Origin of the sequence: Pseudoalteromonas sp. SR43-3 (assembly GCF_014163875.1) — a bacterium.
GTDB lineage: Bacteria > Pseudomonadota > Gammaproteobacteria > Enterobacterales > Alteromonadaceae > Pseudoalteromonas > Pseudoalteromonas distincta.
The window spans coordinates 57672-115342 of sequence record NZ_JACJEC010000011.1 but is presented as its reverse complement, the minus strand read 5'-3'; the positions used below and the strand labels follow the sequence as shown (position 1 = coordinate 115342).

Below are 57671 nucleotides of genomic sequence, written 5' to 3'. Positions count from 1 at the left end.
AGCATTCGCGGGTGTGTTAGAGCAGCCATCTGAGCAAGCAAAGCGCGCAAACTTATTTATTGCACTGCGCCCAGACGGCATGGTTGAAATAACCTGCCATCGCTCTGAAATGGGTCAGCAAATTCGCACCGCGATTGCACAAATAGTTGCCGATGAAATGGAAGCCGCGTGGGATAAGGTTATTGTTATTCAGGGTAAGGGCGACCCTAAATACGGCGATCAAAATACCGATGGCTCGCGCAGTATTCGCTACAACATGCAGCGCCTACGTGAAATGGGCGCAAGTGTGCGTTACATGATGCAGCACGCTGCCGCTAAGTATTGGAAAGTTGACCCGCAGACCTGTACAGCCAATCAACACGTTGTTACACACAGCTCAGGTAAATCGCTTACTTATAAAGATTTAATCGACTTAGCGCTTACAATAACGCCACCAGAAGCTGACAAACTAACACTTAAAACACGCAAAGAATGGCGCTACATTAATACTGGCATGGCGCACATAGATTTAGCCGATTTAGTAACAGGTAAAGCAATATTTGCAGCCGATGTACGCGAACCACAAGCGCTGGTGGCTATAATTGAACGCCCGCCGGTAGTCGGCGGTGTTGTTAAGTCATTTGATGCCAGTGCTACAAAAGCGGTGAACGGCGTTATAGATGTTATTGAAATTCCTGCACCAAAAGGCGCGCCGCAGTTTCAGCCAAAAGGCGGTATTGCAATTATAGCTAAAAACACATGGGCTGCATGGCAAGGGCGTAAAGCATTAAAAGTCGTGTGGGATGATGGCAAAAATGGCGATTACAATTCAGAAGAATTTAAAAAGTCATTATTAAAAACAGTACAAACTCCACAGGCAAACATACGTGATAAAGGCGATGCCATGGGCGTGTTGGCTAAATCGAGCAATAAACTCGTAGCTGATTATTACGCACCGCATCTTGCTCAAGCACCAATGGAGCCGCCTTGTGCAACAGCTATGTACAACAAAGACAGTGTTGATATATGGGCTGCTACGCAAAATCCACAAGCCGATATGAAAACAGTGGCTGCAATGCTTGGCATGGATGAGAGCAAAATTAATGTTCACGTTACTATGCTCGGCGGCGGCTTTGGGCGTAAGTCAAAACCTGACTTTTCAGCAGAAGCAGCTTACCTTTCAATGAAAGTAGGCAAACCTATTCGTGTGCAGTGGACGCGTGAAGACGACATACAACATGGCTTTTACCATGCAGTTTCAGCTCAGCACATTGAAGCATCGCTAGATAAAAATGGCGCTATAGAATCGTATTTACACCGCACCGCGTTTTCACCAATTACCTCTACCTTTTCAGAAGGGGCAACTACGCCAGGAAGCTTTGAACTGCGCTTAGGGTTTACCGATAACCCAATTAACACACCTAACATGAAGTTAGAAAACGGTGATGCGCAAGCCAAAGCACGAATTGGTTGGATGCGCTCTGTATCAAATATTTTTCATGCCTTTGCTATTCAGTCATTTATTGGCGAAGCGGCGCACAAAGCCGGTCGCGACCAAAAAGACTATTTACTAGACACCATAGGTCCGAGTCGCATTGTTGATGTAACTGAGCAAAATGCCACATACGATAATTACGGTGGCGATAAAGCGGTTTATCCGTTAGATATTGGCAGACTGCGCCATGTTATTGAAAAAGTAGCTGACATGAGTAAATGGGGTCGAGAACTTCCTAAAGGGCGAGGTTTAGGCATAGCAGCACACAGAAGCTTTTTAACTTACGTAGCTACGGTAGTTGAAGTAGAAGTGTCGGATGCTGGCGATTTAAACGTAATTAAATCGTGGGTTGCCATTGACGCGGGTACGGTTGTAAACACTGACACCGTTAAAAACCAAACTCAAGGTGGTTCTATTTACGGGATTACAACTGCAATCAGCGATGGTATTACCTTTGATAAAGGCCGCGTGCAGCAAAGTAACTTTCATGATTATCGCGTACCGCGTATGAGCGACTCACCTCTTGAAGTTGACGTTGAAATAGTACAAAGCGATGCACCACCAGCAGGGGTAGGCGAGCCATCTACACCAGTTTATGCGCCAGCATTATGTAATGCTATTTTTGCAGCGTGCGGAAAGCGTATTAGGCTGTTACCGATTGGTAACCAATTAAAAGCGTAGCTAAATAACCTACAGCTTAAACAAAAAAACCGCCAAAATGGCGGTTTTTTTAGAAGTTAGCGATTAGTGAGTTTTTTCAAACTCATCAACTTCACGCTCTGCTTCTTCTTTAGATTTACCATACTGCTGCTGGATTTTACCCACAAGCTCTGTACGGCTACCTTCAATTTTGTCTAAATCGTCGTCAGTAAGATCGCCCCATTTTTGTTGAGCCTTACCTTTAAGTTCGTTCCAATTACCTTTCATACGATCGCTGTTCATAAGTTTCTCCTTACTTAGATTTAATTAACGTTCAGTATAAAAGGAGCAAGGCGTGTACCAACAAGTTAAATATTTATTTTATATTAATAATCAGTGTTTTATGTTTTTTGTTGAGGCAGTAATGATTAATGTTGTGAGCACATCCTTAAAAAATGTACAGAGCGGTCTGTAATTATTTCTGATTATGTAACCCTTAATTAAATCCTTTATAACCACACAGCTTTAGCGGCGCGTTTATTTTTGGTTTTTGTTACAATGCACACAAAGCAATTTTGGGTAAATAGCTGTGCTGCCGGTTCAAGACATATATCAACAACTCGTTACTACATTACAAAGTAATCCTATTACGTTATTACAAGCACCGCCTGGTGCGGGTAAATCTACGTGGTTGCCGCTACAACTAATGCGTGACGGGCATTTTAAACGTATTGTAATGCTAGAGCCTCGCCGTTTAGCTGCACGTAATATTGCCAGTTATTTAGCAAAGTGCCAAAACGAGAGTGTTGGGCAAAGTGTGGGTTTGCGGATTAGAGGTGAGAGTAAAGTAAGCGCTAATACGCGCCTCGAAATAGTCACCGAAGGCATGCTAACGCGCATGCTGCAAAACGATCCCGAATTAAGCGATATTGATTTACTGATATTTGATGAATTTCATGAACGTTCAATTGCAGCCGATACCTCACTTGCCTTTGCGCTTGAAACCCAAAGTGCACTGCGCGACGATTTAACCATTATGCTTATGTCGGCAACGCTAGATACTGAGCGTTACACTGCGTTTTTTGATTGTCCTGTAATTCAATCAAGCGGTCGCAGCTATCCAATAGACGAAGTATACATACCCATAAAAGATGAAAGTCGCTGGCTTGATGCAATTCCTAACATAATAAAACAAGCCCTTAATGAGCAAACAGGCAGCGCGTTGGTGTTTTTACCTGGGCAGTTTGAGATACTACGTGTGCAACAAGCACTGAGCGATTTACCCAGTAACTGCCAAGTTGCAACGCTATTTGGCGAGCAGGATAAGGCCAATCAGCAAGCTGCTATTGCTCCCACGCCAAACGGCATGCGCAAAGTAGTGCTTACCACCAATGTAGCCGAAACCAGTTTAACTATTGAAGGTATACGCATTGTAATTGACAGCGGCAAGCGCCGTGCAGCCACCTTTAATTTAAAAACAGGGGTTACTGAGCTCACAACACAAAGCATATCGCGCTCGTCTGCTGTGCAGCGTGCAGGGCGTGCAGGACGAATAGAGCCGGGCATTGTTTATCGAATTGGCTCAAAGCAAACCTTCGAGCGACGTAATAGCCATGACAATCCCGAAATACTCACATCAGACATAAGCCAACTTATGCTTGAGGCAAAGCAATGGGGAGCCAGTATTGATGAGCTAACCTTGCTCGATAAGCCCACTGAGCAGCAATGCGGGCAAGCAAGTAATCTGCTTAACATGCTAGAAGCTATTGATAGCAAAGGTAAGCTCACACCGCTTGGCAGTAAAATGTTAGGTTTTGGTGCTGATATTCGTTTGGCGCATATGCTATTAAAAGCACAAATACTTGATGACCAACTCCCTGGTATTTTTAGGCTCGCTATTTATTTAGTGGCATTACTTGAGAGCCGAGTAAATAGTGCAAACGAGTTGAGTTTAGCGCTGCATAGCCAGCAGCAACGTCCGCATCCGGTATTTAAACAACAGTTAAAATATTGGCAAAGCCGCTTAAAAGTAAAAGACGAAAACAGCGAATTAAATACGCATTATATTAGTTTGCTAGTGGCATTGGCATACCCCGATCGCATCGCTAAAAAACGCGGTAATGGTTATTTACTTGCCAATGGTGCAGGTGCTGAGTTAAATGCAGATTACTGGCACAACGACGATTACTTAGCCATAGCAACCATGGGCGGGCACAAAGGTGGGCGTATATTTGCAGCCACCGCACTTAACCCATTTGAGTTACAAGAATTTTTACCGCATTTATTTAGTGAACTTACTCGTTGTGAGTTTGATGAAAAATCAGCGCGCTTTATTCATCAAGATGAAGTGAAACTCGGGGCTATAACGCTCAGCAGCCAGCCTAGTAAACAAAAACTAGATAAGAGCGAGCGTGCTAAAGCGTGGCTTAGCTTATTTACTAAACACGGTTTTGCTTTATTTAACGAGCAACCTGATGCGCAACAATTGCTGATACGTATGAGCCTAGCAAGTAATTTAATGCCCGATAAATTCCCGCAAATAAACGAGCAACAACTTATTCAAAATGCAGCGCAGTGGCTAGGCGTGTTTTTAGAAGATATTAAAACGCTCACGCAGCTTAAAAAGTTTAACTACTTTGAAGCATTACAAAACTGCTTTGATTGGCAACAACAAACCACGTTAAAAGCTTTGTTACCTTTGCGCTTAACGGTGCCCAGTGGCTCAAATATAAAGATAGAATACCAACTTGATGGCCCCGCAAAGCTAAGCGTGCGTATGCAAGAAGTTTATGGCTTGACCAGTACGCCTATGCTTGCCAATGGTAAATTGCCATTGCTTATGGAGCTGCTATCGCCAGGTAAACGTTCATTGCAACTTACTCAAGATTTAGCCCACTTTTGGGCTAGCAGTTACCGCGATGTGCAAAAGGAAATGAAAGGCCGCTACCCTAAACATTTTTGGCCAGACGACCCAGCCAACAGCGTTGCAACAAATAGAGTAAAGAGCAAAATGTAATTTGCCGTATTTTATAACTTTATTTACTTTAAATAGTGTGTTTTTATATTAAAAACAATAAGGAATGTTAAAAATGAAAATTATATTTGCTGCTTTACTTTTACTCTCATCGGGTGTCAGTGCTAACAATTACCAAGAAGAAGTTGATAAATTTTTTGAATTGTATTCTGATGAAAAAATAAGCGATGCTGTTGATTCCATTTACGCAAGTAATAAATATGTATCGTCGATACCTGACCAGGTAAAACAGATAAAAACACAGCTATCCTCACTTGATGATCTTGTTGGTGAAATTAATTTCATTAATAAGGTTTCTGATTATAAAGTTGGGGAGCTTTTTGTTCATGTAACCTACCTAGTAACCTACGATAGGCAGCCTATTCGTTTTGAATTTCAATTTTTTAAAGTGAAAGAAGGTTGGAGAATTTATTCAATGTCTTTTGATGACAATATCGATGAAGATATAAAAGAACTAGCAAGAAAAGCTGCGCTAAAAAATTAATGTATTAATAAATTTAGTCGTTTTAGTAAAAATACTTTTTTAGAAAGAATCGTTATGAAGTGCAAGCTAAGCTTTCTATTAATTATATTTCTTAGCCTTTTAGCCCGTGCCGATGATATTGGCAATCAGCATATTCCGTATCAACCGGATGACTCACGTACTCCTGATGGCAAAGAGCAGATGCGCAAAGGTATGAGTTTTTACTTAGGTGCGCACACGTTGTTTGAAAGCACACTGCTTAATACATTTGTGTTTAACAATACAGGCTTTGCTATTCGTTATAAAAACTATGTAAAAGGTATTCATCCGCAAAGTAAGCAGCCAATAGAATACACCTCCACAATGATGGAAGTAATAGAGGTTGAAAACGGTAAAGTGGCGATGATCCGCAAGTACCACGAATAACAAATAAGGATATATATGAAACATTTACTTATCGCACTATCAATATTAATGCTTAGTGCATGCGCTAGTACAAAAAGTGATTTTAGATTTGATGGTTCTACACCTGAGTCAACTCAGGCCGGAGTTAATAAAGTTTTAAAGACATTAAAATCTCAAGATGTAATGCGCTTTATAGGCGCCTTAATTGCAATTCAATTTTCTGATGTGCAAAGCGCAGAAGATGTTTTAGGCGACCCAACCATGATGAATGAAATGAATTATTTTATTATTGGTAAAAAAATTGATGGCTTAAATTATTATGAAGTACTGGATCTTGCGAGTTCATCTTCATCAAAAGTTGAATTTTCAATAAAAGAGTAATAAGTTAAAATATAATTTTACGCCAACGATGCAGTGCATTATTGTCGTTTTTATATATGAATTATTTATATTTAACTATTCGGAACGATAGTTCATTTTTTTAAAAGCATCGTATATCGCTAAATGTAGTGTTTCAGTGTGATCTAGGTTTTCAAAATAGCCAAATTGCACTTGGCTTTTACTACTCAGAATAGGCGTGACTTTTTTATGTAATTGCTTTGCTAAACCTTCCATTAATTCGCCTTCTTTACCTACTCCAATATAAACCGATTGAGGAAAGGCAGTTGGCTCAAAAGGGCCATTCAGTAATTCATTATCGGCCCACCATAAGCTGGGGCTAATTATTACGTAATGATTAAACATTGCAGGATGATTAAATAAAATTTCGGTGGCTAGTAAACCACCTAACGATTGACCAATTAAAGTACTTGTTGAGTTGGTACGGTATGTTTTATTGATCAGTGGCCGTAGTTCGTCGTTTATAAAACTAATAAACTTTTTTGAGCCACCGTGCGTTGGCAAGTCTTTTAAATCGAGGGCATTATTACTCGGTGATGTAAAATCGTGTTTACGATCGATATTTGCTATACCCACAACAATGGCTTCGGGTATATGATTTATCCACGAAAAAGAGGCAAATTGTACAAGTCCTGCAATATGAATAAAGTCTTCATCTTTTGAGCCATCGAGTAAGTAAATAACAGGGTAATGTTTATCGCTTGATTGCTCATAACTATTAGGCATGTAAACGTTTATAGTGCGTTGCTGCTCAAGCGTGGTTGATTTAAAGGTAAAGGTTTCACCAATACTAAAAGGTTTTGTTTTAATCGGTTCTGCATGGCTTAATAAGCTAAAAGCTAAACATATTATTGTAAATAAACTTAACACTTTATTTTTCATTAGATTGCCTTTAGTTATTGTTATCACTTAATTTAAACTTCTTTACCGCCATGCTTTTCTGCTAGGTCGTCGAGCTCTGCTGAGGTGTAATCAAAACCACTTTCGTCGTATTCGTATGTCACTTTTACACTATCGCCGCCATTAAAAAGTCGTGTTTTTACATCGTTAACCGGCCAGTCTTTGAGCTCGTGTAAAAATCGGTTAGCAACTTGTGAAGATTCAAAACAATAGCGAATTTCTGTTTTCATAAATAATAAAGCTCTGGCTGTTTACCCCAGCTGCTAGCGCATTATTAATGGGGCGTTCATGATTCGGTTACAAAAAATAAAGAGTTAAATTGTAAATTTTGTGTTTCAATAAATGCATTAAACTCGGTACACACTAACGTACTTTAATTAACAAATGATGACGACTTTACATGCATTATAAATTTGCTCTTATCGCAAGCTCGGTTTTTATAATAAGCGCTTGCGGTGGTTCAGGCTCCGATGATACGCCAACCGTTAACGGAAATAAAATCCCCATTTTGTCAGTCGCTGATATTCCTAGTGAATTAAGTAAAGGCCAAACAATTGAGCTAACAGCAACAGCCAGTGATAAAGACGGCACTATTACATCTGTTGTGTGGCAACAAACGCAAGGGCCTGAACTAATTAGTGGGACTTTAGAGGCAACAACTACTTCAGTAACACTGCTAAATGCGCAAAGTTATAAGCCTGTTGATTATGCTTTTTCGGTAACAGCAACCGATAACGAAGGGGCAAGCAGTGTAAAAACGCTAAGCTTTACTGCACGTAATAATATGGATGACATTAGCGCCGCACGGTTACTACACCAAGCAACAATGGGACCTAAGCTTAGTGAAATACAAAACGCACAAGGTTTAAGCGAGCAGCAATGGCTTGATAAACAAATAGCGCTACCTATTAATTATCACCGTGATTATTTAGTAAAGTTAAATGACGATGATGACTTTAAATACATAAGCCGCATAGACGCATGGTGGAAGGCAGTAATGCAAAGTGACGATCAACTTCGTCAACGTGTTGCATTTGCGTTAAGTGAAATATTAGTAGTGTCGGATGAAAACAGTGCCTTAAGAGGCCAACCTGAGGGCATGATCACTTATTACGATTTGCTACTAAAGCATGCCTTTGGTAATTATCGTGACTTACTCGAAGATGTCACGCTTTCGCCTATTATGGGAACTTACTTAAGCCATTTGGGTAACGAAAAAGCAGACGATGCACTTAATATTCGCCCAGACGAAAATTACGCACGTGAAGTAATGCAGTTATTTACTATTGGCCTTGAAGAGCTAAACCTAGATGGCAGCGCCAAGCTTGATGCACAAGGTAATACTATTGCTACTTACGGACAGGTCGAAATAGAGGGTTATGCACGCGTATTTACTGGTTGGACGTTTGCCGATAGTGAAACATTTAAGCGTAAAAGTCGTGACTATATTAAACCAATGGAAGCATTTGACGAGTACCATTCTAGTAAACAAAAAACCTTACTAAATGGCGAGGTTATACCACAAGGTTACGCCGCAGAAGAGTCAATGCAAATAGCGCTCGATAATTTATTTAATCATCAAAATATTGCGCCATTTATTACTAAGCAACTTATTCAGCGATTAATTACGTCAAATCCAACCCCCCAATACGTTGAACGAGTAGCTAATGTGTTTGTTGACAATGGCGCCGGTGTACGCGGCGATTTAGCGGCTGTAGTAAAGGCTATATATTTAGATGATGAAGCACGGCATTTTGGCTCAGTGCTTAACTATCAAGGTAAAATTAAAGAGCCTATTTTAAAAACCGTACAGTTTTGGCGAAATTTCGATGCTAAATCTTTGGCTGGTTACTATAAAACATGGAATTTAATAAATAGCTACGGGCAAGGACCCATGCAGTCGGCTTCGGTATTTAACTTTTTTAGGCCTGATTATCAAACCGCAGCTTTGCGGAATGAAGGTATTGTTGCGCCAGAGTTACAAATAGCAAACGATGCGACACTGATTGGCACCATGAACGCGCTTTACGCAAGTTTAGTGTGGAGTACCGCTGAAGCACACAGTGATTTAAATTCAAATGGTATTTATGTTTATATTCAAGACGACATGAATGTTTTAGAGAAAAACGGTGTTAGCGCGCTATTAACTCAGTACAACACGTTATATTTTGCAGGCGCAATGAGCAGTGGCACACGCCAAGCATTACTTGATTTAGATGCCTACTTTAATGAAGAGCAATACCGTGAACGGGTTTCGTATTTATTATATATGATTGCTATTGCACCTGAATTTAACGTGCAGTATTAGGAGCGCATAATGAGCATTAATAGAAGAGAGTTTTTGTCGTTATGTGTAAAAGGCAGCGTATCGGCTGCCGCGTTAACGAGCCTGCAATTACAAGCATTAACTGGAGCGACTAATGCCGTTGAGCTAGGTGATTATAAAGCATTAGTGTGTGTGTATTTATACGGGGGGAATGATTCGTTAAATATGCTCGTTCCGCTTGAAGGCGAGCAACGGAGTTTGTACAAGCAAAGCAGGCAAAACCTAGCGGTAGAGAGCCCACTTGAGCTAAGCATTAAAAGCCAGTTTGCAGGTGGCGTAGGTATTCATCCTTCACTTGAACCGATACAAAATGTGTTTGAATCTCAAAATTTAGCATTTATAGGCGGGGTAGGTACTTTACTCGCTCCCACAACATTGAATGACTATAAAAATAAAACAATAGGTTTGCCTAAGCATTTGTTTTCGCATAACGATCAGCAAGCTGCGTGGATGTATGGTCGAGAAAAACAATCACTTAATAGCGGGTGGGGCGCACGACTTTTAGAGCGTTTAAAGTTACAAGATGAGTTTGCAGCTAATGTATCACTCGACGGTACTAATTTATGGCAAACGGGAAGTGCTAGCAATGCATTTGCGCTTAACAAAAGCGGCATTAGTAGTATTAACGCGTTTGGAGGGTATCAACCTCGTAGCGAGCACGTAACCGCTATTATGAACCGCTTACTAGGCAATACGAGCCATCCGTTAAGTACAGCTTATGCCAATGGCTTAACAAGTGCGATAAATAACACTCAAGCAATGAACAGCGCGTTAGAAAGCGCGCCTGCACTTATTACCCCATTTAGCGATAATAGCCTTAGTGAGCAATTTGCCGCAGTCGCTAAAACAATTAGCGTACAGGCAAAGTTGAGTACTCAACGCCAAGTGTTTTTTGTTTCTATGGGGGGGTATGATACCCACGACAACCAATTAACAACGCACCCTGCTTTATTAAATACGTTAGCTCAAGGGTTAAGTGAATTTGATAGTGCGATGAAAGAGCTTGATATGGCTGATAAAGTGACTACGTTTACTATGTCTGATTTTGGTCGCACGTTGACCTCAAATGGCGATGGCACTGACCATGGTTGGGCAGGGAACCAAATAGTAATGGGCGGCGCAGTAAAAGGCGGCAATATATATGGCGAGCTATTAACTCAACATTTGGATGGCGCACAAGATACCGGTGGCGGGCGTTTAATTCCAAGTGTTGCTAATGAGCAGTACTTTGCCACATTGGCTCAGTGGTTTGGTGTGCCAAGCTCTGAGCTTGTTGATATTTTTCCAAACTTGAGTAACTTTGATCACACAACATTGGACTTTTTTGTGTAATTAGTCGCTAATAGTAATCTAAAAGCGCTTGTTAGTAGTATAAGCTACTGTTTAATAGTGCTTAATTGTTTTAATAATAAAAAATCACACAATATAGGAATCATAAAATGAAAGTTTTAGTGAGCTTAGTTAGTCTAATCGCCTTTTTACTCGTCATACTGCCAGGGCCTTTGTATAAATTTGGTATTGTAGAGCTAGGAACTGCGTTTGCTGGTTTTAAATTTGGTGTTTACGCTGGTGGCGCTGCATTGGTGCTACTTATAGTACAAGCGTTATTTATGCGTAAAACGTTAACGCTAAGCAGTGGTGTTATTGCGCTTGTGTTTTCGGTTGTGGCTATTGCTATGCCACTTAACATGATGAACACAGCTAAAAGCGTACCGGCAATTCATGATATTTCAACAGATTTAGTTAACCCACCAAAATTTGTAGCAATTGCGCCACTGCGTGCTGAAGCACCAAATCCAGTAGAGTACGCGGGTGAAGAAACGGCAGTACAGCAACGCAAAGCATACCCTGAACTGGCAACGTTAAGCTTTGCACAATCTAAAGCCGATTTAATGACAGCAAGCGAACAAGCAGTTAAAAATCTTGGTTTTGCAGTGGTAAGTGCAAACACGGCTACAGGTATTGTAGAAGCTACTGATACAACCACATGGTTTGGTTTTAAAGACGATGTGGTAATTCGTATTAAAGATGAAGGCAGCCAGCGTTTTGTTGATATTCGTAGTAAATCGCGAGTAGGGCGTAGTGATTTAGGAAAAAATGCAGAGCGCATTCATTCAATTATTAATGAACTAAACAGCTTACTTGCAAAATAATTAAATTTAGCGCCCTAGTACTAACGATTGAGCCCAAACACTGTTTGGGCTTTTTTGTGCCTATTTTATATTGTCAGGTTCTATTCACGGGCTATGTACTATGCTGTTGATGATTTAAATTTTTAACCACTATGGAGTTATTATGAAGACAGTAGGATATGCAGCAAAAAGCCAAGGTTCTGAATTGACAGAATTTTCTTTTGAGCGCCGCGATTTACGAAATAACGATGTAGAAATTGAAATTTTATACTGTGGTGTGTGCCATTCAGATTTACACGCCGTACGAAATGATTGGGGTGGCAGTGACTACCCGCTAGTACCTGGGCACGAAATTGTTGGTAAAGTTATGTCGGTAGGTAGCGACGTTAAAAAATATAAGCAAGGCGACACAGTTGCTGTAGGTTGTATGGTTGATTCGTGCCAAAGTTGCGATCAATGTGATAACGACGAAGAGCAATTTTGCCGCGAAGGCATGGTTGGTACGTACGCAGGCAAAGACCGCGTTAGTGGTGAAATGACCCAAGGTGGGTATTCTAAACATGTTGTTGTACGCGAAGAATTTGTACTTTCTGTACCAGAAAATTTAGACCTTTCACGCGTTGCACCGCTACTTTGTGCAGGTATTACTACGTATTCGCCACTTCATAAGTGGGGCGTAAAAAAAGGTAGCCGTGTTGGTGTTGTTGGTCTAGGTGGTCTTGGTCACATGGCCGTTAAAAATGCAGTTGCAATGGGTGCAAGCGTTACGGTAATTGGCCGTAGTGAGTCTAAAAAAGATGATGCGGTTAAATTAGGCGCTCAGCACTATTTAGTGTCATCTAATGATGACGAAATGAAAGACTCGCAATCTGCCTTTGACGTCATTATAGATACAGTCCCTGTAAAACATGATTTATCTATTTACACACCGCTACTTGATGTAGATGGTACATTAGTTATTGTTGGCCAAGTTGGTCCAGTGGATGAGCTAAGCACGGTGCCATTATTAATGGGTCGCCGTCGTATTGCAGGCTCACTTATTGGTGGTATTGCACAGACGCAACAAATGCTCGACTTTTGTGGTGAAAATAACGTGCTACCTGAGTGCGAAATGATCAACATTGACGAAATTAACACGGCATACGAGCGTATGGAAAAGTCAGACGTACGATACCGCTTTGTTATTGATATGGCATCGTTAAACGCTTAATTTACTAGGTAAATTAAAAATAAAAGAGCCGCTAATTAGCGGCTCTTTTTGTATTTTAAATTAACTCGAACTCAGTTATTTAGCTGCTTGCGCTGTTGGTTGCTGTTTGTTTAGTTGTAAGTAACTTAATAGCCACATACCCAAACCACCTAAAAACAATGCAGCTGCTACGTAACCTGTTTGATTAGGTGCAGCACCTTGCGCTATTGCAATTCCGCCAACCCAAGGACCTATAGCATTGGCAGTATTAAATGCGCACTGTACTAAGGCACCAATCATAGCGTGGCCTTCGGGCGCAACATCCATTAAAAGCGTTTGAATCAGCGTAGCCAAACCCACACTGCAACCAATAAAGAAGATCACCGCGTAAAGAGCCCAAATATTATGGCTTGCCGTTACATATGCAAAGGCAAATACAATAGTACATACAAGCGCAAGGCCAGTCGTTTTAATTGCTGATTTATCGGCAGCTTTACCCAGTACATAGTTACCGAGTGTACAACCGATACCAAACATTACCATTGCGATAGAAATAGTATACGGAGCTGTTTTTGTTACCACTAATATGGTGTCGGCAATGTAAGTATAAATACAAAACACTCCGCCAAAGCCAATAATTACAATACCCAAAATGGACCAAACCAGTTTATTTTTAAGTACGCCAAACTCGTTTAGTAAGTTAGAAGGCTTAGCGTTATCGATATTAGGCACTACTTTATAAACAAAAACAAAAGCAATAAAGGCCAGTACTGCAGCGCCAGCTAAACAATAACGCCAACTTAAATTTTGACCTACAAGTGTAACTATAGGCACGCCAACAATAGTAGCCACAGTTAAACCCATAAACACCTTAGACATAAAGCTAGCACGCTTACCTTTTGGAGCAATATCTGATGCTAATAAAATAGCAGCACCAAAATATGCACCATGAGGTAAGCCACTTAAAAATCTAAATATTACAAGCTGCTCAAGCGATGTTGCCATCGCGCTTAACCCGTTTGAGATAAACATTAAGCTTATAAAAATGAGCAATGCTTTGCGCTTTCTCATATTAGCAGTAGTGAGCATTAAAATAGGGGCGCCAACTACAACACCAATGGCGTAAGCACTAATTGCGTAACCACTTTGTGAGGGCGTTGAGCCAAATGTTTCGCTAATTAGTGGCAGCATAGGCATCATCGAAAACTCAGATAATCCTAAAATAAATGTGCCAAGTGCTAATACGAGTAAAATAGCGGTTCTGTTAAGTTGACTAGATGCCGACGTTACATCTGATGTCATAGATGATCCCTTAAGATTTAATTTTAAAAGTGAAACAGCACAATAAATTCTGAATAGAAAATATTATATGTATGCTTAAATTTTGGTGTGAGAGGGTAGTCTGTGAGAGTGCTATTTTAAGTTAAAAAAAGTACAGAGTCATGCATAAATTAGTGTTTTTGTTAGGTTTTTGAAATGTTAATTAGAAGAAAATACTACTTAAAATTTATAAAATAAAAAAACTATTTATAAAGCATGCATCTATAAGGTGTTAAATATTCGCCGAAAGGTTATTTAGAGCTTATATTTACAGTATAGTTACATATTTGTTTAACGTTATTCTGCTAATGTTTTTACTAATTTACTCCTTAAGGTTTTTATATGTTTGGTATTTCTAAAAGAAACGCAAAAATTGAAGAAATGGAGCTTCAATTAATTCAAAAACAGTCTATCTTGTCGGCAATTAACAAGCATGTGGCTTATATAGAGTTTACACCTGAAGGAATAATATTAGACGCAAATCAGTTATTTCTAGCTACTGTTGGTTACAACAAAGAGCAAATAATTGGCAAACATCATCGCATGTTTTGCGAACCTGAATATGCAAAGTCAGACGAATATAGCCAATTTTGGCAAGCATTAAAAACCGGAGATTCTAAATCAGGATCGTTTTTAAGATACAAAGCTAATGGCGATAAGCTTTGGCTTGAGGCAACTTACTTTCCTGTAGAAGAGCATGGCGTAGTCACTAAAGTGATTAAAATAGCCTCTGATATTACGACTAGTTACATACAACGAAAGGCACAAGAAGCGATAGCTAGTGCACTCGATAAAGCATTGGCTACAATAGAGTTTACCCCACAAGGTAATATTTTAAGCGCAAATCAAAACTTTTTAGCGACAGTAGGCTACAGCTTAAAAGATATTGTAGGTAAACATCATAAAATGTTTTGTACTGAAGTGTTTTATGAGAAAAACCCACACTTTTGGAATGAATTAGCGCAGGGGCAGTTTAAGTCAGGAAAATTTAAACGTATTGCTGCTGACGGTTCAGAAATTTGGCTAGAAGCTACTTATAACCCAATATTAGATAGCAAAGGTAATGTAATTAAAATAATTAAGTTTGCATCAAATATTACTGATCGTATACACAATAATAATGCAGTGACTGAAGCCGCTGCAATCGCGTATGAATCGGCGGTAGCTACAGCGCAAACCGCTAAAAAAGGTTCTGAGATACTACAAAGTTCTGTTGCAAACTCAGATGCCATTGTAAGCCAAGTTCTTAAGTCAGTTGATTTAATTAAAAATCTTAATGAACAATCAGCTGTAATAGGCTCCATTGTTTCTACAATCAGCAGCATTGCTGACCAAACTAATTTACTTGCACTCAATGCTGCTATTGAAGCTGCACGTGCTGGTGAATACGGTCGAGGTTTTGCTGTAGTAGCTGACGAAGTAAGGCAACTTGCAGCCAGTACGAGTAGTTCAACTAATGAAATAGCGACCGTTGTTAAAAATAACCAAGAGCTTACTAATGATATATCAAGGCAAATTACGTCGGTTTCAGACTCTTCAGAGCAAGGCCGAGAGCTTATTGCGAATGTATCTGAGGTTATTAAAGAGATTGAGCGAGGGGCTGATATTGTTTCTCAAACAGTCGCTGAGTTAAATACTTAATTTATTATATGACCTTTTAGATTAAACACGCCTAACAACATTCAAAATTGATAAAGTGCGACAATATGTCGCGCTTTTGCTTTTGCAGTTCACACTATAATTACGCCAATTATTACAGTGGCATAAATTAACAATGGTTTATAAAAGCAAAACTCAAAAAACTTACTTACTTTCCCCTGTCGCACTTTTTATTAGCGGTGTGCTATCTACTTTTGCATTTGCCGACGATACGTCTTTAGAAGTAATTGAAGTACAAGGACATGCTCAAAATAAGCACTTAGCACTTGGTTCGTCAGAATCGTTATTAAGTGATTTAGGTGTCGACTTTTCAGCTGCGGGCGGCGTATCTAACTTACCTATTTTAAATGGTTTAATGGGCGACAGAGTTAAAGTGTTAATTGATGGCGCAGATGTAACCGCTGCATGCGCTAATCATATGAACCCGCCACTTTCATATATCTCGGCTAATCAAATTACGTCTTATAATGTGGTTGCAGGCGTGTCGCCAGTGAGTGCGGGCGGCGATAATATTGCTGGCGTAATAAGCGTTAATTCTATTTCACCACAGTATAGCGATAGCAATGAATTAGGTTGGCACTCAGGTTATGTGTCAGCAAAGTACAGTAGCGTTGATAACGGACGTAAACTTGGCGTTGGTGCACGTTTAGCAAGTGACACGCTTAGCCTTAATTATCAGGGTTCGTTTAGTGACGCAGATAGTTATGAAGACGGTAACGGCGATGTAGTATTAGATACATTGTATCGAGCACAAAATCATAGTTTAACCGCAGCTATGCGCGATGATAAACAGCAATTAGTTATAAAGCTAACGCATCAAAAAATCCCATATCAGGGATTTGCAAATCAGTATATGGATATGACCGATAACACCAGCTACGGTGCAATAGCTCAATACAAACGCTCCTTTGAAAACAGCGAGCTTGAAGGGCAAGTTAACTGGCATAGCGTAAAGCACGAAATGGGTTTTTTCAGTGAAGAAAAAACAGGCATGATGCCAATGAAAACCGATGCACAAGATATAAGTACGCAGCTTAAATGGCGTATTGCGCTTAATAAAAACAGCAGTATTTTACTCGCTCAAGAATATTACCATTACCGCATTGATGATTGGTGGCCAGGTATTGAAGGCTCAACCATGATGGGACCAGACGATTACGTAAATATAAATAACGGTAAACGAGAGCGCATAGCGGCATTTGCTGAATTTGAGAGCCAAATAAATACCAAGTTATGGTTAAATGCAGGCGTACGTATTGAAAGTGTTAATACCCAAGTAGGTGAGGTTCAGCCTTACAACGACGGTATGAGCATGATGGATATGGGCGATATGAGCGACATGGGGGGTATGGAAAGTATGACCATGAGCGATACGTCTACAGATAATAGCATTGCTGCACAGAACTTTAATGCTGGCGACAGAGATAAAACCGACACTATAGTTGATGCTAACTTTTTAATTAACTACCAAATAACAAATTATGATGAGCTGCAATTTGGTCTTGCCCGTAAAAACCGCGCGCCTAATTTATACGAGCGATACAGCTGGGGCGTAAGTAATATGGCAACCACCATGATTGGTTGGTATGGCGATGGTAATGGCTATATTGGTAACCCTGATTTAGACGTTGAAACAGCGCATACTTTAAGTGCTACTTATATTAAATCGGCTAAAGATGACCGTTGGCGTTTAAGCACCAATGTTTGGTATACAGATGTGAATGATTATATTGATGCTGATATTGTAAGAAGCTTCAATAGTTATGACTTGGACAACACAGCGCGTAATATTTTGCAGTTTACTAATGTAGATGCCATTTTATATGGTGCAAAAATAGATTTAACAGCCAACATTTATGAATCTAAGGATTTAGGTAACTGGCAGTTACACGCTAATGTTACTAATACGAGAGGCAAGCGCGACGATACTAACCAGCCGCTTTATCAAATTAAACCACTGCAGACCCAGCTAGGTATTAGCCAGCAAATGGGTCGGTTTGAAAACGCATTATCTTGGCAGTGGGTCGATAATAAAAGCCGTGTAGATAATAATCGTTTTGAAAACCAAACAGACAGCTACAGCTTGGTTAATTTAAGCTCAAAAGCCACATGGGATTCATTAACGCTAAGCGCAGAAGTGAGTAACGTGTTTGATGAGTACTACCAACTCCCACTAGGCGGCGTAAGTATTGCAGCACTTAAGCAAGATAGCAGCAACGGGTTTGAACAACTTGCTGGGCAGGGCCGTTCATTTAGTGTAAGCATTAGTTACGCGTTTTAATTAACCTCATATTCAAATTTAAAAATAAAGCAAAAGCCATAACTGTGTTATGGCTTTTTTCATACGCTTTAATATGTAAGCCGTAAACTTATTTTTATGAAATGTTTGTATGCAAAAAGCGTTCTATTAAACACGCTTGTATTAATTTTACAGCGTTATTTCAAGGCAATGCAGTAAAAAGTAGTAACTTGTTCATCACCCAATGATTAGGAAATACAGTGTTTAAGCAATTTAAAAATAAAGTGATGGGTGCGCCAACAGCTATGGCCGGTTTAGCTTTGGGTATTGCTAGTATGGGATGGACATGGGAAAACGTTTTTAATTTAAACTCCCACGGGCAATTTTTGGGAGCGGTATTAGCTGGCGTATTAGTTTTACTTTTGGCTGCTAAGTTTTTACTACACCCTAATTTATTAGAAGCCGATTTAGCACACCCAGTTGCAGGAAGTGTGATCCCTACATTTGCAATGGCTAATCTTGTTATTTCGAACTCAGTTGGGCAATTTCACTCATTAGCTGGCGACATTATGTGGGTTTTAGCTTTTGTGTTGCATCTAACCTTTTTGGTGAGTTTTTTATACCAGCGAGCAAAAAAGTTTAACTTTGAAGATATGGCGCCCAGCTGGTTTGTGCCACCAGTGGGGATAATTATTGCAGATGTTACTTTTTCGGGAAATCCGACATTAGCGTGGTTAGCTTATAGTGCGTTAGTTATTGGTATATCAACGTACGCCATAATGCTGCCAATTATGTTTTATCGTTTTTTATTAGCCTTAAAAAGTGACTACGAAATGCAGCCAACACTTGCCATTTTAGCGGCGCCTGCCAGTTTAACATTAGCGGGGTATTTTCATATTGTAGCTAATCCATCACTTGTTATAGTGGGCGCATTATTTATATTAGCGATAATAAAAACACTGATTGTTTATGTGTTATTTATAAAGTTATTACGCAGACCTTTTACGCCGAGCTACGCTGCTTTTACATTTCCAATGGTTATTGGGGCAACTGCATTATTTAAAATGAAAGACTGGATGCAAAGTATAAACCTTGCAATGCCATATGTAGATACAGTTAATTACTTAGCTACGTTTGAACTTATAGTTGCCACGGCAGTGGTTGGTTATGTAAGTGGTCGGTACTTTTGCCACTTTAAATTATCAAAGCAACAGGTAACGTAAAGTTACTCTTGGATTACCTGTGGCTCATTATTTTCTTGCTCAGCTAGTTTTTCGCGCTCAGCTTTTGACACATAAGAGGGTTTGTTGCTTTTGTGTAGTTTAGCGTTAGTGCGTTTATCTTTTTTTTGAAATTTAGTGACGATTTTTTTACGACGGTTCACAATTAAATACTCTCTTAATTTTAAGTCGCGCATTATACAGTCATCCTCATAAAAGCTGCTATATAAATATTTAACATGAACTCTGGGTAAGAGGTTTACCAGCGTATTGAACTATAGTGATATTTAAATTTATTTTCTCTAGCCAGAGATTTTCAGTGAAAACAAGGCGAACTTACGCGTCAATAGCTGGCCTATTGCAAGTAAGTTCAACGCAGTTAGCGCTGGAAATAGCTGCTTGAGATAGATTTATTATCCAGAGTTCAGGTTATTTACCTTAAGTAATCTGCGCGTTTGGCGTAAAGAGCTATAAGTAAGTAACTCATAGCGTTATAATTACCGCTCTTAGCTATTAATTAAATGGGAATTGTTTTGAAAAAGTTAGCTTTAGCCAGTATTGCTTTATTTGCATTTGGCGCACATGCGCAGTTAAATAAAAATATTGATAGCGTTGCCGATTACGCAGTAAATACCTACCAAAATGCTCAAATACACACACTAACTAACTTAGTGGCTTTTCCGACGGTTAATAAAAGCGACATTAGCACTCCTCAAAATCCCGATTTTATTGGCTTTAAAGCACTTTTAAAAATGAAAGCCGCAGAGCTTGGTTTTGACTACCAAGATTTAGGCTACACCGTATTAATTGGTATGGGCGAGCAAAGCGAAAAAGTAACGGTAGTAACCCACGGCGACGTGCAACCTGCTAATGCAAGCAAATGGAAACAAAGCCCTTTTATTATTGATACATCTGAACCGGGTAAATTAGTTGGTCGTGGTACTGAGGACGACAAAGGTGCAATAGCAACAGCGCTTTACGCCATGAAAGCAATTAAAGATAAAGGCATAGAGCTTGATAACCGCATAGAGCTGATGATTTACCTAGCTGAGGAATCTGACTGGGGCCCATTGACCGAGTTCATGAAAACTTACGATCAACCAAAGTATGCCGTAACCATTGATGCATCATACCCTGTAGTGGTTGCCGAGAAAGGCTGGAGCTTAATTGCACCTACTTTTAATGCAACATCACCACAAACGGGTTTATATGTAAAGGATGTAACTGGTGGTGCGTTTAGAAGTCAAATTCCAGAAGATGCCAGCTTAGTGCTTCACAATGCAGACGCGGCACTTATTAATACATTAAAAGCAAAAGCTAAAACATTAAATAAAGTTGAATTTAACTTTAGTGAAAAAAGTAATGGCTTAGCAATAAGCGTTAAAGGTATGTCGGCGCATTCATCTGAGCCGGAGTCGGGTATAAATGCTATTGCTTATTTAGCTGAGTTATTTAAAGGTGTGGAGCTTGAAAATAACAGTGACGGCGAGCTAATCGACTTTGTGAATCAGTTAATTGGTTTAGACATTCACGGTAAACAATTTGGCGAAATAGCTTACAAGCACGACTTTATGGGCCCAATGACAGTGGCACCAACCGTTATTGAGCGCGATGGTAATGCGCTAACACTTGCTGTAAATGCACGTCGTCCAATGGGTAAAGATGAAGCTGTATTACAAAAGCAAATTGATGATGCACTCGCTAATTGGCAAGCTACTAACAATGTAACACTTGCTAACATAGAAACAATTATTGGCACACCTATGCTACTTGATGGCGCGCCACATGCGCAAAAGCTGCTTGATATTTTCAAGCATTTTACGGGCGACGAAAAAGCTGACTTTGTATCAATAGGTGGTGGCACTAACGCAAAGCTGTTTGATAATGCGGTATCGTTTGGCCCTTCAATGCCGGGTAAGCGCTACACAGGTCACTCAGAGCATGAATTTATGACACTTGAGCAACTTGAACTGAATTTACGTATGTACACAGCAATGATGATAGAGCTTGGTAATATGTAGTTATAGTTGTTTAGTAAAAGCCGCCTTGGTTAACTGAGCAGACCCAGCAAGGCGGCTTTTTTGTGTTTATTAAAACTGGGCTACAAAGCTAAGATTGTATATATCATAGTTATCATTATCGGTGTAATTAGCTGTGAAGTAGTAGCTATCATTAATAAAGTACTTACCTTCAATAACTAAATCAGAGTCGTTTGAGCCAATACCGACTGCAACATGTTTATTGAAGTAATAGTTTGCGAGCACATTAAAAACTGAGTCGTCGCCAACATCTAGATAGTCAACATTTACAGCAAAATAGCTGTCATCATAAAGATGGGCAAAGTAACGTGATGATAGGTCCCACGACTCTGTTTCATCATCTGTTTCAACAGTAAAACCAATGTAGTCGGTGTCGTTAATTTCATGATTATACTGAGCTTTAAACAAATAAACTGTATCGCTATATTCATAATCTAACATACGTACAGATACTTTTAGTGAATCAGCAAATAAGTAACCTAAACCTAGTGAATAGTTGTCGGCATCACCAATATTAGGTAGTTCAAAAGTTGCAAAAGCATTGCCGTAAAAGCCTTCTCCAAAAATACCTTTTCCACTAGAACCATCTGAATTAAAATAATTTAAGCCTATATTGCTATCTGTATCCAAGTAGCCAAAATCATCCCACACACCTGAATTTTGCTGCTTCTCAAAGTAATAGTGAGTTGATAACCCGTACACATCATCGTTGTAATAATCAGAATCAATTTTTGCGTAGTTTATAGAGTTAAACCATTGTTTTGATTCTGACTGCTCAGCGTTTACAGACGCTGTGCAGCTAAGTGTGAGTAAAGTGAGTGGCATTAAAAAGCGCATAAGTATCCCTTCTTATAATTAAGTAAATTTGTTACTAGAATGGGTATTATATTTGTGAGGTTTTATAAGGCAATTAAATGATTGTAATAAAGTGTTTAGATGTTGTTAGTTTTCCTAATTAAAAAATTAGGTTTACCTCAGGCAAGTTTTCAAAGCTTGGTTTGGCAAATAAATACCCTTGCATAAGCTCAACACCTGCGTTTTTAAGCCACTTATATTCTTCTACCGTTTCAATCCCTTCAGCTAGTGCGGTGATGTTTAAATCGCGAAACATATTTAAGCAGTGAGTTACTATTAGTTGGCGTTTTTTGTCGTTGTTAATATCGCGTATGAGCGCCATATCAAGCTTGATAATATCTGTTTGAAAGTCAGCCAGTAGATTTAAACCAGAATAACCTGCACCAAAGTCATCAGTGGCGGTTTTAAATCCGAGAGACTGATAGTAATCAACAATGCGTTTAATGTGTGCGGTGTCTTCTATTTTTTCAACTTCAGTAAATTCAAACATAATATTTTGAATTGGAAAGTTATACTTTTTTGCAGCTTCGAGTGTGGTGCGTATACATCGCTCAGGTTTATAAATAGCATTAGGTAAAAAGTTAATGCTTAGCATTGATGTTATGCCCAGCTTTGCGGCTAGTTGAATGGCTTTAATACGACAAAGCTGATCAAATGCATAGCGGTTGTCTTCATTCACTTTTGAAATAATTGAATAAGCAGACTCGCCATTTAAACCTCTAACCAATGCTTCATAGCCATAAATTAGGCGAGTTTTACAGTTTATAATCGGTTGAAAAGCCATAGAAAAATCAAATTCAAGATCGTTGGCGTCAGCACAATTACTACATGTCACTTTTTCACAATCTTTTGATTTTTCGATCACTTAGTTCATCCTCTGATGTTTATTTTTAAAGTTAGTTGAGGGTAGATCCTAACACAAATAGATTAAAGTATTAGTTTATATTTTTTTTAACGTAATAAGTGATTATTTATATGTGAGTAATATGATGACTAATGTCATGCTATTTAATGACATTTGGCAGGAGTTTGCATTTCGTTTTTATATAAAAATAGATTTATACATTAACAGGAGGATAAACATGAATACATCAACAACAATATTTCAAAGTTTTAAACAGTATGCAGTTGCTTTAGTGTTTTTAGGATTAATTAATTTAATTACATCACCAAACACCTTATGGGTGATTTGGCCCGCGCTTGGCATGGGGATCGCTTTATTATCTGAAGTCTTAGGTATAAGCAGCTCTAAAAAGGTATCTTGATGATTAGTAAGCCAAGTAATAATTTACTTGGCTTTAATTTAATGTGCTTTATTTACAGTAATCTAAACCTAAATATTTAAAATGCTGATTGAAGTGTCGCATCTAGTGATATTTCGGTATTTAAGAGTTTTGAAATAGGGCAGCTCTTTTTGGTTTGCTCACATAAAGCTTGAAACTGCTCGTTTTGAATATCATCAATACGCGCTTTTACCTCAAGGGCAATATGCGTCACCGAAAAACCATCATCTACTTCATCAAGGCTTACAGTGGCTTTAGTATCAATTTTATCTGCGGTAAAGCCTGCATCACCTAATGCAAGTGAAAGCGCCATACTAAAACATGCACTGTGCGCTGCACCTACTAATTCTTCAGGGTTTGAGCCCGCCTCATCTTCAAAGCGGGTATTAAAACCATAAGGTTGTTTATTAAGCGCGCCACTTTGAGTTGATATGCTACCTTTGCCTGTTTTAATGTCGCCAGACCATGTTGAACTTGCCGTTTTTTTAATCGTCATCATCTTCTCCTTGCTAGAGTGTAAGCTTTTCAGGTTATCTAAGCGTTATTTACAAAATAAACTTAAATAAAGCCTTAAAAGCACTAATTACTGATGATGTTGCAAAATAGGCGCCAGTTAATTGTTACCCCTGTTTATTTCGCTTACAGCGCTCTGAACAGTAAATAACGTTATCCCAGTCGCGCTGCCATTTTTTACGCCACGTAAAAGGTTTACTACAAATAGGACACATTTTTTGAGGTAAGTTTAGTTTTTTGTGCGCCATGCTTACTTAGCCTTACTGTTATTTTTAGTACCCGTTTTACTTTTTGTTCGAGTAACTTTTTGAGTACCCCCAACGTGCTTTTTAAGAATTTTCCCTATGGCACGTTTAACATCGGCTCGCTCACGGTATTGCCATAAGCGTTCGCGTGCTTCTTTTGAGGCCGCTGTTAAATCAAGCATGGGTTCAGGGTAATCCTCCCCTAACTTAAAGTCGTTAAAGAGTGCCTCCATTGGAGTTTGCTCCCAAGGCTGATGTAAATATTCAATAGGGAGTTTTTCAAGCTCGGGGCACCACTTTTTAATAAACGAACCTGTTGGGTCTTGATCTTCTGATTGCTTAATTGGGTTGTAGTGCCTAATGGTATTAATACCTGTGACCGAGGCTTGCATTTGAATTTGCGGATAATGAATCCCTGGCTCAAAATCTAAAAAGTAATTAGCGAGCGGAAAGCTTGCTTGCTGCCAACTTATATTTAAATGATGCGTTACAAAGCTTACAAGCATGGCGCGCATTCTAAAGTTTATATAACCGGTGGCTTTTAAGCAGCGCATGCAAGCGTCAATAATTGGAATACCTGTTTGACCTTGCGCCCAGCGTTCAATATCGTTTTTCACACGTTCATCATCACGATACGGAAATACGTGATAACCCGGATTAAGAGCTAAAAACTCCATAGAGCACTCGCTTTCAAACTTTTGCATAAAGTGGCAGTGCCAATGCAAGCGCGATACAAACGCTGCTAGTGGGCGTTTCCAACCTCTTTTGTCAGGGTGTTTTGAATGATATTCATCAATGGTCATTTGATACACTTGCCTAAGGCTAATGTTCCCCCATGCTAGATAGGGCGAAAGCCGAGAGCAGTGGGTTTGGCTTAAACTTGGGCTCGATATTCCCTTTTGATAACCTTTACCGCGCTCGGCAAAAAAACTCTGCATTACAGTTCGCGCATGCAGTGGGCCACCTTGTTGAAAGCTGTCGTGATCTTGAGTGTAAGCGCTTGGCAGCTCAGGCGCTTGATAGTTATTAAGGGTAATTGTTTTTATACTCTTCCAATTAGGAACAGCAATAGGTGCTTGCATTTTTTGCTGCCAGCGTTCGTTCCAATTATTACGATTTTTTTTGCCGCGAATTACCGCGCCTGTTTGCGACTCTTGCCAATTAATGTGGTTATGCTGGCACCATGCTTTTATTGCCTTATCGCGCTCAAAGATGTTGTTTAAGCCTATTTCTTGATGGCTAAAAATATTAACTATTTCAAACTGCGTCTTTATCGACTCAAGTAAATCGTTCATATTTAAATTAAATATATAAACACAGGCGTTAAAACGCGCTAGCTGATTATTTAACTCAACTATCGATTGATACACAAAGCGCCAGTGCCGCTCATTGTAGTGTGCATCTTCGAGCAGTAATGGCTCAAAGTTATAAAGTAACAGGGTCGGTAAGCCATTACTAAATGCATTTTTTAATGGTTGATGATCGCTAAGACGTAAATCACGTTTAAACCACACGATGTTTATTTTTTCTTTCATACTGGCAATATTAAAACCGTGGCATTATAAATAATAGGACAAAACCAATACGTATTAAATGTAAAAGAAGACTAGTGTAAAAACGATTTTGATATAGGCAACTCATGTTAAGGTGATACTAAAATGAGTCGCCAATAAAAGAAGTATTATAAATAGGGAGAATTACCGTGATACTTAAGCAATTTGGCACTTGCAGTCATGTGAGAGTACACCTATTAAAGCTTCACCAATTGCAACTACTTCCATTATCTTTTCCTAAAACTTGCGGGGGTATCGCTTTGTATGACGATACCCTCAGTTAGGGTAAAATTAAAAACGCTTACCAATAGTAAAGCTAAAGACACGAGATATGACAACGCGCGCATTAAATAATAATTGATTGATCTGCTACCGTTACACCTGAGTGAAACTTCCCTCTGATAAGTTTCCTGAGTTATTTAAGTTTTTAACATCGACACGAAGATTTAAGGGTACTCGCCGAGATATCATGGTATGTAGGTAGGGCATCAAAGGCTCCAAACGTTGCTACTGTTTTGGCTCCGCATTTAGTAGCAAAGTCGATAGCCTTTGAAACGTTAGTAAAGTTATTTGCCCAGTCAGTAAATTCTGTTTTATTACTCACTAGCGAAGATATTTGATATAAAAAACCACCTACAAACGCATCGCCTGCAGCTGTGGTATCCACAACATATGCCTTAGGGCAAGGATAAGTACCACTAAATGAGCTAGATGAAAAAGTAATAGGCTCGCCACCATCGGTCATTAAAACTAAAGCTACGCCACTATCTACCCAACTTCTAATAGTGGTATCAATATGCTCTATTCCATAAAGCGAGATCAGCTCATCTTTACTCGCTTTAATAACATCAACTGTTTTAGCAACATCCTCAATAACAGATTTAGCTGTGAGTGGTTCATCCCAGAAGGCTGAACGAAAGTTAATATCAAAGCATGTAACCGAGCCTGATTCTTTAAAGTGTTTTAGCGCATGTAAGGTTGTATTTAATACTAAAGGTTTTGCAAAAGAGCCTGAACAAAAACTCACAATTTTAGGTGTTGAAAATAAAGAGGGCTCTAAATCGGTTATTTGTAAATCGTAATGTGCAGCATCTTTATCGTAAAATTCAAATGTACGTTCACCGTTTTCATCCAACGATACGAACGCGAGTGCCGTCTTCCCTTTTTTTGAAAAGCCAACATAAGATGTGTTTACATTATACATTTTGAGTGCATTTATTAAAAAGCGACCAAATTTATCATTGCCTACTTTACCAAGCAAATAACTTGAACCACCAAGCTTTGCTACGGCTACAGCAACATTAGCGGGTGCGCCTCCGGCAAACTGTGTGAAGTCTAGTTCGCTATTTGATGCCTTATTGTGCATGCAGTCATGTGAGAGTATATCTATTAAAGCTTCACCAATTGCAACTACTTCCATTATATTTTCCTAAAAATTGCGAGGGTATCGCTTTGCATGACGATACCCTAGATTAGAGTAAAATTAAAAACGCTTACCAATAGTAAGGCTAAAGGTACGAGGTAAGACAACGCGCGCATTAAATGTAGTTGCTTGACCTGCTACCGTTTCACCTGCGCGAGGATCCCCCTCTGATAAGCCTTCTGAGTTATTTAGGTTTTTAACATCGGCACGAAGGTAATAACCGTCTTCGTTTTCAAGGGATAAACCAAGGTTTAACATGCCATACATAGGCAGTTCTGCTGTGTTGGCGTCGTCGGCATAACGTTTACCGCTCCAAGAGTAGCTACCATGAATAGCTGCCATACCCCACGAAAAATCTTCAAACTGATAGCTACTAGTTAATTGGCCAAAGTGCTTAGGCACACGTACAGGTAAGTTGCCGTTTATATCAATAGAGGCAGAGCTTCCATTAGCATCCAAGTATTGCGCCGCTGGTGTGTTTACAAATTCGGGTGATTGGTACGTTGCAGATACACCAATGCGCCAGTCTTGGGTGATTTGCAGGTTAAATTCGGCTTCTACACCTAAGGTTTCTGTGTTTCTAAAGGCTTGACGTTGCACTACTTGACCATTTTCAACAGTAGGTACATTAAAGAATAAATCATCCGCAGCGGCGAAGTAACCGGTTACAAATGCTGCGACATCACCTTCGTTATATTTAATGCCCACCTCGGCCATTACCGTTGAAGCTGGTTGTGTTTCGCGTCTCTCAGAGTTATTAAATTGATTAATTTCCTCTTGACTAGTTAGGTTGGTAATCGCCATGTATTTATCTACATCAGGCATACGAAAACCATCTGCATATCGAGTGAATACCGCTAAGTCGTCGTTAAATTTGTAGTTAGCTGCAATTGTCCATGCCATTTCGTTGTATTCAACATCAAAGTTTCGGTAAGTCCCATCACCAAAGGGCAGGGTAATATTCCCATTGACGGTATCAGTATCGCTGGCAAAACTGTCAATTGTGTAATTAGCTTGGTTTTGCGCTTCCCCATCTGCTTTGAGGGTTTCGTACCTTAGGCCCAGATTAAACGACACATCTTCAAGCTCGTATTCAAAGTCAGCAAAGGGCGCAAGGGTATTTTCACTATAAACAATATCGGCAAAACCATGTGATCCAGCCTGAATACCTTTGTAAGTACCGCTGGCAATGTCAAGACCTTGTGCATCTGTAAATACAACATCTAAGCGCTGCGGCAGGGGCTCTACTGATTGCAGTGTATTAATTCGATAGTCGGTAACATGGCCATTAATATTAGAGAAGAATAAGCCAAAATTAGCATAAAGAGTCCCTTCGCCTACATCATCAAAGGTGTAGTTGAATCTGGTTTCGTTTTGAAAGTTATCGCCTTCAAAACGTCTATGCCAAAAGCCTGCGTTTATTCCGTATCCATTGGTGTTGTAGGTATTTACGTTGCTTGAATCAGCCAATACAAAGCCGTTTCCTGCATCGCGTATATCGTAACTTAGGTTACCATCAACCATGGCACCTGCAAGGACATCAGTATTTGCAGCATATATAGCTTGTGCTTTACTAGCTAACGATTCGGCGTTACCTACGTTAATGATGCCGGTAAAGGTTGTTAGCATATCGGTATAACGCATTTGATTTGAAAAGACTAAGTTTTCGTTGATTTCAATTTCGGTTGTATTGCCAAAGTAGGTCACATTAGCGTAGTTACCATCTGCAATATCCAAATCAATGTCGCCGCTTGGGGTGTTATTAAGAGTTAATAAACGCGCACCTGCTGAGTTACCGGTGGTGCCATCTCTGATATCCATCCCGCCTGGGATTGTTTTAGCATTGGTGGTTGAGCCTATTAATGGCTGAGGAATAAAAAAGAATGATCTATCGTTTTGTTTATTAAACTCAAAGCGGGTAAAGCCGCTGCCATCTTTAAAAAAGTGCTTAATATTGCCATTAAGCTCACCACCTTGGTTAGCTGTATACCCTGGATCGCGTGCGGAGTCATCCTTGCGATACCAAGCGCCAACAGCATAGGTTGTCTGATCGTCTATTGATCCGCTAACCCAACCTTGTCCACCTAGGCGGTTGTTGCTGTTGGTTTCAAAAAACACATCACCTTGGGTATCATCGGAGCCTTCACGAGAAATAAAATTAATAAACCCAGCTGGCGCGCTACCAACAAAAATTGACGAGGCACCACCACGAATAGCTTCAACGCTGCCAACAAAATTAGACAAACGGGTAAAGCGATCATTTTGAGTAAATAAAATATCTTGATTATAAAACACGGTCATACCATCACGAAGTAGTGCTGTAAACTCTGTTTGCGTTGATAACGGAAAGCCTCGTGGGGCTACGTTGTTACCGGTTTCTCCACCGGTGTCTTCGGCATGAAAACCAGGAATACTTCGCACTAATTCAGCAACACTGTGCGGAGCCAATTGCTCTAACTTTGCTTCGTTAAAGGTAGTTATTGCATTAGTTGATTCGATTTTCTCTTTTGGCCGAGATGTTCCCGTTACAATGATGCGCTCAAACCCTAAATCACTTTTTGCTTCTTGTTGCTCTTGTGACAAGACGCTAGGGGATATGGATAGACCTACAGCGACTGCAATTAGAGTCATTTTTGCTGATACTTTCATTTTTCTGTTCTCTCTTTGTTGTGTGTGTATACAAATTTGCGGTTTTATTAATCAAACATGTCAGTGTTATCAAATTTGTAAATAGAATGTAGAGAACTTAAAATAATAAATCAACTATTATTACTTATTATTTTTTGTACAGCTTTTTGATTGTTTAAGTGAATTTTTTACCTCTGATAAAAAATAAATAAGCAGCCAACGTTACCGATGGCTGCTTTTTAACTTTAAAGTATATTAGTGGTGTGAAAGGCTTGCGTGATCTTGAGAAAAGTTGATAAGTAACGGAAGGTTAGCGCAGCCTACTGATTGAGCCTTGGCGCCAATAGAGCCACTTTGTACTTCACAGCGATTAATACCGCGATGATCAGCCTGGCTCAATTTTAACTTTGTTGCCAAAACTATTTTTTCTCTGACATTGATAGGAATGGCGCCATCAATGACAATTGCCTCAAAATCAAAAATAGCTAAAGAACACAATGCCGCGTAGGCGAGGCCATCTGCAACTTGGTCTATCCACTTATCGAGTACGGGGCCTAAGTCTCCCCAATACTCTTTTGAACTCCATAGTATGTCAGTATTGTAGCCATCACCTTTGAGCATTTTTTCGAGAATATACAGTGATGATTGCATAATAAGTTGTTGGGAGGTTAGTTGTCCTTCTCTATTAAGCATAGGCCTAGGTAATGAACCTATAGCGCCGGCATTACCTTTTTTACCAGTAAATAAGGTTTCGTTTATAACAACTCCACCACCAATAAAAGTACCAATAAAAATATATAAAAAATCGCTAAAACGAGCAGGATTACCAAAGCTTAATTCAGCTGAACAAGCCGCGGTATCATCATTACATACATACACGGGAAGATGTACAATTTGATTTATTTTTTCTTTAAAATCAAAAGACTTCCATTCATTCAATACTGTTTTTGGAGCGCCGGCTTCTTCTGTCCAGTTCCAAATTTCGTAAGGGGTTGCAACACCCACACCTAAGATACGCTTGGCTAATTCGTCACTTAAGCTCATTTTAAGTACGCTGATCCCTTTCTCTAAAAAGGTTAGCAAGCTCTGTACTGTGGGGTAAGCGCAGTTTTCGTGCAAAGTTGCGCGTATATTTCCTACTAAGTCAATCAGGGTTAAATCAAAACTGCGACGACCTACTTTTAAGCCAATTCCAAATGCACCATCTGGATTTAACGCAAATGGGATGGTTGGTTGGCCAACCCTGCCACGCTGAGGGTCTTTCCGTATTAATAACGATTCGGCTTCTAAACTATTGATAATTACTGTGACGGCCTGTGCTGAAAGCCCTGTTTTTTGTGCAATTTCAGCTTTTGGAGCACTACCGTGTTGGCGAATTAATGACATAATTCGGCGTTCATTATGAGCACGCAGGCCAGATTGGCTTCGGCCTTCTTGTAAAGAGAGTCGAGGGTTTTTAGATTTGATAATTATTCCTACCTAGTTGTTATTATCTTGAATAACCTGATTAATTGTACACCGAGTGTGTGTAATTGGCGACCATATTAGCTTTATTGCCGGGTTCATTTCTTATTATTAAATTTACGACAGAGTATAAATAAGTCACAGGAGGTCAATAAATAACTATAGTTGATTTATTGACGGAATGATATTTAACTGGTTAAATGCTTTACTTAACATTAACAACTGAGACACGGCAATGACCACACACACACACACACAAACACCTCTTGTCTCCAAGGAGATGGTGGTTCCCTTTATTTTACTTGTTCTATGCTTTGCTGCATGGGGAGCTGCGGCAAACATGACTGATCCGCTAGTAAAAGTGTTTAGTAAAATTTTTACTATGTCGTCAGTGCAGTCTGCATTGGTACAATTTAGCTACTATGGAGCTTACTTTTGCCTAGCTATTCCGGCGGCATATATCAATAAACGCTTTTCGTATAAAACAGGTGTGTTAACCGGTTTAGGGATGGCTGCAATCGGAGCATTTTTGTTTTATCCCGCCAGCCAAGCAATGACTTATGGTTTTTTTTTAGTGGCTTTGTTTGTGTTAGCTGGAGGCTTATCTATTTTAGAGACATCAGCAAACCCTTATGTAATGGGAATGGGCACCCAACAAGGTGCAACTCGCAGGTTGAATTTGGCGCAATCATTTAACCCTGTCGGTACTAACATTGGTGTTTTTTTAGCCGCTACCCTTATTTTACCAAAGCTCAATACCGCAACCTCTGGTGAGCGCACAAATATGAATAGTGAGCAATTAACTAGCATTATAAGCGCAGAACTTGATGCAGTTATGGTGCCTTATGTTGGTATGGCTTGTGTGTTGGTTTTTATTTGGTTGGCAATTGCGTTTACTAAAACACCTAATTTTTGTAAGCAAAAAAAAGTCTCTAAGCATGTAGAATTTAGTGCAACGTTTAAGCGTTTGTTTAAAAATACCCATTACCGCTTTGGTGTTATCGCCCAGTTTTTTAATGTTGCGGCGCAAACTTGTGTATGGACATTTACCATACAGTACGTAATGGAGGCACTCGATACAAATGAAGTTACCGGGGGAAGTATTTTACAATACAGTATGATCACCTTTTTAGTTTCTCGATTTGTAATGACCTGGCTTATGGGATTTATTCGTCCTGCCAAACTGTTAATGGCAACCTCTATTATTGCAATGCTGCTGTGTTTTTATATGGTGAAAATGCCAAATATAAGTGGCGTATGGGCGCTGGTAAGTATATCGGCTTGCTTGTCGTTAATGTTTCCAACTATTTACGCGATTTCACTACATGGGTTAGGCGATGATGCAAAACTAGGTGCTGCTGGTTTAGTAATGGCTATTTTAGGTGGAGCGATAGTTCCTGTATTCCAAGCTGTGTTTATTGATACATACAGTGTCGCGTTTTCTTATGTTGTGCCTGCGGGGTGTTTTATTATTGTTGCAGCTTATGCTGCATTTGATTTAAAAACAAAAGTCAGAGTATTCAATAATGTAGCGCCTTGCTAAATGGATTGAAAACCGAGCCTGAAGGCTCGGTTTTACTTTTTAACTTTTCTCATTTGTAAATCTTCTTTAACCCCAACCTTCATCGGATTAAGATATTAGGCATGTTGATATTCTTATTTAGTTGAAAAAATATGTTTTTAGATCTCACCGAAAATACCAATCAAAATGTTTACTCTTACTTAGTAGGCGGTATCAGCCCACGGCCTATCGCATGGATAAGTACATTAAATAGCGAAGGTATTGCAAATATTGCGCCTTATTCATTTTTTACTGTGGCTAGTTGCAAGCCAGCTGTTTTAAGTGTTACGCAAGTAAACCCTAGTGATAAAACGAATAAAGATACGCTCAGTAATCTAATGGCAACTAAAGAATGTGTGGTTAATATTGTCAGCCAAGAGCTAGTTGAAAAAATGAACCAAAGTTGTGCAAATTATCCTAGTGATATAAGCGAATTTGATGCAGCTAACATTGCCCAAGCTCCAAGTAAGTTAGTAAATGCACCAAGCGTTGCCGATTCAAAAGTACGGTTTGAATGTAAATTACGCGAAGTTATTAGTATTTCAAATGAGCCTGGTGGCGGAAAAATGATGTTGCTGGATGTAGTGGGTATTTGTATAGACGGTGAAGTGATGAGTGGTGGCTATATTGACCCTGAATTATTAAATGCAGTGGGCAAAATGGGCGGCGATTACTTTAGTACAACCAAAGATAAGTTTTTGCTTAAAAGGCCACAGTTGTGAAATAATCGTTTACTTAGGAGTACAATAATAAAAGGATTTACGAATGTTTAAGTTCATTTTCACTTTGTTAATTGCTTTGCAAAGTTTTGGCTCTTTTGCCACACAAGATAAAAAACTACCTATAGAAGTTTTTGCAGGCTTAAAAGATTTTAGCCAAGTGAAGCTATCTCCCAATGGTAAGAACCTCGCTTTTGTAAGAAACCATCAAGGGACTTTAATCTTAATGGTTAAAAACTTGGAGACGGGGGTTACTACACCAATTATAAACTCAAATAACCATACAGTGTTTTTTGATTGGTATAACTGGGCAAATGATGACGTACTATTACTGGGTGCTCGCTATATAAAATATCAGTTTGGCGGAGTCAAATATACATCAACGCTTATGTATGCGTATAACTTTAAAAATGATAAAGGTCTTAAATTAGCTTTTAAAGCCAACACAGTAAGAGATGAAATCCAGCCACAATTTTCAGACCGAATTGTTAGTTTTTTACCTGAAAAAGAGAATAAAATTTTAGTTCAAGGGGATTTTCAAATAGCAAATACCCCAGCAGTTTATGAGTTAGATTTAACCACATTACGTAAGACCCAAATCCAAAGGCCACGCAGTAATGTTGTTACTTGGTTTGCCGACAGGCAAGGTAAAGTTCGTATTGCAAAAAAAATGGACGATACGCAATTTACTTACGATTATTTTGATGAGAATAAACAGTCGTGGGAAACTTTATTTGATTATGAGGTTTTTAGTAAGCAAAGTATTTCTATATTAGGGTTTGATAAAGACTCTAATTTTTTATACATCACTGCGTTACATGAAGGGCGCGATGCATTATTTAAACTCAATTTAACGACTAAAGCTCGCGAGCTAATTTACAGTAATAGTAAATATGATTTTGATGGGTCTATTTTTTATTCACAACAAACTGGCGAAGTTGCAGGCTTTACTGATTCACATTTAGATGATGGTATTAAATATTGGGATAAAGACTTAGATAAATTACATCGTTCTTTGCGCGTATCGCTCCCTAAAGATGAATATAAATTAGACATTGTAAGTACCAGTAAAGATCAGCAAAAATATATACTCTATATCAGCTCAGACAAAACGTCGGGTAGTTATTTATTTGGGGATAGAGTAAAAAAGCAGGTGAGTGCAATTGCTGATGTTTATCCGCAAATAGATGCCTCTGTATACAGAGGCAAAAAGCGCATTAGCTACAAGGCAAGAGATGGCTTGAAAATAGAAGGCTATCTAACTCTACCAGTAGAATATAAAGAAGGTGATAAGTTACCAACAATTATATTTCCACATGGCGGCCCCATGGCAAGGGATTATGCTAATTTTGATTACTGGACAGCTTTATTAGCCTATAACGGATATGCTGTTTTACAGCCTAATTTCCGTGGTTCGAGTGGCTATGGGCACGACTTTTTAATGCAGTCAATTCAAGGTTTTGGTTTGGCTATGCAAGATGACTTGCAAGACGGTGCAAACTGGTTAATTGACCAAGGAATAGCACAAGCAGATAGCATTTGTATTGGTGGTGCTAGCTATGGTGGCTATGCAGCGTTAATGGCTGTAATTAAGCACCCAGAAACGTTTAAATGTGCAGCTAGTTTTGCTGGGGTAAGTGATTTACAGTATTTAGTGAGTAAAGCACGACACTTTACAAACAAAAATATCGTTAGAAAGCAGTTTGGAACTGATGATGATTTACTAGAAGCTAATTCTCCAGTGAATTTTGCTAAAAAAATAACAAGACCAATATTGCTTGTACATGGAACTGACGACAGTGTGGTACCTGTTTATCATAGTAGAGAAATGCAGGATGAACTTGATGATGAAGCAAAAGATGTTACTTATATTGAGCTTGAGGATGGCGATCATTACTTATCTTATCAAGAACACAGAGTTAAAACTCTTCAGGCATTTTTAGACTTTTTTGATAAACATTTGAAAAAATAAATAGCCAGACTCCAGTTAAATAGCAAAAAGACAACTTAGGTTGTCTTTTTTGATCACAATCTTCCTTTGTTTGTGCACATTGTTTGCACTTTTACTTGTTAACTTTGTTTTATTAAACGTTAAAGTAAAGGTTCAAGCATTGAAAACACTTCTTAAAACAAAAGCCGCTAATGCAACTAAGTTATTTGCGTTAAGTGCGCTTTGTATCGCTTTAAGCGCATGTAATAGCGATTCAACAAGTACTGCAACAGACGGCGATACAGTCAGTAATAGTGTTCCAACGGTTGATGCTGGTATTGACCAAACTGTTAATGCGGGCGATACCGTTTATTTAAGTTCAACGGTTGAAGATGACGGTGAAGTATCGGTTAGTTGGTCGCAAACATCAGGCACTACCGTTAGTTTATCTTCAAGTACTGCAACGTCTACAGAGTTTGTTGCACCTGAAGTTTTAACCGATGAAGCACTTGTATTTGAGATCATTGCAGATGATGGCACAAACGATGTCGTTGTAGATACAGTTATAGTTAATGTGATTGCTTCATCAGACTCAGATACAGTTGATAATAGTGCAAAACTTACCAGCTGGTTAATTAACAACGATACAACTTCTACATACATACAAAATAATGGTGCAGTGGTTGAAGATGTTCAATCAGTTGAGGTTGTTAGCGTTACTGAGGAAGATGCTGACGTTGAATACATGTATGTGCAAACTACTGACATTCCTAAATATGATGTAACGCTTACACAAGACCAAGTAGACGCGTTAAATAACCGCCCGCGTGCAGCTACCGATTTTTATAACGGTGTAACTTCTGCAGCAGTAGGGCAAACCATTTCCTTTGGTGAAGATATTGGCTATAACAGCAGCACTGAAAACTGTGATGACACAGGCGGTGCAGGTTATTGGCCTCCAGGACCGGGTTGCCCAACAGAACAAGCGGTTGAAGCGTATTTTCCGCTAACACCTACCGATTTATCTGACGCTGAAACTTGCGAAACAGGTTTAGGTACAGTTGGCTTAATGGTTAATGGCACCAGTATATTTAACTGGGGCGATGGTATGAGCTACGGAAATAATATTTGGTATACATTAGCGCCCATTGCTGAGCAATATGATGTTGATGTGTGTGGCGGACATGCTGCTAACGGTGAATATCATCACCATTTTTATACGAGTTGCTTAGCTGATTTACTTGAAGATGATGGCGATGCGCATTCACCTATCTATGGGTTTGCAGCTGATGGCTATCCGCTTTATGGTCCTTATGAAAGTAACGGACAACTAGCATTAAGTGGCTGGGAAATGCGAGATTACGGTGCACCTACAAGTGAAGGGGGTTGTGGTACTGAGGGTGAGCGAAGCTGTACCTTAGTTGATCAATACGATGTTAGCCAAGGTACACAAACAAGTGATGCAGGCCCTGCTATTGGCGCACAAGTGACGACGCTCTCTGGTAATACATTGAATGCCGACGATGGTTATTACTTTGAAGATTATTACTATGCGCAAAAAACAGTAACCGGTGCTCAATTAGATGAGCATAACGGCCACGATACTAATGATGGTAAGGGTTATCACTACCATATAACACTAACGTTAGACAGTGATGGTAAATTACAGCCTTCTTTTCCTTATCAAATAGGGCCTCGTTTTAAAGGTCAATTAGCCGCTAATTCAATTGGTCGCTGTGATACTGGCGAAACAATGGGTCCACCACCGGGAATGTAAGGAGTAACTATGCGTTATTTTAAATACGCATTGATCCTAACTACTGCTGCGCTATTGAGCTTCAAGCTCTTTGCGCAGCAGGAAATGATGGATCATAGCCATATGCCTATAGCTGTGCCAAATGACACGCCAATCCCGGCATTAAGCCTTAAGTTATTAAAAGATAGTATGTCGGGTTATAACTTAATTTTAGATACACAGCGTTATGATTTGTCTGTGCCGCCAGAGGGCACGATGAACATGCAACAAATGATGGGCGTGACAACAAACCAAGACACCGGTTTTTTACAAGGTCATGCTCATTTATACATTAATGGGGTTAAAATACAGCGAATTTACGGACAAGCGTTGCATTTACCTGCTAACTTATTTAAAACTGGTATAAATACCGTATCGGTTACTTTAAATAATCATGGTCATATGTATTGGACCGCTCAAGGTAAAAAAATAGTTGCTACGCTGTATGTTAACGACCAAACCAAAGAGTTTATAACATACCGATTTGAGAGCTTTCCTAGCAAGGTTGAAAACACGCATTAATGAAAATTCATAATAAACTTTTTTTAATACTATTTAGTTTTACCTTTAGTGTTATTGCAGGGCTTGTGGTTCTTATACAGTGGAGCATAGGGCAAGGCGTAATTGATTTTGTTAATGCAAAAGAGGTGAAAGCGCTTGAACCACTTGTTGTGCAATTTGCAAAGCAATACGAACAAACACCCTCATGGGAGCATGTTGTCGGCAATGGCGAAAGCTTTAGAAAACGTGTTGAATCGCAATTAGAAAATAGCCAGTTTTTGCCTAGGCCACAAGAAGGCCCAGGTCCGCGTGGGCGAGTGATGCGACCACCGCCGCCAGATCATATTCGTTTAGAGGAAGATCGCCGCCCACCGCCAGAAAATATTGCTCACTACGCTTTGCTTGACGAAAATAAACAGCGAGTAGTGGGTAGATACCTCAGCGATTTAAAATATATAACAACCCCAATTATTGTTAACGATAAAATAGTGGGTTACTTAGCAGTTTCTAAAAGAGATAGCTTGGTTGATGGCTATGAGCTTGATTTTTTACAGCAGCAAACTAACTACTTATGGTTTATTGCTTTAGCTGCGGTATTGCTAACATTAATGGTTACTTTTTTATTGTCTCGTCACCTAGTAAGCCCTGTAAAGCAAATTGCTAACGGTATGCATCGCTTAACGCAAGGTAATTACGAGACCAAACTCAAACTTGAGCGAAAAGACGAGCTAGGACAGTTGAGCGAAGATTTTAATACGCTTGCATTTACACTCGCTAAAGATGAGCAAGTACGTAAGCGTTGGCTTGCTAATATTTCTCATGAGCTTAGGACGCCAATGAGTATTTTACTCGGTGAACTTGAAGCTATGCTACTTGGTATACGAGAACCGAACGCAAAAAATATAAGTTCGGCTAACGATGAAGCTTTGCATTTAAAACGCTTAATAGACGACTTGCATATGCTCAATAGCGCAGAGTTAGGAGGTATGCACTACACTATGCAACCTACTGATATGGCGTTATTATTAAATACTATTGAGCAAAAGTATCAGGTTTTGCTTGAACAACATAATATAAAAATATACCTACTAAATAGCGCTAAACACATAACTGTACAAGCAGATAAAACACGCCTTTTGCAGCTACTCGATAATATTTTAATGAACGCAGTACATTATGCACAATGTACAACTATTTCTTTAACGGCTAATAATATAAGCATTAAAGGGCAAACTTATTTAGAGCTTATAATCGAAGATAATGGTGTCGGTGTAGAGCAGTCGCATTTATCGCATTTATTTGAATATTTATACCGAGTAGATAGTTCGCGTAATCGCCAAGAGGGCGGTTCTGGCTTAGGTTTATCTATTTGCCAGCATATAGTTAAAGGTCATAAAGGTGAAATAGCTGCAGAAAAAGCCAGCTTAGGCGGCCTTGCTATTATTATTAGATTGCCAACTATTTAGCTTATAAAATAAAGTTAAGGTTACTTACAGAGATGCCTATGAGTGAACAAATACTAATTGTGGAAGATGAAGTAAAGCTAGCTAACTTAATGAGTGACTTTTTAAGCAGCCATCACTTTATTACTCATCAAATACATCACGGGAATGAAGTATTACCTTGGCTTGAAATTAACAGGCCGAGTGTAATCTTGCTAGACATAATGTTACCAGGGCAAAGTGGTATTGAACTGTGTAAAGCAATTAGGCGCTTTTCAAACGTGCCTATTATTATGGTATCGGCAAAAGTAGAAGAAATAGATAGGCTGCTTGGGCTGGAATTAGGTGCAGATGATTATATTTGTAAGCCGTTTAGTTATGCTGAGCTGGTGGCACGTGTAAAAGCTATTTTAAGGCGATTAAATAACGCAAGTGACGTTACAGAGTCAACAATGAAGCTTGACGAAAGCAGCTACAGCGTAAAATTTAAATCAAACAGTATAGAATTGACGAACTTTGAATTTCAACTATTTAAACCTTTGTTTAACAACCCAAATCGTATTTATTCGCGCGATAGCTTAATGGACACTATGTACGCCGATCAGCGTATTGTGAGCCACCGTACTATTGATAGCCATATTAAAAAGTTGCGTAAAAAACTAGATGAAGTGACACAAACTGAAAGTGTTATCCAGTCTGTTTATGGTGTTGGCTACCGGTTTGTGCATCCACAGTAAGGTGGAATGAGCTATGACGATGAGTTACTCATCGTCGTCAGCATTTTTAATTCGCTCTAAACGGTCAAACTCTTCGTATTCGGCAGCTTGAATTTCATCAAGAATAGAATCTACATCAGCAAGTTCGTCGCTGTCTTCAAATTCACCTGTAAGCGTTGAATTAGGCGTTAAATTGGCCTCTTCAAATAGTGCCCACATTTCTTTAGCGTATTGAGTTTTTAGTATGCTTGGCGCAAATTCACCATAGTAGCGGCGTATGTTATTTACATCGCGTGCAAACATAGCTTGTGCACTGTTATTAGCTGAAGCGTTAACGGCTTGCGGTAAATCTATAATTACAGGGCCGTTATTATCTACAAGTACATTAAACTCAGATAAATCACCGTGTATTATACCAGCGCAAAGCATAAGCTTAATGTAATGTATCATGAGTTTATACTGCTCAATCGCTTGCTCTTCACTAAAAACGACATGTCCTAGTTGAGGGGCTACGTTACCATCTTCATCAGAGACGAGCTCCATAAGCAGCACGCCATCAATACAAAAGTAAGTATCAGGAACGCGTACACCCACGCTAGCTAAACGAGATAACGCATCAACTTCGGCATTTTGCCAAATTTCTTCTTCTAATTGGCGGCCATAGCTAGAGCGTTTACCCATTGCACGCGCTTGGCGTCCACCACGTACTTTTCGGCCTTCTTGATATTGTGCCGCTTTTTTAAAACTACGTTTAACCGCATCTTTATACACTTTCGCACAGCGAATATGTTCACCACAACGCACAATAAATACATCGGCTTCTTTACCGCTCATTAGTCGGCTTATTACTTCGTCAATAAGGCCATCATCAACAAGAGGTTGTAGGCGTTTAGGTATTTTCACAGATTGCCTGCTAAGTAGGGTTGGTTATTAATCATTATTTATGAAAGTGCTCTGTATTTGTTTGTTTAATTGGCTCAAGCAGTATATCAGCTTTGAGAATTAAGGGCAGTAACACTACTGCCAGAGAGTAATTAATCGTATTATTTTATTAGCTTATATATTGATTGCAAAGCAATCAACCAGAACTTTTTTTGAATCATCAGTTTTTATTAAAAATAATTTATTACTTCCTCATTATTTGCACATTGTTTGCGTTTTTAAAGCGTAATCTTAGTTTAATTCTTAAATACGAGGTTATTACTATGAAGCATTTTTCAACTCTTGCCACTGTGGCAATATTATCTATTGCTTTTTCAGCTAATGTAGCTGCTCGAGGCGGTGACAATCCTCCTGAAAAACCTGACTTTTCAACTATTGATACTGATGGTGATGGCGTAATTAGCTTTGAAGAGTTTAGTGCTAAAAAACCGCCGCACGGTGATGCACAAACAATTTTTGATTCTATAGATGCCGATGGTAATGGCGAAATTACTGAACAAGAGCTTAGCGATCATAAACCACCTCGTCGTGAACGTTGAAAGGATACTAAAATGATTAATAATATTGGCAGCAGCTCTGTGAGTTTTGTGCCGCAACAAAGTAGTCAAGCTGCAAAATTAACAACAGAGCAAAGTGATTTTGTTAAAGAAACGCTTGCACAGTTTGATGCAGAAAACTTAACTAGCGACGATGCGCAAAGTATTCAAGCTGCATTTAAAGAACAAGGTATTGAACCAACAAAAGAGCTTGCTGATTTAATGGGCGAACTCGAGTTTGATGCTAAAAGCATTGGTGATGCAGGAAGAGCAGAAGGTCAAAGACCGCCGCCACCGCCACAAAACTCATTAGAATCAGTCGATACAGACGAGGTAGTGAGCTACTTAGATGAGCTCTTAACTGAGTATTCAAACCAGTTGTCTGATGAAGATAAAGAATCAATCCTTGCATCAGTGCAAGAGAAGTTTGGTTTAAGTGAAGGCGATTCACTGCTAAATGTAACTGCTTAGGTGTTATTACTTAGAGTAAAGCTGACTGTTACTCGAAAGTCTTAAGTCCAAAGCCCAACGGTTAATTCTGTTGGGCTTTTTTATTGGCTTAATTTAATCGTGTTTCTATTTTGCTGGTGCCATCTTCTTCGGTAAATTTAAATACAAAATCTTTTTTACCGTCTTGGTTTATATCTACCAGAAGAATATCTTTATTATTTTTAGGCAGCGTTAGCTTTAATTTTTTGCGTTTATCATTTAGCAGTGAGTCTTGCTCTCCATAATAAATATACAGCGTTTTTTTACTGTATTTGTATACCGCATCAATATAGCTATCGCCGTTAATGTCACCTAAATAGAGAGCCGGTTCTGATTCATCGCCATTCATCCCCACTTCCATTTCTAAATCAAGTTCAATACTCGATTTATTGGCAAATGAGCCGTCGGGTTGCTGCTTATAAAGATTCATTTCTACATCTACATCAGTACTGCCACCGCCTAATGCCATAGAGGCGATAGTACCTAAGCCAATATCTAAGTCCATTTTTTGTAAATCAATTAAGCCATCATTATTAAAATCAGTTTTGAGCAATAACTCACTAGGGCCCTGTGTTTCAAATAAGGTAATGGGCGTATTAGCAAAACCTTTAGCACTCCCTAGGTACAAAGTATGTGCTATTTTTATATCTAACGAATCCATACCTTGTGTTGGCTTAAACTGTCTGGTTGTAAAATCTAGAAATCCGTCGTTATTAATATCAATAATTTGCTTTATTTTGCGAGTCTCGCCATTGCTTAGCTCGCCGAGCTCAATGCTAAAATCAATTGAGGTGAGCTTTTTCTCAAAGCCCTCTGAATTAGCAAGTAGTACATCTGCTCCAAAGTCATTTGAAAAAACCAGGTCGTTTAATCCGTCGTGGTTAAAATCGATAACGACAGGTTTATTGTTAATATTAACTTCTAAAGAAAGCCCTTTTCCTGAAAAGCGGCCTTCATACTTAGGCGTTTGTTTAAATTTGTTAGGCTTAAAGCTGCCATCTTTATTTTGAATGTATAAAGTACTGCTTGCTAATCCAGGGATAAAAATATCGCTTAGACCGTCGTTGTTAGCATCGAAAACAAAGTCTACTTTTTCAAATTTATCTATTTTTAATTGATTTAGAACCGACTCATAATTAAACAACAATGTTGGTTTACCTGCTTGGGCTTTATATACGCCATCACTTGTTAGTACGAGTGCTTGTTTATCGGTGATGTTAGCAAGTGTTGCCACATCAAACCCGATGGCGTTTTTTGGTAAAGCAAGTTCACTACTAAGTGATGTAAGTAAATTGATGGCTTCTAATTGTTTTGATTCTTTATTATATGCAAATAAAATCTCTGAATCGGTTGATACTAATTCATCCGTTGTTTTTATTGCCATTGTTTGAGCTATAACGCTTATGGGGGTAAGTAAAGTGATGAGTGAATAGCAAAGTGGTTTTATCATGCAAATTCCTTTTTTATATTTAGTTGTATCGTTAAAGTTTTTATTATTTAAGCAGCGTCAGCGCATAATTTTACGTACTATCCAGCGCTGGGGCTTTTTCGTTTAAACGTAATATACATATGTAAGTTGGATTATATTTAGCCTACGCTAATTACTATGTACTGGGTGTAAGTAATTGTAAGATTATGTTTTAGGGAGGGCCTGCTGACCTTTAAGGATTGAAATTTGTTCAATCCAAGGACGATTTAATCGCGGCGCGAGGTTTGTAACCTAGTAACAAAGAGTCTATCTCCCTTGGCAGAACCTTTGGGCAGCGCATGTTTGGCATTAATACTACGTTATCAACTATGTATGGTTAATAACCACACTTCATAGGCTCTGCCTTGCTTAAATACCAAACAGTCTACTGCAAATTCAACCTCAAAAAATAAACAGGCCCTAATAAGAAAGGTAGCGCATAACTCATATGGTAGCTAAGCGCTTTTAGAAGTGTTTGGTTATTAACTACATCGCTTATTTTGCTCATTTAAATAAGCATCTACAAAACCTACTTCCATCGGTTTTGAAAAGTAATAACCTTGTAGGTGAGATACACCAATTTTAGTGAGTGTGTTTGCTTGCTCAATAGTTTCAACGCCTTCTGCAACAACAATAAAATCTAAAGTAGAGGCCATTTGTACAATTGCATGAATAATACTTAACCCTCTTTTATCCATATTTTGAATAAAGCTTCTGTCTATTTTTACTATATCGACACCAATATCAAGCATGCTTGATAGTGATGAGTAGCCTGTACCAAAATCATCAATTGAAATACAAAAGCCTTGTTTTTGTAGTGCTTTAACGGCTGTCAAAAATGTGAGTTTATCCTCGGCAAATACTGACTCAGTAATTTCTATGTGTAGGTTTTTAGGTTCTACCAGGTGGCGATTTACTATTTTTAATACCTTAGATACAAAATCAGGATCTTGTAGCTGAATAACCGATACGTTTACGCTTATAGCAATTTGTGGTTGTAAGTGACTTAATTTTGTTGCTTGTATACATGCCTGTTCTATTACCCAAATACCTAACTCGGTTATTAAACCGTATTGCTCGGCAATAGCTATAAATTCATCAGGGAAAATATTTTCACCATCTAGTTGCCAGCGTAATAATGATTCAAAAGAGGTTACTTTTGAGGTTTTGCTATCAACAATTGGTTGAAATACTAGCCTTAAACTATTTTCTTCTATGGCACTGGCTAGGCGTTGACTCAAAAGATACTCCCTTTCTTGTATTAATTTGAGTGAATCGTTATAAATATTGATATTACCTTTCGCGATGCGTTTTTGGTGATACATTGCAGTATCAGCAGAGCGAATTAAAGTATTAAAATCACTCCCGTGCTCAGGATACATGGCAATACCAATAGTTGCAGATACCCATTTTTGATATTTATATGTTTCATGCTCGGCACCAATGCTTTGTAGTACTTTATCTGCAAACTCGATAAGCTCAGCTTGTTTTTGATACGTTGCTAAAATTAAAAACTCATCCCCGCCCCATCGGCATTTAAATAGCTGTTGATTGCATACATTACTAATTCTTCGTGCTATTTCTTTTAATACTTTATCGCCTACTTTATGACCCAACGAATCATTTATTTGTTTAAACCCATCTAAATCTACAAATAATAAAGCAAAGGGTTCTTGAGGGTTGTCTGCTAGTTGTCTGTTTGCATTTTTTAAAAATGCGGTTCGGTTTAATAGATTTGTAAGTGGATCGGTATTAGACAGGTGGTAAATTTCTTCTGTGCGTTGCTCAACCTTGTTTTCCATTTCATTAAGCAGCTCTCTGTTTTGGTTTTTGAGCTTGATTGCGCTGTGTGTAAATGTGGCTGATTTGTACGATGAAGCTACCATAATAGCAGTAAATGCTAGGCCTAAAATACCGAGGACAGAGTTGTAGTTTTCGTTAGAAAAGGTTAATAAAAAAGAGTAGGGCGCCAGTAAAATAATGCTATAGAGTACAGCGGTTACTCGACTTCCTGAAAGCAGATTTGCAGAGCCTCCTGCAAAGGCAGATAAAATAGCAATCGTGGTTGTCGTCTCTATTGCTGATGAGGTGCTATGAAACCAAAGTGCATACCCACACCACGATAGCGCAGTTAAAATACACCCGGTTGAAAATCTTTTTGAGTATGTGTCAGCATTAAATAGCGGGCTATCCTTTTTGGTTTTATAAAACCATATTACATCAATAGCGCGAGCTGCTAATAAGACAACCATAATGCTTAGCCAAATACTTTTTTCGTAGGATATTTTCTGGTTATTTAAATCAAAAGCAAACACTAATATAAAACTGACTACAATCGAAATGGTAATGCCAGAGATGGCATTAGAGTATAAAATTTTAACGGATTCTCTGCGTTCTTCACTATTTAGATTTTTATATGGCACTAAGTAAAACCTTATACAAAAGTCACTCCAACTAGCGATGGAGAAACGTTCAAGAAATACTGCAAATATTCCAGATGAACAAAAGCGTATTAAACATCGATTAGTTAGGCTCTAATCCTGAGTATAGGAATAAATATAGTTTATGAAAGCAAAAAAAAAAGCTAGTACAGTAAAAAGGCTCATAATAAATAATCATTATGAGCCTTAAAATTATTAAGCAGGTTAAAGTGTTAACGACTTTACTTGCTGTTTAGTAGATTTAGCCTTCGAAATCACTATCGTTATGGCGCTCTGCCATTTGATCTTCTTCAGGGCCCCATGTGCGATTTACGCGGCGGCCGCGCTTTACAGCAGGGCGATCAGCAACTTGTTTTGCCCAACGAACAACATGAGTGTATGAGGCAACATCTAAAAATTCAGCTGCGTCATATAAGTCGCCTAAAACAAGCGAGCCATACCAGGGCCAAATTGCAATATCGGCAATTGAGTATTCATCACCCGCCATGTATTCATTTTCGCTTAAATGACGATTTAACACGTCAAGTTGGCGTTTAGTTTCCATAGTAAAACGATCAATAGGGTATTGCATTTTACTTGGTGCGTAACTATAAAAGTGACCAAACCCACCACCTAAGTATGGCGCTGAGCCCATTTGCCAAAATAGCCAGTTACGACACTGCGTTTTAGCTTTTAAATCCTTAGGGATGAGTACATCAAATTTTTCAGCCAAATACTGTAAAATAGAACCTGATTCAAAAACGCGAGTAGGTGGGGTAGTTGAATGATCCATTAGCGCTGGGATTTTTGAGTTTGGATTAATATCAACAAAGTCAGATCCAAACTGATCGCCATCACCTATGTTTATTAAATATGCGTCATAGTCTGCATCGGTGCAACCAAGCTGTAAAAGCTCTTCAAACATGATTGTAGCTTTTTGGCCATTTGGCGTAGCAAGAGAATAAAGCTGAAATGCGTGCTCGCCAATAGGTAGAGTTTTGTCATGAGTCGCGCCTGCAATTGGGCGGTTAATGCTGGCAAATTTACCGCCACTTTCACTTTCCCACGTCCATACTTTTGGTGGCGTGTATTCGTTTTGATCGCTCATAAATAACCTCAATGTTAAATGGAAATGTTTAATACTTACTCATAAATGTGGCCATAAAAAATTAATTAAAGGCCCTAAATATTTAATTTACCGACCTTTTAATTTACCGACCTTTTAATTTATCGGCTTTTGCTAATCTATAACCTAAAAACAACCCGCTTAGCGCTCCAAATAAATGGCTTTCAAACGATACATGATAGCGCTGAGGTAAAACACCCCATATAAAACCGCTATAAAGTATAGCTACTACAACTGCAATTATAATTGATTTTAATGAGCGTCTTACTAAGCCGTAGCATAGAATAAAGCCCCATAAACCATATATAACACCGCTTAAACCAACATGTATGTTACTGCGCCCAAATGCCCAAACTAAGAGCCCACCGACTAGAGCTGTAAAAATAAATACGTTATAAAAACGTTTTACGCTGTACTGGCAAATTAGCCAACTTAATACTACAAATGGAATCATATTACTGGCAAAGTGCCACCAGCTACCATGTAAAAAAGGTGCGCATAGTATGCCAATTAATCCTTGGGTACTGCGTGGATATATGCCTAAACCATTAATATTTATGCCAGGTAGACTATTGATCACCTGTAGTACGAAGCAAATAACAACAATACTAAATATTGCGAAACGGGTACTTGTTAGTAATGACAGTGTGGTTGGCTTGGTTGCCATATAATCGCCCTAATTGACTTTAAGAGTTGCCAGTATAGGAATTGTATTTGCTAATGAAAAGCAATTAAAAAAGCACAGCATTAAATGCTGTGCTTAATTTTAATTATTACTCACTATTAACCTAATTTAGTTAATAGTTTTTTTGCAGCAAGTTCAGAGCTTGCTGGGTTTTGGCCGGTAATTACTAAACCGTCTTCTAGTGCTAATACACCCCAGTCGTCAGTTTTTTGATAATCGCCACCTTTTTTAATTAGCTCGTCTTCAACTAAAAATGGCACGATATCGGTAAGTTGCACTGCAGCTTCTTCAGAGTTAGTAAAACCAGTTACTTTTTTACCCGCTACTAGTGCATTGCCATCGGCATCTTTAACATTTAAAAATGCAGCACTTGCATGACATACCGCAGCAACAGGTTTTTGCTCTTTTACAAAGCTTTCGATAAGAGAGATTGAATCTGTGTTGTCAACCAAGTCCCATAATGGACCGTGACCGCCTGGGTAAAATACAGCGTCAAAATCGCTAGATTTTACTTCACTCAACACTTTAGTGTTTGCCATTAATGTTTGCGCCGCGCTATCGGCGTCGTAACGTTTTGTTGCATCTGTTTGAAAATCGGCAAGTGTACTTGTCGGATCAATGGGTGGTTGGCCGCCAGCTGGAGACGCTAATGTTACTTCAACGCCTGCATCAACGAAGGCGTAATAAGGGGCTGCAAATTCTTCTACCCAAAAACCTGTTTTTTCGCCAGTGTTACCAAGTTCTGCGTGAGATGTAAGAACCATAAGTACTTTTTTAGACATTGAATATATTCCTTCTGATGATTTGAATTAGTTTATCTTGCTTACAAATTACTATATGCACTAACACTGCTTTAAACAACGATGATAAATTTAACTTTATTGGTTTAATAATTGATACAATAAAAAGGTTGAATTTAAAACACACTACGGAGCATTTATGAAAGTGTCGTTTGAGCAGTTAAAGAGCATGGTTGTATTTGCACAAATTGTAGAGCAGGGCAGCTTAACCGCTGCTGCCAAACAGCTAGGGCTTACGCGAGCAGTTGCAAGTTATCATTTAAAAAAATTAGAAACGCAGCTTGAAGTTACTTTACTAAATCGCTCAACCCGTACCATGGCGCTCACTGAAGCAGGCATAGCTTATTATGAGCGTTGTAGAATAATTACCGAACAAGCTAATGCGGCTAATCAGCAAATAGAAAATATAAAGAGCGAGCCACAAGGTTTACTTAAAATTAGTTGCCCAGTAAATGTGGGAATGCAGTTAATTGTGCCTGCAATAAATACGTTTAAGCGCCAATACCCTAAAATTCAAATAGACTTACAGCTTACTGACGATGTGGTTGATATTATTAAAAATGGGTTTGATTTTGCAATTAGGGGCGTGGCACTGAGTGACTCCAACTTGCAGGCAACCAAGCTGACTACAATGAGCACTTGTATTTGTGGCGCGCCTGAATACTTTGCACATTTTGGTAAACCTAAAACGCCTTTAGAGCTAGCAGAGCACCAATGGGTCGTTTATCAATTGGGCAGTAAAACATTAACACTTCAAAAAGATGGCAAAAAACACGATATTACAATGCAAGGCGCCTTAAGCACCAATAATGCCGCTGCTCGTACTGCTTTTGTTGAAGCAGGGCATGGCATTGGGCGTATTCCGCTTTACGATGCGTGGCCAAAAGTGCAAGCTGGACTGCTTGAAATAATATTAGATGATTATAAAAGCAAAGATATTGAGCTTTACGGGGTATTTCCGCCAGGGGCTGCGGGCTCTAAAAAGCTACGATTGTTTATTGATTACTTAAAAGCATACTTTGTAAAACAGCATACCGCTTTAGGTATGCTGAAAAGTACTTAATGAGTAGTTTTTACAGCATTTATAAAGTTCGGCTAAATAATGCCACCGCTTGTTGATACATATTTATCGCAAGGGCTGCATCGTATCGCTCACCTTCATCACGCATAAAGGCATGCTGTGCGTTAACTTCCTGCCACTGGTAATTGATGCCTGTGCTTACGCATTGCTGGTATATTTTAGCGCGGCCTTCTTTTGGCACATGCGGGTCTTGTTTGCCCCATATAAAGTGAATTTCGCCTTGTATATCAGCCATACGCTCGAATGAGTTATTTCCAGGTTGCGCAGGCAATGTGTCGCTGTGAATATCAGTTGCGTATAAACAAAAAGCCGCATTAATTTCAGGATTCAGTGCCGCTCTGTAAGCTAAGTGACCGCCAATACATACGCCCATTGCGCCGACGGAGCCTGTGCAATAGCTTTGTAATCTAATGAAGTCGATCATAGTTTGTGTGTCACTGTCGTGGTGCTCAAGTGGCTTTGCCCACTTGTCGGCATTGCCTTTGTCTTTACCTGTATCATCATAAGCAAGCACAGTGCCTATAGGGTTTAACTCATGAAACACTTCAGGCACTAACACTACAAAGCCATGGCTTGCTAAAATAGCTGCGCTGCGTGCGATGGGGGCAGTTTGCTGAAATATTTCAGAATAAAAAATGATAGCAGGGAACTGTCCTTGCGCTTGAGGGCGATATACAGTTGTTCGCATTAAACCTGTCGGTGTTGGCAAGTCAGCATTATGTTGTTGGATTATCATAAAAAGCGCTCAGTAAAATAAAATTATATATGCTGATATGGTAACTGAGCGCGATAAAATATACGACTTTTGTCGTTGAGTATTTATACCAACCTGCATAAATCTTTGATCAATTTAACGAATTAAATTTCACTACAACGTCGTTAAAAATTTTTTATTTAGAACAACTAGATAAAAAAATTTTTGCCTAGTTCTAGCGTAATTTTCTTAACGTTAAACAGACCCCATATATAAGCAGATTGGTATTAAATACTTGCAGGCATTTTATTACAACTGGCGTAGTAACTTACCGTAGCCGGCCAATCTGAAAAAATACCCATTACCCCCACGTCCTTTGCGAGTACGTCGACTACTGTCATCATGTCGCCATCGTTATCTATAACATCAGCAATTGATTGATAGTAATAACCTCCACCTTCATTAAGCGGGCCCGAGCGCTCAAGGCTCCATGCAATAAGCTTTAAACCTGCTGCTTTTGCGTCAATAGCGTATTGCGATGGCACAATATTACTTTCGCTATCTATTGTTAGCATCATCCAAATTGGAGGAGCTAAAATTTTCACCCCATCAGCCACTAACTCATCCATACCCGGTTGCCATGTTTGTGGGTTACTTGGATCAAATCCGGCTTCACTGTCACGTCCATCTAGGTAAACGCTTTTATCTGCAAAGTCAGGGTTATTGTTAATCCAGTATTTTACGTCTTCAAGGTTAAATGATTGCGGATAAACTTTTGAGGCTGGCACACCCATTTGCGTGTACTCGTCTAGCATTTTTTGCGCATATTGTTCTTGCGTCATTCCATCAAATGGCATACTTACTTGTGGCGATTTTAGCTCTGGTGTCATTTTTACACCTAGCTCATTAAACAGTGCAATGCTTTGTTTATGGGTCATCAATGTGCCGTTGGTGGCATATAAATCAGTGCGCCAACTTGGTGTGCCATCCATGTAATCGGCAACGGTCGTTGCATTAGTGTTTGCACCATCCATTTTACCTTCAAGGGTTAAAAACTCCGCTAAGCTTATATCGCTGGTACAACATTTAGCTGATGCGGCAATACCATTAGCAGGGTCGGCTGGTGTAAATGGCACACTGCATTTAGCTGCAAGTTCAGGAATAGCTAAAATATTAGTTGTGGTATGTAAATCGCATTGAGAGTGGCGACAAACAAGCTCTTTGTCGTTTGTAAATGTAACATCGCATTCAACAATGCCAGCGCCCATTCTCGCTGCCGCAATGTAGGCTTCTTTAGTATGTTCTGGGTATTGCATTGATGCACCGCGATGACCAATAGAAAAATCGGTGCGGTAAAAAGGACCTTCGCTGCATGACTCTAATTTTGTTTTTAGTGTGCTTTGAGCCATATCGTTAATTAAATAGTCAGGGCGAGCCCCTAGCTGAATATTTACTCCTTCAGCAACCTCTACAACAATGGGCGTAGGTACTTCAACAATTTCCACTTCGGTGTTGGTAACAACCACTTCTTTTTCTACTATTTCTACATCATCGTCGCAGCCTGCAAGTGTGGCTAACAATATACAGCTTGTAAGTAAGGTAATACGTTTCATTGTTTATCCTTAAAAAGTAAAATTTGTACTACCTTAATGATTATTAATGACAATTTTGCTACAAGCTTATTAATTTACTTTTTTATTAAGCATTTGATTGACCAATAATGCACCTAACATTATAGCAGCCCCAATACTTAACCGAACTATATCGGCATCTCGGTTCCAGATCAGCACGTTAATTATAATCCCAGCTGGGATAAGCAAGTTATTCATAACTGCCAAAGCACCTACGTTGACAAGGGTTGCGCCTTTATTCCACATAAAGTAACCAAGTCCTGATGCAACCAACCCTAAATAAATTAGTATGCCCCACTGTGTGAAAGTGGTTGGTAATTTGTTTGAGTTACCAAATAATGCATAGCAAATTGTGGCAATAATAAGTGCGCCTATAAAAAACCATCCAAATACGGCTTTGTCATCAAGCTGATTGTTATTCATTAAGCGTTTGTAGGTAACTTGGCCTACAGCAAAACTTATATTCGCCCCTTGAACGATTAATAAGCCGATTATGAAATCGCTATTTAGGTTTTCGTAACGAATAGTAATTGCACCGATTACAGCAATAAGTGCGACTATAAAAAAGCGTGGGTTAAAGCGTCTGTTCAATACATCATTTAGCAGGGTAATGTACAAAGGAGTCATTACAGTAAATAGCAGCACTTCGGGAACGGTTAAAAATAAAAATGAGTGGTAGTAAAAGCTATACATAACACCAAGTTGTATAGCGCCAATCAGCATAAGCTTTAAGGCTAAAGGTTTAGGCGTTTGTTTGAGCTTTAAAAAAGGTAAAAAAATCAGTGTTGCCAGTGCTATGCGTATTAATACGCTAAACCAAGCGTCAACTTGGCCTGCTAAATACACACCAATTAAACTAAACGAAAACGCCCAAAGCAAAGTGACTGCAAATAAGTACTGCATAACCATCATCTTTTAATAAATATTGAGCTAAGTTTATCTGTTATATGTGAGGGTATAAACAATAAAAGCCCGCAAGCGGGCTTTTATAAAAGTGAGCTTAATAAATTAAGTTATTTACTCAACTAAACCACGGCGCTTAAGTAATGCGTCGGTAGTTGGTTTTTGACCTCTAAACTCAATGTAGCTTTGCATTAAGTCGCGGCTGTTACCTTTAGATAGGATTTCTTTACGGAACTTATCACCATTTTTACGTGTTAAGCCGCCGTTGTTTTCCATGTGTGCAAAGGCATCGGCTGCAAATACTTCAGTCCAAAGGTATGCGTAGTAACCCGCAGAGTAACCACCGGCAAATGTATGGCTAAAGTAGTTTGATTTATAACGCGGTGGTACAGGGTAGTAATCAATACCGTGTGCTTTTAGCGCATCGCTTTCAAACTTTTGAACATCAGTAATTTTTTTATCTGAGCCAAACGAGTGCCATTCCATATCAAGTAAAGCAGCTGCTAAATATTCAGTGGTACCAAAACCTTGGTTGAATTTTTGCGATGCAAGTACTTTATCAAGTAAAGCTTGTGGAATTGGCTCACCTGTTTTGTAGTGTTTGGCGTAGTTAGCAAGTACCGTAGGTTCAATCATCCAATCTTCATTCGCTTGCGACGGAAACTCAACAAAGTCACGCGCTGTAGCAGTACCCGCTAAGCTTGGGTATTTAACGTCAGAGAATAAACCGTGCGCCGCATGACCAAACTCATGGAACATAGTTGACACTTCGTCAAACGTCATTAACGTTGGCTCGCCTTCAGCAGGTTTTGGAATGTTTTGGGCATTGTAAATTACAGGTTTAGTGCCTTTTAAGCCGCTTTGACTTACGTAAGCGCTCATCCATGCACCGCCACGCTTACCTTCACGTGCGTATGGGTCTAAGTAAAATAAACCGATGGCGCTGCCGTCAGCGTTAAATACTTCGTAGGCTGTAACATCTTCATGATAAACCGGTAAGTCTTTACGCTCTTTAAATGTAATACCATATAGCTTGTTCATTGCAAAGAATAAACCATCGTGAATTACAGAATCCATTTCAAAGTAAGGCTTAACAAGGGCAGGATCTAAGTCGTACTTTTCAGCACGTACTTTTTCTGCGTAAAAAGCCCAATCCCATGGTTTAAGCTCAAAGCTTTCACCTGAATCGTTAATTACTTTTTGAATAGCAGCAGCTTCAATTTTAGCTTTTTCAACTGCTTTTGGTGCTAGGTCATCTAAAATGCCGTACACGTTGTCAGTTGTTTGTGCCATACGCGAAGTCATTACATACGATGCCCAATCTTTAAACCCTAGTAGCTCCGCTTTTTGAGCGCGTAGGTTGGTTTCTTCAATAATAATTGGGCCGTTAGTTTTTGCTGCACGGTTAGCAGAGGCTTTAAATATTTGCTCACGAAGGTCGCGGTTTTCAAGGCTTGATAAAATTGGCTGTTGAGTCGTATTTACTAGCGTGATCATGTAGCCGTCTTTACCTGCTTTTTTAGCAGCGGCCGCAAGACCTGCAATTTCACCTTCAGAAAGGCCAGCAAGTTTAGATTTATCGGTAACGACAATGACATCTTCTTTAAACGATTTTAAAATGTTTTGAGAAAACGCAGTAGAAAGCTCTGCAAGTTGTGAGTTGATTTCACGCATTTTTGCTTTTTCAGCGTCATTTAATTTAGCGCCTGCTTTTACAAATTGCTTATAGTAAAAATCCACAAGGCGTTGATCTTCAGCATTAAGCGAGTCTTTGTTGTCGTAAATAGTTTGTACGCGCTTGAATAATGCACCATTTAAGTAAATGTCGTCAGAGTGAGCAGATAATACCGGCGCCATTTTTTTACTTATACGTTGGTATTCGTCATCAGAAATCAAACCTGAAAGGTTATAAAAAGCAGCTGATACACGGTTTAGTAGCTCGCCAGACATTTCCATTTCAACTAATGTATTTTTAAAAGTTGCAGGAGCTGGGTTGTTAGCAATAGCTTGTATTTGCGCAGTATGCTGAGCAATACCAGCATCAAAGCCGGCTTCGTAGTCTTTTGTACCAAACTTATCAAACTCAGGTGCCATGTATTGTAATGGGCTTGGTTTGAATAAAACATTGTTTGCGTTCATGTCTTGCACTTGTGCTGCGCTCTCTTTTGCCATGTCTTGAGGTTCGTTAGAAGAACAAGCCGATAGGATTAGGGCACTAGCAATAGTAGTGGCGATCAGGGTTTTACGCATAATAACTCCATAAAAAGATTAGCCGAAATAGGCTTTGCGAGTCGAAAAACCTAGTTAACTTATCAAATTTGTGGGTTTATACAATAAAGTTTATCGGTATTAAGGGGGATTTGAACGCAAATTAGCTAATAATTAGTATTAAGGTGGGTAAAAGTAGCTCTAAAATTAAACGTTAAAGCTACTTAATTATACGATTGTGTGCTTGAGAGGGGGTTAGTTATAACCTAAAACAAATTTTTTCTCTGAGCCAAAGCTATTAGATTGCTGCCCAAACTCTTTATTAATAGTTGCTAGAGTTTGCTCTTGTTCGGCCAGCAAGCACAAAACTTTATTTCGGTAATCGAGGCTGCTTTCAAACAATTTTAAATCTACCTGCGGCTGCAAAGTAGCGAGTCTTTGATTTAGAGTAAGTTGTGTCATATGTGATCTCCAGTGCTTGTACACTATTTATATAGCACTCGGTGCAATAAAGAGTTAATAAATTGTTTATAAAATTCATATTGAACTTATTAACTTCGCGTTTTAGTTATATTATGACGTGCTAAGCTTAGCGAAAACTGAACCACACTTATTTTTAGTGAACAAATAACAATCAAAAAAAATATTGGGAACACTTATGACCCTCGAACAAATTAATCAATACTTAGCCTTTGTAATATTCACTTATAACGATGTGAATATTACGGTAGCAAAAGTAATTCAAGTGCCACTTATATTGTTTGCTATGTGGTTTGTAGTCACACGTATTGGCAAGCTTATTAAAAAAACATTACTCGCTAAAAAAATAAGCCAAGATGCAGTGCATTTGTTTACTCGCATTTACTTTATTTTAAGTATCGCAATTTTAATTTTTACATCGCTTGAAGTACTCAGCATCCCGCTTACGGCATTTGCTTTTGTATCCGGTGCGATTGCTATTGGTGTAGGTTTTGGTGCACAAAACATTATTAATAACTTTATCAGCGGTTGGATATTGATGTGGGAACGTCCAATTCGCATTGGTGACTTTTTAGAGGTAGGTAACGCAAAGGGCGTAGTTGAAACTATTAATACGCGTTCTACACGTATTCGCCGAAATGACGGCGTACATATGCTTATACCTAATTCTCAATTGCTCGAAAATACAGTAACAAACTGGACGCTGATAGATGGCAATGCACGCTCATCGGTCAGTGTCGGCGTTGCGTATGGTTCAGACGTTATACTGGTTAAAAAGCTTATCCAGCAAGTGCTTGATGATCATGATGCAATATTGGTTAATCCAAAGTCATCGGTGTTATTTGATGACTTTGCAGATAGCTCGCTTGTATTTAATGCTATTTTTTGGGTATGCGCCGAGTCTGAAACCACGCTTAGAAAAGTGCGCAGTGATATTCGTTTTAGTATTTATGCTGTATTTGAAGAGCATGATGTAGTGATTGCGTTTCCACAGCGCGATATTCATATAGATGGTGAAATTGCTTTTAAAAGGTCGTAGTTCTAATAAAAAAAGTCGCTTGCGGGTGACTTTTTTATGAGTAACCACAACGTTTCTATTTTGGGTTAATATGTAAAGCAATCCATTTTTCCTACTTTACTTCGCGATCTTCAATAAAGGACATATGTCCTCATTATTAGGTTTTTGCATCTAAATATTGATAAAAACACGTAATCTTGTAGTTAAATGTTGCAAAAAAGTTTCCATTTATGTTCATATTTATGCAGTAAAATTATTACACAATGGTATAATCTTAATTGTTCGTTCAGCCTTGTTACTCCGTTTTGTACTCTCGGTGATGAGGTCCGCGCGCCATATAGCAAGTCGCGAAAAATTGTACGAGCCCGCAATGAATACATTGCGCAACACAAAAAACCGTTGAACAAGAGTGCATACTAAAGGTTAATACCCGACATGAAATCATTAAAGAAATCTGCAATAGCGACAATTATTAACGCTGCACTACTATCTGCTGCTGGCACATCTATTTCAGCATTCGCCGCTGAAGAAGAAACGGCTAAAAAAAGCAATCAACTAGAAGTTATTCAAGTTACCGCCCGTAAACGCGTAGAAAATGCACAAGAAGTACCTGTAGCAGTATCTGCATTACAAGGTGATAACCTTGATGCATATAGCTCTGCAGGTATGGATATTCGCTTTTTAAATGCGAAAATTCCAAGTTTATCTATTGAGTCTTCATTTGGTCGTTCATTCCCACGCTTTTACGTTCGTGGTTTAGGTAATACCGATTTCGATTTGAATGCATCACAACCAGTATCACTTGTTGTTGATGAAGTAGTTCAAGAAAATGCAATTTTAAAAGGTTTCCCAGTATTTGATGTTGAACGCGTAGAAGTATTACGTGGTCCTCAAGGAACGCTATTTGGCCGTAACACGCCAGCTGGCCTTGTTAAGTTTGATACTGTTAAACCAAGCCAAGAATTTGATGGATATGGCTCTGTTTCATACGGTAGCCGTGGTGCTGTAGATACAAGTGGTGCTGTAGGTGGTGCTTTAACTGACCGTTTATCTGCTCGTGTTTCATTATTATGGCAAGACAAAGACGATTACATTGATAACCAAGCTCCAGGCTTTGAAGCTAA

Annotated in this window: 49 protein-coding genes and 1 pseudogene (2 of these 50 cut by a window edge); 26 read left to right on the top strand and 24 right to left on the bottom strand. The window is 39.0% G+C overall.

Features of this window, described 5'->3' with window-relative positions; all coding sequences use genetic code 11:
• On the top strand, positions 1-2155 hold the 3' portion of the coding sequence (locus H5088_RS13525; RefSeq protein ID WP_182753255.1) for a xanthine dehydrogenase family protein molybdopterin-binding subunit. It extends 107 nt beyond the left edge of the window; 2155 of the gene's 2262 nt are visible here — the last part of the coding sequence; its start codon lies beyond the left edge, outside the window; its stop codon occupies positions 2153-2155.
• 63 nt (positions 2156-2218) lie between these two features.
• Here H5088_RS13525 and H5088_RS13520 read toward each other — a convergent pair whose 3' ends face one another.
• Positions 2219-2416: a CsbD family protein gene (locus tag H5088_RS13520; protein ID WP_002958133.1), complete on the bottom strand. Its 198-nt coding sequence runs from the start codon at positions 2414-2416 to the stop codon at positions 2219-2221.
• A 286-nt stretch (positions 2417-2702) separates the two neighbouring features.
• On the opposite strand from H5088_RS13520, the gene hrpB reads away from it, so the two are divergent.
• The 4 genes and pseudogenes from hrpB (at position 2703) to H5088_RS13500 (ending at position 6396) form a co-directional block, all read left to right on the top strand.
• Positions 2703-5129, top strand: a complete 2427-nt coding sequence (gene hrpB, locus H5088_RS13515) for an ATP-dependent helicase HrpB (RefSeq protein WP_182753253.1) — start codon at positions 2703-2705, stop codon at positions 5127-5129.
• A 73-nt stretch (positions 5130-5202) separates the two neighbouring features.
• Positions 5203-5631 carry a hypothetical protein gene (locus H5088_RS13510; RefSeq protein WP_024593532.1) on the top strand — a complete coding sequence of 143 codons (429 nt, stop codon included), beginning with the start codon at positions 5203-5205 and terminating at the stop codon, positions 5629-5631.
• 87 nt (positions 5632-5718) lie between these two features.
• Positions 5719-6036 (top strand): annotated as a pseudogene (locus H5088_RS13505) (nuclear transport factor 2 family protein); the annotation flags it as partial.
• Positions 6037-6051: 15 nt separating this feature from the next.
• Positions 6052-6396 (top strand): hypothetical protein, encoded by a 345-nt coding sequence (locus H5088_RS13500; protein WP_182753251.1) that lies wholly within the window; start codon positions 6052-6054, stop codon positions 6394-6396.
• Between the two features lie 75 nt (positions 6397-6471).
• Here the strand turns inward: H5088_RS13500 and H5088_RS13495 are convergent, their stop codons facing one another.
• Complete coding sequence (locus tag H5088_RS13495; RefSeq protein WP_182753249.1) at positions 6472-7296, bottom strand: alpha/beta hydrolase; 825 nt, start codon at positions 7294-7296, stop codon at positions 6472-6474.
• 32 nt (positions 7297-7328) lie between these two features.
• A complete protein-coding gene (locus H5088_RS13490; RefSeq protein ID WP_010555169.1) occupies positions 7329-7544 on the bottom strand; it encodes a hypothetical protein in 216 nt (71 codons plus the stop codon).
• A gap of 170 nt (positions 7545-7714) precedes the next feature.
• Here H5088_RS13490 and H5088_RS13485 point away from each other — a divergent pair, with 170 nt between their 5' ends.
• The 4 genes from H5088_RS13485 (at position 7715) to H5088_RS13470 (ending at position 12982) form a co-directional block, all read left to right on the top strand.
• The gene (locus H5088_RS13485; RefSeq protein WP_182753247.1) at positions 7715-9622 is read left to right on the top strand and encodes a DUF1800 family protein; all 1908 of its coding nucleotides are present in this window, start codon (positions 7715-7717) and stop codon (positions 9620-9622) included.
• Positions 9623-9631: 9 nt separating this feature from the next.
• A complete protein-coding gene (locus H5088_RS13480) occupies positions 9632-10972 on the top strand; it encodes a DUF1501 domain-containing protein (protein WP_182753245.1) in 1341 nt (446 codons plus the stop codon).
• Between the two features lie 107 nt (positions 10973-11079).
• Positions 11080-11793 carry a DUF1499 domain-containing protein gene (locus H5088_RS13475; RefSeq protein ID WP_182753243.1) on the top strand — a complete coding sequence of 238 codons (714 nt, stop codon included), beginning with the start codon at positions 11080-11082 and terminating at the stop codon, positions 11791-11793.
• 142 nt (positions 11794-11935) lie between these two features.
• Complete coding sequence (locus H5088_RS13470) at positions 11936-12982, top strand: NAD(P)-dependent alcohol dehydrogenase (protein WP_002958143.1); 1047 nt, start codon at positions 11936-11938, stop codon at positions 12980-12982.
• A 75-nt stretch (positions 12983-13057) separates the two neighbouring features.
• Here H5088_RS13470 and H5088_RS13465 read toward each other — a convergent pair whose 3' ends face one another.
• Complete coding sequence (locus H5088_RS13465) at positions 13058-14263, bottom strand: MFS transporter (protein ID WP_182753241.1); 1206 nt, start codon at positions 14261-14263, stop codon at positions 13058-13060.
• A gap of 360 nt (positions 14264-14623) precedes the next feature.
• On the opposite strand from H5088_RS13465, the gene H5088_RS13460 reads away from it, so the two are divergent.
• From H5088_RS13460 to H5088_RS13450, 3 genes are all read left to right on the top strand, one after another.
• The gene (locus H5088_RS13460) at positions 14624-15922 is read left to right on the top strand and encodes a PAS domain-containing methyl-accepting chemotaxis protein (RefSeq protein WP_002958145.1); all 1299 of its coding nucleotides are present in this window, start codon (positions 14624-14626) and stop codon (positions 15920-15922) included.
• 133 nt (positions 15923-16055) lie between these two features.
• Positions 16056-18221: a TonB-dependent receptor gene (locus tag H5088_RS13455; RefSeq protein WP_182753239.1), complete on the top strand. Its 2166-nt coding sequence runs from the start codon at positions 16056-16058 to the stop codon at positions 18219-18221.
• A gap of 218 nt (positions 18222-18439) precedes the next feature.
• Positions 18440-19402, top strand: a complete 963-nt coding sequence (locus tag H5088_RS13450) for a TDT family transporter (RefSeq protein ID WP_182753237.1) — start codon at positions 18440-18442, stop codon at positions 19400-19402.
• 2 nt (positions 19403-19404) lie between these two features.
• Here the strand turns inward: H5088_RS13450 and H5088_RS13445 are convergent, their stop codons facing one another.
• Positions 19405-19596: a DUF2986 domain-containing protein gene (locus H5088_RS13445; protein WP_182693613.1), complete on the bottom strand. Its 192-nt coding sequence runs from the start codon at positions 19594-19596 to the stop codon at positions 19405-19407.
• A 336-nt stretch (positions 19597-19932) separates the two neighbouring features.
• Between H5088_RS13445 and H5088_RS13440 the strand changes: the two genes are divergently transcribed.
• Positions 19933-21420, top strand: coding sequence for a dipeptidase (locus H5088_RS13440; protein WP_024597024.1), 1488 nt, complete (start codon positions 19933-19935; stop codon positions 21418-21420).
• 69 nt (positions 21421-21489) lie between these two features.
• Here H5088_RS13440 and H5088_RS13435 read toward each other — a convergent pair whose 3' ends face one another.
• Positions 21490-22275, bottom strand: coding sequence for a putative porin (locus H5088_RS13435; RefSeq protein ID WP_182753235.1), 786 nt, complete (start codon positions 22273-22275; stop codon positions 21490-21492).
• 118 nt (positions 22276-22393) lie between these two features.
• Positions 22394-23158, bottom strand: a complete 765-nt coding sequence (locus tag H5088_RS13430; protein ID WP_182695030.1) for an EAL domain-containing protein — start codon at positions 23156-23158, stop codon at positions 22394-22396.
• 217 nt (positions 23159-23375) lie between these two features.
• Between H5088_RS13430 and H5088_RS13425 the strand changes: the two genes are divergently transcribed.
• Positions 23376-23558, top strand: coding sequence for a 2TM domain-containing protein (locus H5088_RS13425; protein ID WP_002958152.1), 183 nt, complete (start codon positions 23376-23378; stop codon positions 23556-23558).
• Between the two features lie 76 nt (positions 23559-23634).
• Here H5088_RS13425 and H5088_RS13420 read toward each other — a convergent pair whose 3' ends face one another.
• From H5088_RS13420 to H5088_RS13395, 6 genes are all read right to left on the bottom strand, one after another.
• Positions 23635-24072: an OsmC family protein gene (locus tag H5088_RS13420; protein WP_024593544.1), complete on the bottom strand. Its 438-nt coding sequence runs from the start codon at positions 24070-24072 to the stop codon at positions 23635-23637.
• Positions 24073-24196: 124 nt separating this feature from the next.
• Positions 24197-24337: a DUF2256 domain-containing protein gene (locus H5088_RS13415; RefSeq protein ID WP_182695980.1), complete on the bottom strand. Its 141-nt coding sequence runs from the start codon at positions 24335-24337 to the stop codon at positions 24197-24199.
• A gap of 2 nt (positions 24338-24339) precedes the next feature.
• Positions 24340-25869, bottom strand: coding sequence for a cryptochrome/deoxyribodipyrimidine photo-lyase family protein (locus tag H5088_RS13410; RefSeq protein ID WP_182753233.1), 1530 nt, complete (start codon positions 25867-25869; stop codon positions 24340-24342).
• A gap of 445 nt (positions 25870-26314) precedes the next feature.
• On the bottom strand, positions 26315-27307 hold the full coding sequence (locus H5088_RS13405) for a carbohydrate kinase (RefSeq protein ID WP_024598256.1): 993 nt from the start codon (positions 27305-27307) through the stop codon (positions 26315-26317).
• A 63-nt stretch (positions 27308-27370) separates the two neighbouring features.
• The gene (locus H5088_RS13400; RefSeq protein WP_024597027.1) at positions 27371-29959 is read right to left on the bottom strand and encodes a TonB-dependent receptor; all 2589 of its coding nucleotides are present in this window, start codon (positions 29957-29959) and stop codon (positions 27371-27373) included.
• A gap of 234 nt (positions 29960-30193) precedes the next feature.
• Positions 30194-31351 carry an ROK family transcriptional regulator gene (locus tag H5088_RS13395; protein WP_206013303.1) on the bottom strand — a complete coding sequence of 386 codons (1158 nt, stop codon included), beginning with the start codon at positions 31349-31351 and terminating at the stop codon, positions 30194-30196.
• A gap of 286 nt (positions 31352-31637) precedes the next feature.
• Here H5088_RS13395 and fucP point away from each other — a divergent pair, with 286 nt between their 5' ends.
• From fucP to H5088_RS13360, 7 genes are all read left to right on the top strand, one after another.
• Positions 31638-32945: an L-fucose:H+ symporter permease gene (gene fucP, locus H5088_RS13390; protein WP_029753314.1), complete on the top strand. Its 1308-nt coding sequence runs from the start codon at positions 31638-31640 to the stop codon at positions 32943-32945.
• 131 nt (positions 32946-33076) lie between these two features.
• A complete protein-coding gene (locus tag H5088_RS13385) occupies positions 33077-33685 on the top strand; it encodes a flavin reductase family protein (protein WP_182753231.1) in 609 nt (202 codons plus the stop codon).
• A 43-nt stretch (positions 33686-33728) separates the two neighbouring features.
• Positions 33729-35654 (top strand): S9 family peptidase, encoded by a 1926-nt coding sequence (locus tag H5088_RS13380; protein WP_182753229.1) that lies wholly within the window; start codon positions 33729-33731, stop codon positions 35652-35654.
• 79 nt (positions 35655-35733) lie between these two features.
• Positions 35734-37389 (top strand): YHYH protein, encoded by a 1656-nt coding sequence (locus H5088_RS13375; RefSeq protein ID WP_182753266.1) that lies wholly within the window; start codon positions 35734-35736, stop codon positions 37387-37389.
• Positions 37390-37398: 9 nt separating this feature from the next.
• The gene (locus tag H5088_RS13370; RefSeq protein ID WP_024597033.1) at positions 37399-37929 is read left to right on the top strand and encodes a hypothetical protein; all 531 of its coding nucleotides are present in this window, start codon (positions 37399-37401) and stop codon (positions 37927-37929) included.
• Complete coding sequence (locus H5088_RS13365; RefSeq protein ID WP_182753227.1) at positions 37929-39374, top strand: ATP-binding protein; 1446 nt, start codon at positions 37929-37931, stop codon at positions 39372-39374. Before H5088_RS13370 ends, H5088_RS13365 begins: the two co-directional genes overlap by 1 nt.
• A 38-nt stretch (positions 39375-39412) precedes the next feature.
• Positions 39413-40087, top strand: coding sequence for a response regulator (locus H5088_RS13360; RefSeq protein ID WP_182695987.1), 675 nt, complete (start codon positions 39413-39415; stop codon positions 40085-40087).
• Positions 40088-40111: 24 nt separating this feature from the next.
• On the opposite strand, the gene H5088_RS13355 is transcribed toward H5088_RS13360, so the two are convergent.
• Positions 40112-40969: a PA4780 family RIO1-like protein kinase gene (locus tag H5088_RS13355; RefSeq protein ID WP_182196864.1), complete on the bottom strand. Its 858-nt coding sequence runs from the start codon at positions 40967-40969 to the stop codon at positions 40112-40114.
• 302 nt (positions 40970-41271) lie between these two features.
• Between H5088_RS13355 and H5088_RS13350 the strand changes: the two genes are divergently transcribed.
• A complete protein-coding gene (locus H5088_RS13350; RefSeq protein WP_182196862.1) occupies positions 41272-41547 on the top strand; it encodes an EF-hand domain-containing protein in 276 nt (91 codons plus the stop codon).
• 12 nt (positions 41548-41559) lie between these two features.
• Positions 41560-42015 carry a hypothetical protein gene (locus H5088_RS13345; RefSeq protein ID WP_024603529.1) on the top strand — a complete coding sequence of 152 codons (456 nt, stop codon included), beginning with the start codon at positions 41560-41562 and terminating at the stop codon, positions 42013-42015.
• Positions 42016-42103: 88 nt separating this feature from the next.
• Here the strand turns inward: H5088_RS13345 and H5088_RS13340 are convergent, their stop codons facing one another.
• From H5088_RS13340 to H5088_RS13320, 5 genes are all read right to left on the bottom strand, one after another.
• Positions 42104-43483: a VCBS repeat-containing protein gene (locus H5088_RS13340; RefSeq protein ID WP_182753225.1), complete on the bottom strand. Its 1380-nt coding sequence runs from the start codon at positions 43481-43483 to the stop codon at positions 42104-42106.
• Between the two features lie 500 nt (positions 43484-43983).
• Positions 43984-45924, bottom strand: coding sequence for an EAL domain-containing protein (locus H5088_RS13335; protein ID WP_182753223.1), 1941 nt, complete (start codon positions 45922-45924; stop codon positions 43984-43986).
• A 259-nt stretch (positions 45925-46183) separates the two neighbouring features.
• The gene (yghU, locus tag H5088_RS13330; protein WP_024597039.1) at positions 46184-47029 is read right to left on the bottom strand and encodes a glutathione-dependent disulfide-bond oxidoreductase; all 846 of its coding nucleotides are present in this window, start codon (positions 47027-47029) and stop codon (positions 46184-46186) included.
• A 103-nt stretch (positions 47030-47132) separates the two neighbouring features.
• Entirely contained in the window at positions 47133-47714 is a 582-nt protein-coding gene (locus tag H5088_RS13325) for a rhomboid family intramembrane serine protease (protein WP_182753221.1), read from the bottom strand.
• A 116-nt stretch (positions 47715-47830) separates the two neighbouring features.
• Positions 47831-48514 (bottom strand): type 1 glutamine amidotransferase domain-containing protein, encoded by a 684-nt coding sequence (locus H5088_RS13320; RefSeq protein ID WP_024597040.1) that lies wholly within the window; start codon positions 48512-48514, stop codon positions 47831-47833.
• 157 nt (positions 48515-48671) lie between these two features.
• On the opposite strand from H5088_RS13320, the gene H5088_RS13315 reads away from it, so the two are divergent.
• Entirely contained in the window at positions 48672-49595 is a 924-nt protein-coding gene (locus H5088_RS13315; protein WP_024597041.1) for a LysR family transcriptional regulator, read from the top strand.
• Between the two features lie 19 nt (positions 49596-49614).
• On the opposite strand, the gene H5088_RS13310 is transcribed toward H5088_RS13315, so the two are convergent.
• From H5088_RS13310 to H5088_RS13290, 5 genes are all read right to left on the bottom strand, one after another.
• Positions 49615-50349 carry a dienelactone hydrolase family protein gene (locus tag H5088_RS13310; protein ID WP_182753219.1) on the bottom strand — a complete coding sequence of 245 codons (735 nt, stop codon included), beginning with the start codon at positions 50347-50349 and terminating at the stop codon, positions 49615-49617.
• 245 nt (positions 50350-50594) lie between these two features.
• Positions 50595-51920 carry a glycerophosphodiester phosphodiesterase family protein gene (locus H5088_RS13305; RefSeq protein WP_182753217.1) on the bottom strand — a complete coding sequence of 442 codons (1326 nt, stop codon included), beginning with the start codon at positions 51918-51920 and terminating at the stop codon, positions 50595-50597.
• A 69-nt stretch (positions 51921-51989) separates the two neighbouring features.
• Positions 51990-52841 carry a carboxylate/amino acid/amine transporter gene (locus H5088_RS13300; RefSeq protein ID WP_024597044.1) on the bottom strand — a complete coding sequence of 284 codons (852 nt, stop codon included), beginning with the start codon at positions 52839-52841 and terminating at the stop codon, positions 51990-51992.
• Positions 52842-52955: 114 nt separating this feature from the next.
• Positions 52956-55091 carry a M3 family metallopeptidase gene (locus H5088_RS13295; protein WP_182753215.1) on the bottom strand — a complete coding sequence of 712 codons (2136 nt, stop codon included), beginning with the start codon at positions 55089-55091 and terminating at the stop codon, positions 52956-52958.
• Between the two features lie 213 nt (positions 55092-55304).
• Positions 55305-55511, bottom strand: coding sequence for a hypothetical protein (locus tag H5088_RS13290; RefSeq protein WP_002958182.1), 207 nt, complete (start codon positions 55509-55511; stop codon positions 55305-55307).
• A gap of 196 nt (positions 55512-55707) precedes the next feature.
• Here H5088_RS13290 and H5088_RS13285 point away from each other — a divergent pair, with 196 nt between their 5' ends.
• Complete coding sequence (locus H5088_RS13285; RefSeq protein WP_182753212.1) at positions 55708-56568, top strand: mechanosensitive ion channel family protein; 861 nt, start codon at positions 55708-55710, stop codon at positions 56566-56568.
• A gap of 414 nt (positions 56569-56982) precedes the next feature.
• Positions 56983-57671, top strand: partial view of a TonB-dependent receptor gene (locus H5088_RS13280; RefSeq protein ID WP_182724978.1) — the 5' end (the start) only. Its footprint extends 1576 nt past the window's final position; only the first 689 of its 2265 coding nucleotides appear in the window; the start codon lies at positions 56983-56985; its stop codon lies off the right edge, out of view.

Excerpts from the sequence above, each read along its gene's own strand:
- H5088_RS13460 (WP_002958145.1), top strand. The coding sequence starts at position 14,624 with ATGTTTGGTATTTCTAAAAGAAACGCAAAAATTGAAGAAATGGAGCTT.
- H5088_RS13360 (WP_182695987.1), top strand. The coding sequence starts at position 39,413 with ATGAGTGAACAAATACTAATTGTGGAAGATGAAGTAAAGCTAGCTAAC.
- H5088_RS13410 (WP_182753233.1), bottom strand. The coding sequence starts at position 25,869 with ATGAAAGAAAAAATAAACATCGTGTGGTTTAAACGTGATTTACGTCTT.
- H5088_RS13320 (WP_024597040.1), bottom strand. The coding sequence starts at position 48,514 with ATGTCTAAAAAAGTACTTATGGTTCTTACATCTCACGCAGAACTTGGT.
- H5088_RS13365 (WP_182753227.1), top strand. The coding sequence starts at position 37,929 with ATGAAAATTCATAATAAACTTTTTTTAATACTATTTAGTTTTACCTTT.
- H5088_RS13405 (WP_024598256.1), bottom strand. The coding sequence starts at position 27,307 with ATGGAAGTAGTTGCAATTGGTGAAGCTTTAATAGATATACTCTCACAT.
- H5088_RS13415 (WP_182695980.1), bottom strand. The coding sequence starts at position 24,337 with ATGGCGCACAAAAAACTAAACTTACCTCAAAAAATGTGTCCTATTTGT.
- fucP (WP_029753314.1), top strand. The coding sequence starts at position 31,638 with ATGACCACACACACACACACACAAACACCTCTTGTCTCCAAGGAGATG.
- H5088_RS13350 (WP_182196862.1), top strand. The coding sequence starts at position 41,272 with ATGAAGCATTTTTCAACTCTTGCCACTGTGGCAATATTATCTATTGCT.
- H5088_RS13520 (WP_002958133.1), bottom strand. The coding sequence starts at position 2,416 with ATGAACAGCGATCGTATGAAAGGTAATTGGAACGAACTTAAAGGTAAG.
- H5088_RS13315 (WP_024597041.1), top strand. The coding sequence starts at position 48,672 with ATGAAAGTGTCGTTTGAGCAGTTAAAGAGCATGGTTGTATTTGCACAA.
- H5088_RS13305 (WP_182753217.1), bottom strand. The coding sequence starts at position 51,920 with ATGAAACGTATTACCTTACTTACAAGCTGTATATTGTTAGCCACACTT.
- H5088_RS13500 (WP_182753251.1), top strand. The coding sequence starts at position 6,052 with ATGAAACATTTACTTATCGCACTATCAATATTAATGCTTAGTGCATGC.
- H5088_RS13400 (WP_024597027.1), bottom strand. The coding sequence starts at position 29,959 with ATGAAAGTATCAGCAAAAATGACTCTAATTGCAGTCGCTGTAGGTCTA.
- H5088_RS13380 (WP_182753229.1), top strand. The coding sequence starts at position 33,729 with ATGTTTAAGTTCATTTTCACTTTGTTAATTGCTTTGCAAAGTTTTGGC.
- H5088_RS13345 (WP_024603529.1), top strand. The coding sequence starts at position 41,560 with ATGATTAATAATATTGGCAGCAGCTCTGTGAGTTTTGTGCCGCAACAA.
- H5088_RS13295 (WP_182753215.1), bottom strand. The coding sequence starts at position 55,091 with ATGCGTAAAACCCTGATCGCCACTACTATTGCTAGTGCCCTAATCCTA.
- H5088_RS13445 (WP_182693613.1), bottom strand. The coding sequence starts at position 19,596 with ATGCGCGACTTAAAATTAAGAGAGTATTTAATTGTGAACCGTCGTAAA.
- H5088_RS13300 (WP_024597044.1), bottom strand. The coding sequence starts at position 52,841 with ATGCAGTACTTATTTGCAGTCACTTTGCTTTGGGCGTTTTCGTTTAGT.
- H5088_RS13455 (WP_182753239.1), top strand. The coding sequence starts at position 16,056 with ATGGTTTATAAAAGCAAAACTCAAAAAACTTACTTACTTTCCCCTGTC.
- H5088_RS13435 (WP_182753235.1), bottom strand. The coding sequence starts at position 22,275 with ATGCGCTTTTTAATGCCACTCACTTTACTCACACTTAGCTGCACAGCG.
- H5088_RS13340 (WP_182753225.1), bottom strand. The coding sequence starts at position 43,483 with ATGATAAAACCACTTTGCTATTCACTCATCACTTTACTTACCCCCATA.
- H5088_RS13370 (WP_024597033.1), top strand. The coding sequence starts at position 37,399 with ATGCGTTATTTTAAATACGCATTGATCCTAACTACTGCTGCGCTATTG.
- H5088_RS13480 (WP_182753245.1), top strand. The coding sequence starts at position 9,632 with ATGAGCATTAATAGAAGAGAGTTTTTGTCGTTATGTGTAAAAGGCAGC.
- H5088_RS13475 (WP_182753243.1), top strand. The coding sequence starts at position 11,080 with ATGAAAGTTTTAGTGAGCTTAGTTAGTCTAATCGCCTTTTTACTCGTC.
- H5088_RS13485 (WP_182753247.1), top strand. The coding sequence starts at position 7,715 with ATGCATTATAAATTTGCTCTTATCGCAAGCTCGGTTTTTATAATAAGC.
- H5088_RS13310 (WP_182753219.1), bottom strand. The coding sequence starts at position 50,349 with ATGATAATCCAACAACATAATGCTGACTTGCCAACACCGACAGGTTTA.
- H5088_RS13420 (WP_024593544.1), bottom strand. The coding sequence starts at position 24,072 with ATGACGATTAAAAAAACGGCAAGTTCAACATGGTCTGGCGACATTAAA.
- H5088_RS13290 (WP_002958182.1), bottom strand. The coding sequence starts at position 55,511 with ATGACACAACTTACTCTAAATCAAAGACTCGCTACTTTGCAGCCGCAG.
- H5088_RS13495 (WP_182753249.1), bottom strand. The coding sequence starts at position 7,296 with ATGAAAAATAAAGTGTTAAGTTTATTTACAATAATATGTTTAGCTTTT.
- yghU (WP_024597039.1), bottom strand. The coding sequence starts at position 47,029 with ATGAGCGATCAAAACGAATACACGCCACCAAAAGTATGGACGTGGGAA.
- H5088_RS13510 (WP_024593532.1), top strand. The coding sequence starts at position 5,203 with ATGAAAATTATATTTGCTGCTTTACTTTTACTCTCATCGGGTGTCAGT.
- H5088_RS13470 (WP_002958143.1), top strand. The coding sequence starts at position 11,936 with ATGAAGACAGTAGGATATGCAGCAAAAAGCCAAGGTTCTGAATTGACA.
- H5088_RS13490 (WP_010555169.1), bottom strand. The coding sequence starts at position 7,544 with ATGAAAACAGAAATTCGCTATTGTTTTGAATCTTCACAAGTTGCTAAC.
- H5088_RS13385 (WP_182753231.1), top strand. The coding sequence starts at position 33,077 with ATGTTTTTAGATCTCACCGAAAATACCAATCAAAATGTTTACTCTTAC.
- H5088_RS13325 (WP_182753221.1), bottom strand. The coding sequence starts at position 47,714 with ATGGCAACCAAGCCAACCACACTGTCATTACTAACAAGTACCCGTTTC.
- H5088_RS13425 (WP_002958152.1), top strand. The coding sequence starts at position 23,376 with ATGAATACATCAACAACAATATTTCAAAGTTTTAAACAGTATGCAGTT.
- H5088_RS13465 (WP_182753241.1), bottom strand. The coding sequence starts at position 14,263 with ATGACATCAGATGTAACGTCGGCATCTAGTCAACTTAACAGAACCGCT.
- H5088_RS13285 (WP_182753212.1), top strand. The coding sequence starts at position 55,708 with ATGACCCTCGAACAAATTAATCAATACTTAGCCTTTGTAATATTCACT.